At 72.7% G+C, this 55,661-nt stretch carries 55 protein-coding genes and 2 pseudogenes (2 of these 57 cut by a window edge); 25 read left to right on the top strand and 32 right to left on the bottom strand.

The genetic code is table 11. The annotated features are described in order from the left end of the window. The 3 genes from FXF50_RS01035 to abc-f all read right to left on the bottom strand — a co-directional run. On the bottom strand, positions 1 to 486 hold the beginning of the coding sequence (locus FXF50_RS01035) for a long-chain fatty acid--CoA ligase (protein ID WP_148425294.1). It extends 1,056 nt beyond the left edge of the window; only the first 486 of its 1,542 coding nucleotides appear in the window; the start codon lies at positions 484 to 486; its stop codon lies beyond the left edge, outside the window. Between the two features lie 102 nt (positions 487 to 588). Further along, positions 589 to 1,737, bottom strand: coding sequence for an acyl-CoA dehydrogenase family protein (locus FXF50_RS01030; protein WP_148425293.1), 1,149 nt, complete (start codon positions 1,735 to 1,737; stop codon positions 589 to 591). A 67-nt stretch (positions 1,738 to 1,804) separates the two neighbouring features. Next, the gene (gene abc-f / locus FXF50_RS01025; protein WP_148425292.1) at positions 1,805 to 3,442 is read right to left on the bottom strand and encodes a ribosomal protection-like ABC-F family protein; all 1,638 of its coding nucleotides are present in this window, start codon (positions 3,440 to 3,442) and stop codon (positions 1,805 to 1,807) included. A 260-nt stretch (positions 3,443 to 3,702) separates the two neighbouring features. On the opposite strand from abc-f, the gene FXF50_RS01020 reads away from it, so the two are divergent. Beyond that, complete coding sequence (locus FXF50_RS01020; protein ID WP_148425291.1) at positions 3,703 to 5,046, top strand: glycoside hydrolase family 18 protein; 1,344 nt, start codon at positions 3,703 to 3,705, stop codon at positions 5,044 to 5,046. A gap of 64 nt (positions 5,047 to 5,110) precedes the next feature. Here FXF50_RS01020 and FXF50_RS01015 read toward each other — a convergent pair whose 3' ends face one another. Beyond that, positions 5,111 to 5,662: a DUF5872 domain-containing protein gene (locus FXF50_RS01015; protein ID WP_148425290.1), complete on the bottom strand. Its 552-nt coding sequence runs from the start codon at positions 5,660 to 5,662 to the stop codon at positions 5,111 to 5,113. Positions 5,663 to 5,745: 83 nt separating this feature from the next. Between FXF50_RS01015 and FXF50_RS01010 the strand changes: the two genes are divergently transcribed. The 6 genes from FXF50_RS01010 (at position 5,746) to FXF50_RS00985 (ending at position 9,730) form a co-directional block, all read left to right on the top strand. Continuing rightward, positions 5,746 to 6,540 carry a class I SAM-dependent methyltransferase gene (locus FXF50_RS01010; RefSeq protein ID WP_222865960.1) on the top strand — a complete coding sequence of 265 codons (795 nt, stop codon included), beginning with the start codon at positions 5,746 to 5,748 and terminating at the stop codon, positions 6,538 to 6,540. Positions 6,541 to 6,694: 154 nt separating this feature from the next. Then, a complete protein-coding gene (locus FXF50_RS01005) occupies positions 6,695 to 7,138 on the top strand; it encodes a YbaB/EbfC family nucleoid-associated protein (protein WP_255509819.1) in 444 nt (147 codons plus the stop codon). Continuing rightward, on the top strand, positions 7,135 to 7,461 hold the full coding sequence (locus FXF50_RS01000) for a hypothetical protein (protein WP_148425289.1): 327 nt from the start codon (positions 7,135 to 7,137) through the stop codon (positions 7,459 to 7,461). Before FXF50_RS01005 ends, FXF50_RS01000 begins: the two co-directional genes overlap by 4 nt. Next, on the top strand, positions 7,458 to 8,159 hold the full coding sequence (locus tag FXF50_RS00995) for a WXG100 family type VII secretion target (protein ID WP_148425288.1): 702 nt from the start codon (positions 7,458 to 7,460) through the stop codon (positions 8,157 to 8,159). Before FXF50_RS01000 ends, FXF50_RS00995 begins: the two co-directional genes overlap by 4 nt. A gap of 11 nt (positions 8,160 to 8,170) precedes the next feature. After that, positions 8,171 to 9,007 carry a hypothetical protein gene (locus FXF50_RS00990; RefSeq protein ID WP_148425287.1) on the top strand — a complete coding sequence of 279 codons (837 nt, stop codon included), beginning with the start codon at positions 8,171 to 8,173 and terminating at the stop codon, positions 9,005 to 9,007. Positions 9,008 to 9,040: 33 nt separating this feature from the next. Next, positions 9,041 to 9,730: a hypothetical protein gene (locus FXF50_RS00985; protein WP_148425286.1), complete on the top strand. Its 690-nt coding sequence runs from the start codon at positions 9,041 to 9,043 to the stop codon at positions 9,728 to 9,730. Here the strand turns inward: FXF50_RS00985 and FXF50_RS00980 are convergent. Next, complete coding sequence (locus tag FXF50_RS00980) at positions 9,720 to 10,610, bottom strand: hypothetical protein (protein ID WP_148425285.1); 891 nt, start codon at positions 10,608 to 10,610, stop codon at positions 9,720 to 9,722. The genes FXF50_RS00985 and FXF50_RS00980 overlap by 11 nt on opposite strands. Before the next feature lie 288 nt (positions 10,611 to 10,898). Between FXF50_RS00980 and FXF50_RS00975 the strand changes: the two genes are divergently transcribed. From FXF50_RS00975 to FXF50_RS00965, 3 genes are all read left to right on the top strand, one after another. After that, positions 10,899 to 12,662, top strand: coding sequence for a discoidin domain-containing protein (locus FXF50_RS00975; RefSeq protein ID WP_148425284.1), 1,764 nt, complete (start codon positions 10,899 to 10,901; stop codon positions 12,660 to 12,662). Between the two features lie 118 nt (positions 12,663 to 12,780). Next, complete coding sequence (locus tag FXF50_RS00970) at positions 12,781 to 13,230, top strand: VOC family protein (protein WP_148425283.1); 450 nt, start codon at positions 12,781 to 12,783, stop codon at positions 13,228 to 13,230. 207 nt (positions 13,231 to 13,437) lie between these two features. Further along, positions 13,438 to 15,012, top strand: coding sequence for an FMN-binding glutamate synthase family protein (locus FXF50_RS00965; protein ID WP_148425282.1), 1,575 nt, complete (start codon positions 13,438 to 13,440; stop codon positions 15,010 to 15,012). An 18-nt stretch (positions 15,013 to 15,030) separates the two neighbouring features. Here the strand turns inward: FXF50_RS00965 and FXF50_RS00960 are convergent, their stop codons facing one another. Further along, positions 15,031 to 15,660 carry a VOC family protein gene (locus FXF50_RS00960; RefSeq protein WP_148425281.1) on the bottom strand — a complete coding sequence of 210 codons (630 nt, stop codon included), beginning with the start codon at positions 15,658 to 15,660 and terminating at the stop codon, positions 15,031 to 15,033. 191 nt (positions 15,661 to 15,851) lie between these two features. Between FXF50_RS00960 and FXF50_RS00955 the strand changes: the two genes are divergently transcribed. After that, positions 15,852 to 16,085, top strand: coding sequence for a hypothetical protein (locus FXF50_RS00955; RefSeq protein ID WP_148425280.1), 234 nt, complete (start codon positions 15,852 to 15,854; stop codon positions 16,083 to 16,085). Between the two features lie 4 nt (positions 16,086 to 16,089). Here the strand turns inward: FXF50_RS00955 and FXF50_RS00950 are convergent, their stop codons facing one another. From FXF50_RS00950 to FXF50_RS00935, 4 genes are all read right to left on the bottom strand, one after another. Continuing rightward, positions 16,090 to 16,680, bottom strand: a complete 591-nt coding sequence (locus FXF50_RS00950; RefSeq protein ID WP_148425279.1) for an NADPH-dependent FMN reductase — start codon at positions 16,678 to 16,680, stop codon at positions 16,090 to 16,092. A 92-nt stretch (positions 16,681 to 16,772) separates the two neighbouring features. Next, entirely contained in the window at positions 16,773 to 17,216 is a 444-nt protein-coding gene (locus FXF50_RS00945) for an SRPBCC domain-containing protein (RefSeq protein WP_148425278.1), read from the bottom strand. Positions 17,217 to 17,240: 24 nt separating this feature from the next. Continuing rightward, entirely contained in the window at positions 17,241 to 17,591 is a 351-nt protein-coding gene (locus FXF50_RS00940; protein ID WP_148425277.1) for a metalloregulator ArsR/SmtB family transcription factor, read from the bottom strand. Further along, positions 17,588 to 18,049 (bottom strand): SRPBCC family protein, encoded by a 462-nt coding sequence (locus tag FXF50_RS00935; RefSeq protein ID WP_148425276.1) that lies wholly within the window; start codon positions 18,047 to 18,049, stop codon positions 17,588 to 17,590. The genes FXF50_RS00940 and FXF50_RS00935 overlap by 4 nt, the downstream gene beginning before the upstream one ends. An 81-nt stretch (positions 18,050 to 18,130) precedes the next feature. On the opposite strand from FXF50_RS00935, the gene FXF50_RS29120 reads away from it, so the two are divergent. After that, positions 18,131 to 18,289 carry a hypothetical protein gene (locus tag FXF50_RS29120; protein ID WP_187399456.1) on the top strand — a complete coding sequence of 53 codons (159 nt, stop codon included), beginning with the start codon at positions 18,131 to 18,133 and terminating at the stop codon, positions 18,287 to 18,289. 32 nt (positions 18,290 to 18,321) lie between these two features. Beyond that, positions 18,322 to 19,092 carry a dimethylargininase gene (ddaH, locus tag FXF50_RS00930; RefSeq protein ID WP_148425275.1) on the top strand — a complete coding sequence of 257 codons (771 nt, stop codon included), beginning with the start codon at positions 18,322 to 18,324 and terminating at the stop codon, positions 19,090 to 19,092. 30 nt (positions 19,093 to 19,122) lie between these two features. Here ddaH and FXF50_RS00925 read toward each other — a convergent pair whose 3' ends face one another. From FXF50_RS00925 to FXF50_RS00915, 3 genes are all read right to left on the bottom strand, one after another. Continuing rightward, positions 19,123 to 20,490: a pyridoxal-dependent decarboxylase gene (locus tag FXF50_RS00925; protein ID WP_148425274.1), complete on the bottom strand. Its 1,368-nt coding sequence runs from the start codon at positions 20,488 to 20,490 to the stop codon at positions 19,123 to 19,125. Positions 20,491 to 21,020: 530 nt separating this feature from the next. After that, entirely contained in the window at positions 21,021 to 21,509 is a 489-nt protein-coding gene (locus FXF50_RS00920) for an SRPBCC family protein (protein WP_148425273.1), read from the bottom strand. After that, on the bottom strand, positions 21,506 to 21,829 hold the full coding sequence (locus FXF50_RS00915) for a helix-turn-helix transcriptional regulator (RefSeq protein WP_187399455.1): 324 nt from the start codon (positions 21,827 to 21,829) through the stop codon (positions 21,506 to 21,508). Before FXF50_RS00915 ends, FXF50_RS00920 begins: the two co-directional genes overlap by 4 nt. Before the next feature lie 75 nt (positions 21,830 to 21,904). On the opposite strand from FXF50_RS00915, the gene FXF50_RS00910 reads away from it, so the two are divergent. Together FXF50_RS00910 and FXF50_RS00905 are read left to right on the top strand one after the other, a co-directional pair. Further along, positions 21,905 to 23,050 (top strand): sensor histidine kinase, encoded by a 1,146-nt coding sequence (locus FXF50_RS00910; protein ID WP_148425272.1) that lies wholly within the window; start codon positions 21,905 to 21,907, stop codon positions 23,048 to 23,050. Continuing rightward, positions 23,047 to 23,709 (top strand): response regulator transcription factor, encoded by a 663-nt coding sequence (locus tag FXF50_RS00905; protein ID WP_148425271.1) that lies wholly within the window; start codon positions 23,047 to 23,049, stop codon positions 23,707 to 23,709. The genes FXF50_RS00910 and FXF50_RS00905 overlap by 4 nt, the downstream gene beginning before the upstream one ends. 30 nt (positions 23,710 to 23,739) lie before the next feature. On the opposite strand, the gene FXF50_RS00900 is transcribed toward FXF50_RS00905, so the two are convergent. From FXF50_RS00900 to FXF50_RS00885, 3 genes are all read right to left on the bottom strand, one after another. After that, entirely contained in the window at positions 23,740 to 24,162 is a 423-nt protein-coding gene (locus tag FXF50_RS00900; protein WP_148425270.1) for a DUF6223 family protein, read from the bottom strand. 417 nt (positions 24,163 to 24,579) lie between these two features. Next, entirely contained in the window at positions 24,580 to 26,226 is a 1,647-nt protein-coding gene (locus FXF50_RS00890) for a ricin-type beta-trefoil lectin domain protein (protein WP_148425269.1), read from the bottom strand. A gap of 156 nt (positions 26,227 to 26,382) precedes the next feature. Then, positions 26,383 to 27,711 (bottom strand): cellulose binding domain-containing protein, encoded by a 1,329-nt coding sequence (locus FXF50_RS00885; protein WP_148425268.1) that lies wholly within the window; start codon positions 27,709 to 27,711, stop codon positions 26,383 to 26,385. A gap of 402 nt (positions 27,712 to 28,113) precedes the next feature. Here FXF50_RS00885 and FXF50_RS00880 point away from each other — a divergent pair, with 402 nt between their 5' ends. Beyond that, positions 28,114 to 29,559 carry a non-reducing end alpha-L-arabinofuranosidase family hydrolase gene (locus FXF50_RS00880; RefSeq protein WP_148425267.1) on the top strand — a complete coding sequence of 482 codons (1,446 nt, stop codon included), beginning with the start codon at positions 28,114 to 28,116 and terminating at the stop codon, positions 29,557 to 29,559. Between the two features lie 56 nt (positions 29,560 to 29,615). Here the strand turns inward: FXF50_RS00880 and araA are convergent, their stop codons facing one another. The 12 genes from araA to FXF50_RS00825 all read right to left on the bottom strand — a co-directional run bounded on the left by araA (position 29,616) and on the right by FXF50_RS00825 (position 45,352). Next, on the bottom strand, positions 29,616 to 31,118 hold the full coding sequence (araA, locus tag FXF50_RS00875) for an L-arabinose isomerase (protein ID WP_148425266.1): 1,503 nt from the start codon (positions 31,116 to 31,118) through the stop codon (positions 29,616 to 29,618). 26 nt (positions 31,119 to 31,144) lie between these two features. After that, positions 31,145 to 32,134, bottom strand: a complete 990-nt coding sequence (yjfF, locus tag FXF50_RS00870; RefSeq protein ID WP_148425265.1) for a galactofuranose ABC transporter, permease protein YjfF — start codon at positions 32,132 to 32,134, stop codon at positions 31,145 to 31,147. Beyond that, positions 32,131 to 33,201: an ABC transporter permease gene (locus FXF50_RS00865; protein WP_148425264.1), complete on the bottom strand. Its 1,071-nt coding sequence runs from the start codon at positions 33,199 to 33,201 to the stop codon at positions 32,131 to 32,133. The genes yjfF and FXF50_RS00865 overlap by 4 nt, the downstream gene beginning before the upstream one ends. Next, a complete protein-coding gene (locus tag FXF50_RS00860; protein WP_148425263.1) occupies positions 33,198 to 34,739 on the bottom strand; it encodes a sugar ABC transporter ATP-binding protein in 1,542 nt (513 codons plus the stop codon). Before FXF50_RS00860 ends, FXF50_RS00865 begins: the two co-directional genes overlap by 4 nt. A 116-nt stretch (positions 34,740 to 34,855) precedes the next feature. Then, positions 34,856 to 35,845, bottom strand: coding sequence for an ABC transporter substrate-binding protein (locus FXF50_RS00855; protein ID WP_148425676.1), 990 nt, complete (start codon positions 35,843 to 35,845; stop codon positions 34,856 to 34,858). A 141-nt stretch (positions 35,846 to 35,986) separates the two neighbouring features. After that, complete coding sequence (locus FXF50_RS00850; RefSeq protein WP_148425262.1) at positions 35,987 to 36,679, bottom strand: L-ribulose-5-phosphate 4-epimerase; 693 nt, start codon at positions 36,677 to 36,679, stop codon at positions 35,987 to 35,989. After that, the gene (gene araB / locus FXF50_RS00845) at positions 36,676 to 38,361 is read right to left on the bottom strand and encodes a ribulokinase (RefSeq protein ID WP_148425261.1); all 1,686 of its coding nucleotides are present in this window, start codon (positions 38,359 to 38,361) and stop codon (positions 36,676 to 36,678) included. The genes FXF50_RS00850 and araB overlap by 4 nt, the downstream gene beginning before the upstream one ends. Before the next feature lie 325 nt (positions 38,362 to 38,686). Beyond that, positions 38,687 to 39,673 carry a LacI family DNA-binding transcriptional regulator gene (locus tag FXF50_RS00840; protein WP_187399454.1) on the bottom strand — a complete coding sequence of 329 codons (987 nt, stop codon included), beginning with the start codon at positions 39,671 to 39,673 and terminating at the stop codon, positions 38,687 to 38,689. 308 nt (positions 39,674 to 39,981) lie between these two features. Next, positions 39,982 to 41,505 (bottom strand): non-reducing end alpha-L-arabinofuranosidase family hydrolase, encoded by a 1,524-nt coding sequence (locus FXF50_RS00835; RefSeq protein WP_148425259.1) that lies wholly within the window; start codon positions 41,503 to 41,505, stop codon positions 39,982 to 39,984. A 328-nt stretch (positions 41,506 to 41,833) separates the two neighbouring features. Next, on the bottom strand, positions 41,834 to 41,971 hold the full coding sequence (locus FXF50_RS29115; protein ID WP_187399453.1) for a hypothetical protein: 138 nt from the start codon (positions 41,969 to 41,971) through the stop codon (positions 41,834 to 41,836). Between the two features lie 14 nt (positions 41,972 to 41,985). Continuing rightward, positions 41,986 to 43,455, bottom strand: coding sequence for a glycoside hydrolase family 43 protein (locus FXF50_RS00830; RefSeq protein ID WP_148425258.1), 1,470 nt, complete (start codon positions 43,453 to 43,455; stop codon positions 41,986 to 41,988). 310 nt (positions 43,456 to 43,765) lie between these two features. Next, positions 43,766 to 45,352 carry a sigma-70 family RNA polymerase sigma factor gene (locus tag FXF50_RS00825; protein ID WP_148425675.1) on the bottom strand — a complete coding sequence of 529 codons (1,587 nt, stop codon included), beginning with the start codon at positions 45,350 to 45,352 and terminating at the stop codon, positions 43,766 to 43,768. A 378-nt stretch (positions 45,353 to 45,730) separates the two neighbouring features. On the opposite strand from FXF50_RS00825, the pseudogene FXF50_RS00820 reads away from it, so the two are divergent. Continuing rightward, a pseudogene (locus FXF50_RS00820) lies at positions 45,731 to 46,297 on the top strand (RICIN domain-containing protein); the annotation flags it as partial. A 212-nt stretch (positions 46,298 to 46,509) separates the two neighbouring features. Here FXF50_RS00820 and FXF50_RS00815 read toward each other — a convergent pair. After that, on the bottom strand, positions 46,510 to 46,911 hold the full coding sequence (locus FXF50_RS00815) for a hypothetical protein (protein WP_148425256.1): 402 nt from the start codon (positions 46,909 to 46,911) through the stop codon (positions 46,510 to 46,512). Positions 46,912 to 47,015: 104 nt separating this feature from the next. On the opposite strand from FXF50_RS00815, the gene FXF50_RS00810 reads away from it, so the two are divergent. From FXF50_RS00810 to FXF50_RS00785, 6 genes and pseudogenes are all read left to right on the top strand, one after another. Continuing rightward, on the top strand, positions 47,016 to 47,303 hold the full coding sequence (locus tag FXF50_RS00810; RefSeq protein WP_148425255.1) for a hypothetical protein: 288 nt from the start codon (positions 47,016 to 47,018) through the stop codon (positions 47,301 to 47,303). Between the two features lie 272 nt (positions 47,304 to 47,575). After that, positions 47,576 to 48,775, top strand: coding sequence for a D-alanyl-D-alanine carboxypeptidase family protein (locus tag FXF50_RS00805; protein ID WP_187399452.1), 1,200 nt, complete (start codon positions 47,576 to 47,578; stop codon positions 48,773 to 48,775). A gap of 97 nt (positions 48,776 to 48,872) precedes the next feature. Continuing rightward, on the top strand, positions 48,873 to 49,490 hold the full coding sequence (locus FXF50_RS00800; protein WP_148425254.1) for an IS607 family transposase: 618 nt from the start codon (positions 48,873 to 48,875) through the stop codon (positions 49,488 to 49,490). Between the two features lie 236 nt (positions 49,491 to 49,726). Next, positions 49,727 to 50,725, top strand: a pseudogene (locus tag FXF50_RS29620) (RNA-guided endonuclease TnpB family protein); the annotation flags it as partial. A 190-nt stretch (positions 50,726 to 50,915) separates the two neighbouring features. After that, positions 50,916 to 51,335, top strand: a complete 420-nt coding sequence (locus FXF50_RS00790; RefSeq protein ID WP_148425673.1) for a PPOX class F420-dependent oxidoreductase — start codon at positions 50,916 to 50,918, stop codon at positions 51,333 to 51,335. Positions 51,336 to 51,589: 254 nt separating this feature from the next. Further along, a complete protein-coding gene (locus tag FXF50_RS00785) occupies positions 51,590 to 52,819 on the top strand; it encodes a CdaR family transcriptional regulator (protein WP_148425253.1) in 1,230 nt (409 codons plus the stop codon). 4 nt (positions 52,820 to 52,823) lie between these two features. Here the strand turns inward: FXF50_RS00785 and FXF50_RS00780 are convergent, their stop codons facing one another. Both FXF50_RS00780 and FXF50_RS00775 read right to left on the bottom strand, forming a co-directional pair. Then, positions 52,824 to 53,063 carry a potassium transporter TrkA gene (locus tag FXF50_RS00780; RefSeq protein WP_148425252.1) on the bottom strand — a complete coding sequence of 80 codons (240 nt, stop codon included), beginning with the start codon at positions 53,061 to 53,063 and terminating at the stop codon, positions 52,824 to 52,826. 53 nt (positions 53,064 to 53,116) lie between these two features. Further along, positions 53,117 to 53,341: a hypothetical protein gene (locus FXF50_RS00775; RefSeq protein ID WP_148425251.1), complete on the bottom strand. Its 225-nt coding sequence runs from the start codon at positions 53,339 to 53,341 to the stop codon at positions 53,117 to 53,119. Positions 53,342 to 53,873: 532 nt separating this feature from the next. Here FXF50_RS00775 and FXF50_RS00770 point away from each other — a divergent pair. Further along, the gene (locus tag FXF50_RS00770) at positions 53,874 to 54,689 is read left to right on the top strand and encodes a rod shape-determining protein (protein ID WP_148425250.1); all 816 of its coding nucleotides are present in this window, start codon (positions 53,874 to 53,876) and stop codon (positions 54,687 to 54,689) included. A gap of 30 nt (positions 54,690 to 54,719) precedes the next feature. Continuing rightward, entirely contained in the window at positions 54,720 to 55,034 is a 315-nt protein-coding gene (locus tag FXF50_RS00765; protein ID WP_148425249.1) for a TraR/DksA C4-type zinc finger protein, read from the top strand. A 33-nt stretch (positions 55,035 to 55,067) separates the two neighbouring features. On the opposite strand, the gene FXF50_RS29110 is transcribed toward FXF50_RS00765, so the two are convergent. Next, positions 55,068 to 55,661: the 3' portion of a hypothetical protein gene (locus FXF50_RS29110; RefSeq protein ID WP_187399451.1), read on the bottom strand. 576 nt of this gene lie beyond the right edge of the window; the window shows 594 of its 1,170 coding nt (coding positions 577-1,170); the start codon falls outside the window, past its right edge; the stop codon is at positions 55,068 to 55,070.

Here is a 55,661-nt window from a genome sequence, read left to right as displayed (position 1 = left end):
GACAGCGGTGTCCTCCGCCTGCCGCGTGACGTACGACGGCAGCGCCGGCAGCGGCCCGCTCACCTCCTCCAGCCGGGACACACCCGCGCCGGCCGGCCCGACGGTGACCAGCGGGACGCCCGCCGCCTCGGCGGCGGCGGCGCCCAGGGCGAGCTGCGACCCGTGGCAGACCAGCAGCTTCGCGCCGCTGTCGCGGAGCACGTGCACCGCCTCGTCGACGGTCAGCAGCAGGTGCACGGGCACCAGCACCGCGCCGGCGGCGAGGGCGGCGTAGTAGACCCGGGGGAAGTCGACCACGTTGGGGGCCAGCAGGGCCACCGGGTCGCCGGGGGCGACACCCAGCTCCCGCAGCCCGGCGGCGTAGCCGCGGGCCTGCCGCCACAGCTGCGCGTACGTGACCCGGGTGTCGCCGTCGACCACGGCCACCGTGTCGGGGTGCCGCCGGGCGGCCTCGGCCAGCACCATGGCCAGTGACAGCGCGGTCATCGGGCCGCGCTCCGGAAGGGACGGCGGCCCGTCGGGGTCGACTCCTCGATGCAGGCGTAGCTCCTCATGCCGGATGCCCTCCCGGGTCGGTGTGGTGGCGGATCAGAAGGCGTTGACGCCGGTGAGCGCGCGTCCGATGAGCAGTTGCTGGATCTGGCTGGTGCCCTCGTAGAGGGTCGCGACGCGGGCGTCGCGCAGGTACTTGCCGACCGGGAACTCGTCGATGTAGCCGTACCCGCCGAAGACCTGAACGGCGTTGTCGGCCGCGCGGACGGCGGCCTCGCTGGCGAAGAGCTTGGCCATCGACGCCTCGGTGGCGAACGGCTCGCCGCGGTCGACGAGGTCGGCCACCCGCCACACCAGCAGCCGGGCGGCGGCGGTGTCGACGGCGATGCCGGCGATCAGCTGCTGCACGAGCTGGTGCCCCGCGATGGGCTTGCCGAACTGGACGCGCTGCCCGGCGTAGCCGACCGCGGCGTCCAGGCAGCCCTGCGCGATGCCGACGCAGCCGGCGGCCACCGACATGCGGCCCTTGGCCAGGGTGGCCAGGGCCAGCCGGAAGCCGCCGCCCTCCGGGCCGAGGCGCGCCGAGTCCGGCACGCGGACGGTGTCGAACCGCAGTTCCCCGGTGGCCTGCCCGCGCAGGCCGAGCTTGCCGTGGATCTCCCGGCGGGTGAGCCCGGCGGCCCCGGTGGGCACCAGGAACGCCGTGACGCCCCGGTGCCCCGGACCGCCGGTGCGGGCGAACACCAGGGCCACGTCGGCGGTGGTGCCGTTGGTGATGAACGTCTTCGTGCCGGTGATCAGCCAGTCGCCGCCGTCGCGGACCGCCCGGGTGCGCAGCGCGGCCGCGTCCGAGCCGCTGTCCGGTTCGGTGAGCGCGAAGCAGCCCAGCGCGGCGCCGGAGCAGAGCCGGGGCAGCCACTCTGCCTTCTGCGCGGCCGTGCCGTGCGCGGCGACGGACTTGGCCACCAGCCCGAGCGACACCGAGACGATGCCCCGGACGGCGGAGTCGCCCCGGCCCAGCTCCTCCAGGACCAGGCAGTAGGTGAGGTGGTCGCCGCCGGACCCGCCGTCCTCTTCGGGGACGGTGAGCCCGAGGAACCCGAGCCGCCCGAGCTTCCCGACGATGTCCGGGTCGACCGCCTCCCGCCGGTCCCAGGCCGTCGCGTGCGGCGCCACCTCCCGGTCGACGAACTCGGCGGCGAGCCGCCGGGCCGCCACCTGCTCGGCGGAGAGCTGAAGGTCCATGCGGCATAAACTAGCGGTGCAAGTTTATGTCCGTCCAGACCCCGCTTCCGCCGAGCCGCGACGAGGTTCAGGCCGGGTCGGGCGCGGGAACCTCGCGGAGGCGGCCGCCGTCGAGGCGGAGCCACCGCCGCACGCCGATCTCGGCGAGGAACCGCTCGTCGTGGCTCACCACCACGAACGCTCCCCGGTACGCGCCCAGGGCGTTCTCCAGTTGGCCCGCGCTGACCAGGTCGAGGTTGTTCGTCGGCTCGTCCAGCAGCAGCAGGTGGGGAGCCGGCTGCGCGTACAGGACGCAGGCGAGGGTGGCCCGCAGCCGTTCCCCGCCGGACAGCACGCCGACCGGCAGGTGGGCCCGCGCGCCGCGGAAGAGGAACCGCGCGAGGAGGTTCATCCGCTCGGCCGGCGGCCGGTCCGGGGCGTACGCGGCGAAGTTCTCCGCCACCGTCCGGTCCGGATCGAGCAGGTCCAGCCGCTGCGACAGGTACGCGACCCGGCCGTCGCCCCGGCGAACCTCCCCGCCCTCCGGGTCGAGGTCGCCGCGCAGCAGCCGGAGCAGGGTGGACTTGCCGGCGCCGTTGGGGCCGGTGAGGGCGATCCGCTCCGGTCCCCGGATGCGGAGGTCCACCCCCGCCCCGGCGAAGACGGCCCGGCCGTCGTGGTGGACCTGCATCCGCTCCCCCGCCACGACCGTCCGTCCGGCGGGGACGGTGGTCTCCGGCAGGTCCAGGGTCAGCGTCTGGTCCTCGCGCAGCGCCCTGCTGGCCTCGTCGAGCCGGGACTGGGCCTCACTCACCCGGTTGGCGTGCAACTGCCGGGACCGACCGGCCGACTCCTGGGCGCTGCGCTTGAGCCCTCCGGCGACGATCCGGGCCAGGCCGGCGCTGTCGAGGTTGCGGGCGGCGTTGCCGGCCCGCCGTTCGGCCCGCTCCCGGGCCTGCTGCATCTCGCGCTTCTCCCGCTTCACCTCCTGCTCGGCGCCGCGCACGGTGCGCTCGGCCGCCTCCCGGGCCGCCCGGGCGGCCTCCTCGTACGCGGTGAAGTTGCCGCCGAACAGTCGCACCTCCCCACGGTCGAGTTCGGCGATGCGGTCCATCCGGTCCAGCAGGGCCCGGTCGTGGCTGACCAGCAGCAGGCAGCCGGACCACTCCTGGAGCACCCCGTACAGGCGGTGCCGCGCGTCGAGGTCCAGGTTGTTCGTCGGCTCGTCGAGCAGCAGCACGTCGGGACGGCGGAGCAGTTGCGCGGCGAGGCCGAGGGAGACCACCTGCCCGCCGCTGAGCGTGGCCAACCGCCGGTCGAGCGGGACGTCCCCCAGGCCCAGCCGGTCGAGTTCGGCGCGGCTGCGCTCCTCCACGTCCCAGTCGTCGCCGACGGTGGTGAAGTGCTCCTCGCGGGCGTCACCGGCCTCGATGGCGTGCAGCGCCCGGAGCACCGCGTCGACACCCAGCACCTGCGCCACGGTCAGGTCACCCGCGAGGGGCAGGTTCTGCGGCAGGTAGCCGAGCACGCCGTCCACCGTCACGGCGCCGCCGGTGGGGGTGAGGTCGCCGGCGATCAGCCGCAGCAGGGTGGTCTTGCCGGCGCCGTTGGGTGCGACCAGGCCGGTGCGGCCGGGCGGCACGGTGAAGGACAGGTCCGGGAAGACCGGGGTGTCGTCGGGCCAGGAGAAGGAGAGGTTGGTGCAGACGACGCAAGCGTCGGACATCGGAGAGACCTCACGGTGGAGCCGGGCAGGGCACGGCCGCCCGGATGACGGGACAGGGATGCGGCGAGGGGCCGGGAATCACCCGGAGATGTCGTCGTCGCCCGTCATGTCGGTCTCCTTCGAGTCGGCGCACCGTCTCCCGACGCGCGCACCTTGTCAGCCTAGCAACTCCGCACGGCACTCTTGACCGCGAATCATGACCGGCTTAGCTTCATCGATCAGAAAGGTCTCTTTACTAATCCGGCCCCTGGGGAGTGCCGATGCGACCGTTCCGCCACCGCCGCCTCACCGCCCTCGCCGCCCTGTCGACCGTGCTGGTCGCGGCCGCCCCACCGACCGCCGCGGGCGCCGCGGACGACTCGCCCCGCCGGGCCGGGTACCACCGCGTCGGCTACTTCACCCAGTGGGGCATCTACGGCCGGGCCTTCCCGGTGAAGAAGCTCGACACCTCCGGGGCGGCGAGCCGCCTCACCCACGTCAACTACGCCTTCGGCAACGTCAGCGAGGACGGACGGTGCTACGTGGACGGCGGGCCCGGCGAGGGGGACGCCTGGGCCGACTACCAGCGCCCCGTCCCGGCGGAGGAGAGCGTCGACGGCGTGGCCGACGCCTGGGGCGAGCCGCTCAACGGCAACTTCGGCCAGCTGGCCAAGCTCAAGGAGCGGCACCCCGACCTGAAGGTGATGATCTCGCTGGGCGGCTGGAGCTGGTCGACGTACTTCTCCAACGCCGCGCGCACCGACGCGTCCCGCCGGGCGTTCGTCGCCTCCTGCATCGACCTCTACCTGAAGGGAAACCTCCCGGTCCTCGATGGCGGCAGCGGCGGCCCGGGCGCCGCCGCGGGCGTCTTCGACGGCGTCGACCTGGACTGGGAATGGCCGAACTGGCCGGGCGAGCCGGGCAACGTGGTCCGCGCCGAGGACCGGGAGAACTTCACCAAGCTGCTCGCCGAGTTCCGCCGGCAGCTCGACGCGTACGGTCGGCAGACCCGGAAGCACTACGCGCTGACCGCGTTCCTGCCGGCCAACCCGGCGGCCATGGACGCCGGGTACGAGGGCCGGAAGATCTTCCGCTACCTCGACTTCGCCACGGTGCAGGGGTACGACTTCCACGGCTCCTGGGATCAGGTGACCAACCAGCAGTCCGCACTGCGCGTGCCGACGGGCGCGCCGGACAGCCCGGACTTCTCCGCGCAGGTGGCGATCGACGGCTGGCTCGCCCGGGGCGCGCCGCGCGGGAAGCTGGTGCTGGGCATCCCGTACTACGGGCGCGGCTGGACCGGCGTCACCGGGGGCGGGGACGGGCTGTTCCAGCCCGCGGCCGGGCCCGCGCCGGCCACCTTCGAGGCCGGCTCGGAGGACTACAAGCAGCTCAAGACCCTGCCCGGCAAGGGCTTCACCGTCCACCGCGACCTGCGCGCCGGGCACGCCTGGCTGTTCGACGGCACGACCTTCTGGACGTACGACGACCCGGCGGTCGTGTTCCAGAAGACGCTGTACATCCGGCGGGCCGGCCTGGCCGGGGCGATGGTCTGGTCGTTGGACGGCGACGACGACAACGCCACGCTGACCCGGACGATCAGCGTGGGGCTCGCGACGCCGTAGCGCGACTCGCCGCCTCCGCCGCCAGGTCGCCCTCCCGGACCGGCGGCGGAGGCGCGGCCCGCCGTCAGCGCCGGGCCAGCTCCGCCTCCATCCGCTGGAGGAGCGTCTTGCGGGCCTTGCCGTCGCGCTCGCGCCGCAACGCCGAGCGGAGCTGGCGGGTGTCCAGGCCGCGGACCAGCTTGACCGCCTCCGTGACCGGCAGGTCCGACAACGGCCCGGCGGCGGAGGCCTCGCGGCGGGCACGCTTCGCCGGCCCCGTGTTGGACACGAACTGCCGCCCGGACCGGGACGCCTGCCGCTTCTTCGTGTCGGTGTCCCGGCGCTGCTCCTCCGACAGCTGCTGCCACGCCCGTTTCGGCAGGTAACGGGCGGTCTCGCCGTCGCGGCGCGCCCCCGTGGAGCCGGACCGGGTCTGCCAGTCCTCGGCGCCCCACCGCTGCAGCGACCGCTGCCGCTGGTCCCTGGGTCCCTCGAAGCCCCCGCCGCGCTTCTTGTACTCGTTCGTGAGCAGCTGGGACTTCCGCGCCGACCACTGCCCCGGCCGGCCGCCCTTGTCCGACGCCTGGATCTCGGCCTTGAGCTGCTCCCGGAGCTCCGGCTTCGTGTACCTGGCCATGCGGGAGGCGTTCCCGCAACGGCGGGCCACATGCGTCCGGCCGGCCGACCGGGCGCGAGCTCCGGCGGCCGTATCCTGCCGGAGTGGCGAAGCCGGTCTGGGCGGATGGTGCGGCCTACGAGGCGTACGTGGGCCGGTGGAGCCGGCTGGTCGCGCGTGAGTTCCTGCGCCGGCTGGCGCTTCCGCCCGGCCTGCGCTGGCTCGACGTGGGCTGCGGCACCGGCGCGCTGACCGCGGCCGTGCTGGCCGAGGCGGATCCCGCGCGGGTCACCGGCGTCGACCCCGCCGCGGGCTTCCTGGCCCACGCCCGCGACCGGGTCGACGACCCGCGGGCCGCCTTCGGGATCGGTGACGCCCGCGCGCTGCCGGTGGGCGACGCCCGGGTGGACGTCGTGGTGAGCGGGCTGGCGCTCAACTTCGTGCCCGGCCCGGCTCGTGCGGTGGCCGAGTTCGCCCGGGTCCTGCGGCCCGGTGGCGTGGCGGCCGCGTACGTCTGGGACTACGCCGAGGGCATGGCCATGATGCGCCACTTCTGGGCGGCGGCCGAGGCGCTCGACCCGGCGGTGGCGGAGCTGGCGGAGGGGCGCCGGTTCCCGCTGTGCCGCCCCGACGCACTGCGTGCCCTGTGGACGGACGCCGGATTCGCCATGGTGGCCGTCGAGCCCGTGGTGGTGCCCACGGTGTTCGCCGACGTCGACGCCTACTGGGCGCCGTTCCTCGGTGGCCAGGGCGCGGCGCCGGCGTACGTGGCGTCCCTGGCCGAGCCGGACCGGGCGGCGCTGCGCGACCTGCTCGTCACCCGCCTGCCGGTCGAGGCGGACGGGTCCGTCCGGCTCACCGCCCGGGCCTGGGCGGTGCGGGGCATCGCCCCGGCGTGATCGCATCCCGCCCCTCGGATTGACGGTCGACCGTCCAGATCGGCGTAACGGCGCCTACCGGACGTGAAGCGGTGTTCTACAATCGACGCCGCCCTGCGAGGGCTGCCCGTCGGCAGCCCTCACGGGATCCGGGCCTACTCGGGGGAGGCGCATGGTGAGCGGGGCTCTGGGCGGCGGTGTGCTGGATCCGGACGGCGCCATGGACCAGATGCGGGCCTGGAAGGGCCGCATCGACAAGCTCGCCGCCGACACGAAGGTGATGAGCGACCGCCTGCAGGAGCTGCGGGTCACGGCCGAGGACGACAACGGTTTGGCCGAGGTCACCGTCGACTCGGCCGGCGCGCTGCTGGACCTGCGCCTGGGCCGCCAGATCCAGCGGGTCTCCCCCGAGGTGGTGGCCGAGGCGGTCATGGCGGCCATCCGGCGGGCCAAAGGGCAGCTCGCCGAGCGGTCGCAGGAGATCATCGCGGAGACCGTCGGCACCGACTCGGCCGCCGCGCGGGCGATCGCCGAGCGGGTGAGCCGGCAGTTGCGCCCCGAGCCGGAAGCCGGCTGGGGCGAGCCCGGCCCGTACGACGGCCACGGCTGGCGGCGATGAGCGGCCCGGCCGGCTGGGTGGCCGACACCGAGCAGATCCGGGCCCACGCCGCGTACATCGAGGCACTGCGCGCCCGGTTCGAGGCGGTCCGCGGCGCGAGCGCGCACATCGCCCGCGACGATCAGGCGTACGGGCTGTTGTGCGGGTGGATCTCGGGGGTCCTGGAGGACCGGCACACCCGCCAGGACGAACTGGTCGCCTACGTCGACGAGAACCTCCGGCTGGTGGCCGACGGGCTGCGCCGCACCGCCGACAACTACGACGGCGTGGACGGTGACGCGGCGAGCTCGATGAGCGCGATCAGCCGGCGGTTGCGGGCATGACCGACGAGTCGCTGGTCGCGGACGTCCGGTCCACCCGGGAGGTGTGGACGGGGTCGTCGCTGGCCGACGGCGTCGAGGGCCTGGTGGACGCCATCCGCAGCGAGGGCTGGGTCGACGACCTGCTCGCCGGGGCGGCCTTCGGGCTCGACGTCGCCGCCACGGTGCTGGACCCGTTCAGCGCGTTGCTGGCCAACGGCCTCGGCTGGGCGATGGAATACTTCGAGCCGCTGCGGGAGATGCTCGACTGGCTCACCGGCATGCCCGACGTGGTCGCCTCGCACGCGGCGACCTGGGACAACATGGCCGGGCACCTCCAGCGGATGGCGGCCGACCTCCAGGCGCACCTGGCCGGCGACCTGCCGGACTGGCGGGGGCACGCCGCCGAGGCGTACCAGTCGCTGATGAAGAACAACGTGGACGCGATCGCCGGCCTGGGCGGCGCGTCCGCGGCCATGGCTGCCGCCACGCAGGCCGCGGGGAACCTCGTCTCGTTCACCCGCGACATCGTCCGTGACCTCATCGCGGACCTCGTCGCGCGCGTCATCGTGTGGGCGGTCGAGGCGATCTTCGTGGTCACCATCCCGGTGGTCGCCGCGCAGATCGCCGCCGCCGTGCTCAAGTGGGCGGGCCGGATCCTGAGCTACACCACGGCGCTCGTCACCAGCCTCACCAACCTGTCCAAGCTCGTCAACGGCTGACCGGGGGGATCGTGGCGAAGCCCAGGGGACCGCACGGCGGCACCGGTGACGGCGGCGACGGCGGGCATGTCGGCGACGGCGGGGAGGTCGGCGACGGCGGTGTGCCCCGGCAGCGGGGCGGCGGACAACACGGCAGGCCCACCACGGTCGCCGAGACCCACCGGGCCGTCACGGAGGCGGCGGAGAGCGGCCGGCCCGGCGGCCCGAGGTCGACCGACGGTAGGCCCGGCGGGTCGGAGGGGGACGCCGACGCGCAGCGCCCGCAGAACGACCCGGAGCTGGACAAGCACGACCCGAAGAGCCTGGAGGAGATCGCCAAGGCCCGCAAGCAGATCGCCGGCCAGCTCCAGGAGATGGTCGACGACGCGTGGGACCACGTCGACCAGAACCGGGACTCGATCCTCCAGCGGGAGGGCTACCAGCGGCAGCGGGAGAAGCTCATCGAGAAGGGCTACCCCGAGGACGTGGCGGACCTGGTCGTGGAGCGCACGGCGATGGGCACCGAGGCCCACCGTGGGCTGGCCAACGCGATCGACAGCGAGGCCACCATCATGCTGGCCCCGGAGACGGGATTCCGGCTGCGCACCGAGGTCGGCTACGACGCCCAGGGCGTCGAGACGCCGAAGGTGCAGGACCAGGACTTCCGGCCGGACGTCATCCTCGAGCGGCAGCACAAGGACCCGGTGACCGAGGAGACCGACTGGGAGGTCGCGCACGCCTACGACCTCAAGACCGGCCTGAAGACCGGCATCGAGTCGAGCTGGGCCAACAAGGTGCAGCGGGTGCTGGGCCTGCCCGAGCCGCCGGAGGAGCTACGGCCGACGCAGCGACCGCTGAGCGTAGACTGACCGGGCCCGGCCACCGACCCGCGAAAGGTGCGTATGTCCTCTGCTGACAGGGCGCGGCGGTGGCGGCACGTCCTCACCGAGCTGCGGCCCGAGCTGCCGGGAGAGTGGTCCGTGCGGGGCGCCGGCCTCGGCATGGTGCTGGCACGCGAGCCGCTGGACTGGGCACTGGCCTGGATCGGCTACTCGGGCTCGCCCACCCGGCCCGTGGGCTGGGTCGCCGCCGGGGTGCAGCCGCTCGTGTCGCCCTTCACCAGCTGGATCATGACGTACGGCGTCCGGATGGACGAGGTCCGGTCGGGGCCGCCGACGGTGGACCTGTCCGCCGACGAGGCGGTGGAGCAGGCGCGGCGGTTCGTGCTGAAGGCCGGCCTGGCGAAGATCGACGGCTGGCCCGCCGAACGCCTCGCCGACGTGGCCGAGCGCGACTTCGCCCAGGACCCGCGCCGGCGCCGCACACACTGGCACCAGTTGCCCGGATGGCGGGTGGTCAACGGCACGGGCTCCCCCGTCGAGCCGGCGACCCAGCTCGTCGAGCTGTGCCGCGAACGGGCCGCCGGAACCTCCGGCACGGGCGCCCGGCAGCTGGCGGAGCAGGCCGCGTTCCACGAAGGGCTCGTGCGGGCCTGGCAGGACGGGGAACGGGAGGCGGCGCTGGAGTTCCTGACCGCGCAGCGGGATCAGGCGCTGGCCGCCCGGAAGCTCGACCGGTCGCTCACCGCGTAGGAGAGTCCAGTCGCGCCACGACCGGAGCCAGCGCCTCGGGCAACCGCACCTGCACGGTCCCGGACTCTCCCCGCACGACGCGCACCGGGTGGAACTCGCCGTCGCGCCACCAGAAGACCTGCTCGGAGCAGGGGTCGGCGGCAGCCTCGAACATGGACCCGGCCAGGCGGTGCAGCGCCACGGCGGCCTCCCGCAGGCCCTGGTCCACCGGGTGCAGCAGCACCGCGCTGTACTGCGGCGCCGCGACCAGCGCGCCGTGCTCGGCGGCCTCGGGCAGGAACCGCCTGACCGACATGAGGGCGGTCGTCACGAACGGGTTGCCGTCGGCGGCGAGCAGGCGCACCGACCCGCCGGTGGGCAGGTCGTGGTCCCGCACGTCGAGGGTGGTCAGTTCCCGCTCCACGGTCTGCCGCACGGCGATGCGCACCAGCTCGGCGGGCTCGCGGTCCAGTCGCGCGGCCTGGGCGAGGGTCAGCAGGTCCAGCCGCCCGGGCCGGTCCACCACCACCACCGCGGTGAAGTGCGCACCGAACGGCACGGCCAGGTAGTCGTCGGTCTCGCTGCTCGGGGCCGCCGGGGTGAGGCGGAGGCGGAGCTGCGCGAGGTCGACCGGCCCGAGGTCGGCGGAGACACTGTCCGGCAGTTCCCGGCGGACCGTCGCGATCCAGTCGGCCACCAGCTCGGGCCACGCCTGCCGGGGCTGGTCCTCGCAGCTGCGCAGCAGCGGGATCAGGGACACCCGGGCGCGGCCGCCGGGCACGGCGACGACGATCTCGTCGCTGTCCGCGGCGACGCGCGCTCCGGGCAGGCGGGCCGGCAGCGCGTCCTCGACCAGAGCGCGGACGTTGCCCATCAGGTCTGCGTTCTGCGACGACGCCACGCTGCATTCATACCATCGGCCCGCGAACGGCGGCGAATCCCGGAAGCCGGACGGGCGGGGTCGCCGGCGCGTGAGGCACCGGCGGCCCCGACACCGCCCGCGGCGGTCCGAGAGGGTGAGAGCGCTCGCGAACAGATTCCATCGAGTCCCTTCAATCAGTCAATGAAATGGGGAAAGTCCGGAACCGATCTTTCCCGGCCTCGGACCGGTCTCTTGACAGAAGCGCGGACGGGGCCGACCCTCGGGTCCGAGAGCGCTCTCCGCCGGATCACACCCGTAGGAGATGCCATGCACGCCGCCCCACACCACCACCACCGCCGCCTCCTCACCGCCCTGGCCACCGTCCTGGCGCTGCTCGCCGGCGGCACCGTCGCCGCCGCAACGTTCGCCGCGAGCGCCGCGTCCGCCCTCATCTCCCAGGGGCGGCCCACGACCGCGTCGTCGAGCGAGAACGCCGGCACGCCCGCCTCCGCCGCCACCGACGGCGACCCGAACACCCGCTGGTCGAGCCAGTTCGGCGACCCGCAGTGGCTCCAGGTCGACCTCGGCGCCACCGCGACGATCGACCAGGTGCGGCTGGTCTGGGAGGCCGCCTACGCCCGGGCCTTCCAGATCCAGGTCGCCGCGAACCCGGCCGGCCCATGGACCACCGTGTACAGCACCACCACCGGGACCGGCGGCACGCAGACCCTCGCCGTCTCCGGCACCGGGCGCTACGTGCGGGTGTACGGCACGGCGCGGGCCACCGCCTACGGCTACTCCCTCTGGGAGTTCCAGGTCTACGGCGCCATCGGGTCCGCCGGCTGCGCCGGCAACGCCGCGCTCAACCGCCCGGCGGTCGCCTCGTCGACCGAGAGCGCCACCACCCCGGCCTCCGCCGCGGTCGACGGCAACGCCGGCACCCGCTGGTCCAGTGGCTTCGCCGACCCGCAGTGGCTCCGCGTGGACCTCGGCGCGACGCAGACCCTCTGCCAGGTCACGCTCCAGTGGGAGGCGGCGTACCCCCGGGCCTTCCAGGTCCAGGTCTCCGCCAACCCGGACGGTCCGTGGACCACCGTCTACGCCACGACCACCGGGGGCGGCGGCACCCAGACGCTCGACGTGACCGGCTCCGGGCGCTACGTGCGGGTGTACGGCACGGCCCGGGCCACCGCCTACGGCTACTCGCTCTGGGAGTTCGCGGTGCGCACCACGTCCGGCTCCACCCCGCCCCCGACGACCCCGCCGCCCTCGGGCGGGTTCTGGGGCGACACCGGCTCGATCCCCCCGGCCGCGAACGTGCTCATGGTGAAGGTGCTCAATCGGACCAACGGCCGCTATCCCGACAGCCAGGTGTACTGGAGCTACAACGGGCAGACCCACTCGATCGCGGAGCAGCCCTACTTCGACATGCCGGTCAACACCGCCGGCCGGATGTACTTCCACCTCGGGTCGCCCACCAGCCAGTACAGCGACTTCATCGAGTTCACCGTCGGGCCGGACCAGTTCAACGGCAACACCACCCGGGTCGACGCGTTCGGCCTGAAGCTGGCCATGCGGTTGCGCGCCCACGACGGGCGGGACGTGGCCGTCGGCGAGACCGAGGCGACCTTCTCCGAGGACCGGGCGGTGACGTTCCAGCGGTTCGCGGACGCCATGCCCGCCGAGTTCAAGCACCTGGCCACCATCGAGGCGCCGTACCGCATCCCGTCGCCGGGCAACACGCCGCAGTTCCGCCCCGGCCGGCAGTACGCCAACTACCTCAGCGGCTACGCGTCGTCGGTGGGGCTGCCGGCCACCACCTCGGACATCTTCGGGTGCGCCGGGCCGCTCGCCGGCAACCCGACCGGCTGCGCCGCGCTCAACCGCCACGTCGCGCACCTGCCGCCGGCGCAGTGGTCGGACCCGAGCCTGTTCTACCAGCAGGCGCCGGCCAACTACTACGCGAAGTTCTGGCACGACCGCGCCATCGGCGGCCGGTCGTACGGATTCCCGTACGACGACGTCGCCGACCAGTCCTCGTTCGTGTCGGCGGCGGACCCGGAGTGGCTGCTGGTCGCCGTGGGCTGGTGACACGGGACCGTCCCGCGCGGTCCCGGGGCCCGGCCGGTCACCGGCCGGTCGGGCCCCGCGCGACCGGGTGTGGTCCGCGCGTGCCCGGGTAACCGGCGGGCCCGAGGAAGGGGGCGTCGTGACGGATGAGGCACCGGACTACTTCCAGCCCGAGCACGGCCTGGTCGTCACCCACCTGCTGATCGTGCGGGACGTGGACCGCTCGCGGGAGTTCTACCGCGACGTGCTCGGCGCCACGGTGGTGCGGGACCGGCGGCCGGCCGTGCTGCGCCTGCACAACAGCTACCTCGTGCTCAACGACGAGGGCGGCCCGACCGACGACAAGCCGACCGTGACGGCGCGGGCGCCGGCGGACCGGGACACCCTGAGCGGGGCGCTCAACATCCGGGTCACCGACGTACGAGCGGTCTACGAGCTGTGGCGGTCCCGGGGCGGCCAGTTCCTGACGGAGCCGAAGGACCACGGGATGGAGATCCGGTGCTACCTGCGCGACCCCGACGGGTACCTGATCGAGCTGGGCCAGGGCACCGGCATCCTGGCGGAGATGGGCCGGCCCGTGTCGGGCTGAGCCCCGGGGTGCGCCACTGGCCGCCGGTCGCCCGCTGGTCCACGTGGACGGTCCGGTTGCCGGTACGTGGCGGCGACGATGTACGGCGTCGCGCTGTTGTAGCCGGCGTTGGCCGGCCACATCGTTCGCCTGAAGAAAATTGGCGGCGCGGGACGGCGCTCCCCGCCGGGCCGTTTGGCCGGCCGCGATCCCGGAAAGAGTGGCGGCATGAGCTGGGCCCGAAGAGCCGTACCCGCCGCCGTCGCCGCCGTGGCGGCCCTCGCCGCACGTGACCTGCTCCAGCGCGACCACGCGCTGCTGCGTACCTTCCCCGTCCTCGGCCGCGCCCGCTACCTCCTGGAGTCGATCGGGCCGGAGCTGCGCCAGTACATCGTGGCCGGCAACAACGAGGAGCGGCCGTTCACCCGCGACCAGCGGCGCTGGGTGTACGCGTCGGCGAAGCAGGAGAACAACTACTTCGGGTTCGGCACCGACAACGACATCGAGTACACCCCCGGATACCCGATCATCAAGCACCGCACCTTCGGCCGGGCGGTGCCGCCGTCCTCCCCCGCCGCCGGGCACGACGTCACGCTCCCCTGCGCGAAGGTGCTCGGCGCCGCCCGGGGCCGGGCCCGCGCGTTCCGCCCGGAATCGGTGGTCAACATCTCCGGGATGAGCTTCGGCTCGCTCTCCGGCAACGCCGTCGAGGCGCTCAACCGGGGCGCCGCCCTGGCCGGCTGCCTGCAGAACACCGGCGAGGGCGGGCTGTCGCCGTACCACCGCAACGGCGGTGACCTGGTCTTCCAGATCGGCACCGCGTACTTCGGGTGCCGGGACGAGCGCGGCCGGTTCAGTCTCGACCGGCTCAAGGACCTCGTGGCGGGAGCGCCGGTCCGGGCGCTGGAGATCAAGCTCAGCCAGGGCGCGAAGCCCAGCCTCGGCGGTCTGCTGCCGGCCGCCAAGGTCTCCGCCGAGATCGCCGCCACCCGGGGCATCCCCCAGGGACGGGACTGCGTGAGCCCGTCGCGGCACGCCGAGTTCTCCGACTGCGACAGCCTGCTCGACTGGGTGGAACTGCTCGCCGCCGAGACCGGCCTGCCGGTCGGCATCAAGTCCGCCGTCGGCGACCTGGGCTTCTGGGCGGAACTGGCCACGCTCATGCGCGACACCGGCCGGGGCGTGGACTTCGTGACCGTCGACGGCGGCGAGGGCGGCACGGGGGCCGCGCCGCTGATCTTCACCGACTCGGTGTCGCTGCCGTTCCAGCAGGGCTTCTCGCGGGTCTACCGGGTCTTCGCCGAACGGAACCTGCACGAGCAGGTGGTCTTCGTCGGCGCCGGCAAGCTCGGGCTGCCGGACAACGCCGTGGTGGCGTTCGCGCTCGGCGCCGACATGGTGAACGTCGGCCGGGAGGCGATGCTGGCGATCGGCTGCATCCAGGCGCAGAAGTGCCACACCGACACCTGCCCCACCGGCGTGGCGACCCAGAACCCGTGGCTGGCCCGGGGTGTCGACCCGGCCCGCAAGTCGGTGCGGGCCGCCAACTACGTCCGGACGCTGCGGCGCGACCTCGTCAAGGTCGCCGAGGCGTGCGGTGTCGAGCACCCCGGGCTCATCGACACCGGCGCGGTCGAGGTGCTCGACGGCCGCACCGCCTCCACCCCGCTGGACCGGGTGTACGGGTACCGCCCCGGGTGGGGACTGCCCTCCGCGGCCGACCGCGCCGAGATCATCCGGCTGATGACCGCCGAGGTGCCGCAGGGCGGCAGCGCGCCGCCCTCACCGACCGCCGTGGGCTGAGCCGCGCCCGCGGCCCGCTCACCTCGGCGGTTCCGCGCCCGTCTGCTCACTGACCAGGTACGCCGCGTACCAGTCGGGCCAGTTCGGGTCGGTCGCGCCGGTGCGCTTCTCGTGCTCGCCGTGGGCGGCGGCGGCCCGGCGGAGCGCGGCGGCCAGGTCGTTGCCGGAGGCGAACGACGGCGCGTCGGACTCGACGCGCCCCGGCAGCCGCGTGGTGATCTCCTGGAGCAGCCAGGTGTTGCCGTCCGGGTCGCTGAACTCGGCGCGCGAGAGGTAGCTGCGGCGCTCCGGGTCCGGACCGCTGGCCGGGCCGCCCGGGCCGGGGTGGAAGATCTGGCTCACCTCGACACCGGCGGCGAGCAGCGCGCTCCGGGCCGCCTCGATGTCCGCGACGATCAGGTACGCCTTGCCCGACCCGGGCGCGGCGGCGGTGAGGGTGGGGCCGAACTGGACCGAGCATCCGGAGCCCGGCGGCGTGAACTGGACGATCCCGGGCGGCGTGCGGTCGAGCCGCCACCCGAGGCGCCCGTAGAACTCCTTGGCGCGGTCGACATCCGCCACCGGGATGACGACCACCTCGAGCTTCAGGTCGATGTTCCGGCTCGGCGTCCCGCTCGCGTCGTTGCGGCGGACATCCGTCGCGCTCATCACGACCTCCCTGGTGGCCCTCTCGCCCGCCACGTTACTGCTCCCCCACCCCGAGCTGCCCCGTTTCCGCATCGCCGGGGCAGGCCCGTCCGGGACAGCCCGAACGGGTCAACCGCGACGAACGTGCCGCGCCGCCGCTCTACCGCCTTCACGATGGGACCGGAGACACCGGTGGTGAAGGGAGAGATCAGGTGAAGCGTGGACGTGCCAGGAGAAGCCGGCTGCTGCAGGCGGCGGTGTTGTCCCTGTCCGCGGTGACGGTGGGGTTGGCGGTCCTGCGGGCGGCGCGGCGCACCGCGGGAGCGGCGCCCGCCGCCGATTCGTGGGCGCGCGGGGATGGCGCCGTCGCCCTCGACCGCATGGACGCGTCGGCCCTCGGCGGCGCCGCGACGGGTCGCGGCCGGGAAACGGCGACGAGCCGCTGACCGGCTAGGCGCCGGACTGTGGTGTGGCCATCGTGGTGCCGGCCCGCAGGTGCGCCAGGGCGCCGCTCCAGGCGGCCAACTGGTCGAGCATCGTGTTCACCGCGCCGACCTGGTGGTCACCGGGCTTGAACACGCTGAAGTTCTCGAAGTCGGTGAAGAGGGAGAGGGCGACCTGGGCCCGTACGTCCGCCATCTGCAGTTCGGCGACAACCAGGCGGAGGTGTTCCACCGCCCGGGTGCCGCCGACGCTGCCGTAGCTGACGAACCCGGCCGCCTTGTTGTTCCACTCGGCGTAGAGGAAGTCGATCGCGTTCTTCAGCGCGCCGGAGGTGGAGTGGTTGTACTCCGGGGTGACGAAGACGTAGCCGTCGTAGGAGGCGATCTTCTCGGCCCACCGCAGGGTGTGCGGCTGGGTGTACTGGCCGAGTGACGGCGGCGCCATCTCGTCGAGGTGGGGCAGGTTGAAGTCCTTGATGTCGACCAGTTCGTACTGGGCGTCGTCGCGCTGGGAGGCGATCTCGTGCACCCAGCGGGCCACCGTCTCCCCGTTACGTCCGGGACGCGTGCTCCCGATGATGATGCCGATCCTGGTCATTGCCGTCCCTCCTTCCGTCCGTGGCCCGGCGAGCACGGGCACCGGCGGCGTCTACCCGGTCGGCATGGTTTCGAACGGCATCAGCACCGGGCTCAGTGCCAGTCGCTGATCTGCACGTCCCGCGGCGCCGGCGCCCCCTCGCCGGTCTCGACCAGCGACTTCAGGCTCATCAGGTAGGAGCCCCACTTGGTGCTGCAGTGGTGCATGAACTCCACCGGCTCCCGCCAGCCCCGGTGCGAGAACAGCACGATCGTGTAGTCGCCGTCCTGGCGCAGGTGCCAGTCGACCGTGGTCCCGACCCACTCCTCGGGGCCGTCGACCACCCGCCACGACACCCGCTCGGACGGCCGCAGCTCGACGACCTCCATGTCGAAGCCGCCGGGGAGGAAGCGGAACTCCAGGACGCCACCGACATCGGCACTGCCCTTCGTGTCGTCGGTCCACCAGCCGGCCAGGCCCTCGACGGTCGTCAGCGCCTCGTACACCTTCTCCGGCGTCGGGGTCTTGACCCCGACCCGGTGCAGGATGTCCACCATCTCGTCTCTCCCTGATCTCGTTGGTCAGTCCTGTCGGGTGCGCTGGATCGCCTCGGCGATCCGCTTGATCCGCCGCAGTCGGGCGTCCCACGCCGCTCCGACCGACGACAGCTGGGCCACCGCGCGGGCGAGCTGCGCGTCGTCCACCCGGTACCGCTTCTCGCGGCCCGCCGGCGTCGCCCGGACCAGGCCGACCCGGTCGAGCACGCCGAGGTGCTTGGCGACCGCCTGGCGGGTGACCGGCATCTGCTGGCTCAGCGTGGTCGCGGTGCCGTGGCCGTCGACGAGCAGCAGGTCGAGCATCCGTCGCCGGGTCGGGTCCCCGATCGCGGACCAGAGGTCGTCGTCGACCTGCTCGGCCACAACGGTGCTCACGCCGACACCTCCACCGTCGCCGCGTACGACACCAGCCGCGGCAGGTAGAAGTCCCAGCCGGTGACGTGCTCCCGGTACTGCTGCTCCAGGACGGCGACCTCCCAGCCCATCTCGCGGAAGCCGGTCTCGGTCATCCTGAGCAGCGTTCCGCCGCCGGACGGGGTCAGGTCGAAGGTGACCAGCAGCGAGTTGCCCTCCGCCGCGACCTCGCCGGCCGGCTGCGTCCAGCGGAACGAGAACCGCCGCGGCGGCCGCGCGTCGACCACGGTGAACGGCACCACCGCCCCGCCCGCGTCGGGGTCGCCGAAGACGATCTCCCCCGTCGACCCCGGTGTCGGGTCGTACCGGGCGTCGTCCGGCCACCACTGCTTGAGGTGGTCGGGGCTGCTCACCACCTCGAAGACGATCTCGGGCGACGCCTCGACGTAGATCTCGCGCTCGATGGTTCCGAACTCCACGACATCCTCCTGCAACGTTTGGTTGCGCATGACGCTACCCCGGTACTGAGCCTCGCGCAACCACTAGTTGCGTTTCGGGGCGTGATTCGCGTTGCTCCGGTCCGGCGGCCGTACCCGCTGCTCGCCGCCGCCCTCGTCGTGTTGCTGCTCGGCGCGGGCGTGGCCCGGGGCGTCGACGACGCGCTCGGGCTGAGCCACCGCCCCGCCGCCCGAGGTAGCCGGCCGGCCGCCCGCCCTTGAGCCCGGTGGCCCGGCGCGGGCAGACTGGCGGCATGACGCGAGGCACCGTCCTGGTCCGACGACCCAGCGACCGGCTGGCCGAGGGGTTGGTCACCCACATCGAGCGCAGCGACGTTGACGTCGCGCGCGCCCGGCGCCAGCACGAGGCGTACCGGGCGGCGCTCGCCGAGGCCGGCTGGCAGGTGCGCGAGGTCGCTCCCGCCGAGCAGTGCCCCGACTCGGTGTTCGTCGAGGACACCGTCGTGGTCTGCGACGACCTGGCCGTGCTCACCCGGCCGGGCGCGCCGGAGCGCCGCCCGGAGGTCGCCGGCACCGAGAAGGCGGTCCGCGAGGCCGGGCTGGAGGTCGTGCGCATCGAGGCGCCCGGCACGCTGGACGGCGGCGACGTGCTGCAGATCGGCGACACGGTGTACGTGGGCCGGGGCGGCCGCACCGACGAGGCGGGCGCCGCCCAGCTCGGCGCCCACCTGGCGACCCGCGGGCGCACGGTGGTCCCGGTCCCGCTGCGCGACGTGCTGCACCTCAAGTCGGCCGTGACCGCGCTGCCCGACGGCACCCTGCTCGCGCTGCCGGAGCTGCTCGACGTGACCGCGCTGGGGCGGCCGGTGCGCGCGGTCGACGAGGAGGCCGGCTGCCACGTCGTGCCCCTCGGCGACGACCTCGTGCTGCTGGCCGCGTCGGCGCCGCGCACCGCGGCGCTCGTCGCGGACCTCGGCTTCACACCGGTCGTGGTCGACATCAGCGAGTACGAGAAGCTCGAGGGCTGCGTCACCTGCCTGAGCGTGCTGATCCCCGGGCGCTGACCCGACCTGGCCGGCGCGCCGCGGTCGACGTCAGCGGGCGAGGCGGATGATCGCGGCGACCGACCGGTCCACGTCCGCCTCGGTCGTGGTCGCGTTCGACACGGAGAGCCGCATGAGGCGCCGGCCCCGCCACGTCGTGCCGCCCGCCCAGCAGGTGCCGTCCGCCTGCACGGCCGCCACCACCCGGTGGGTGCGCGCGTCGTCGCCGAAGCCGACCAGCACCTGGTTGAGGACCACGTCGTTCGCCACCTCGAACCCGGCCGCGGCCAGCCCCTCGGCGAACCGGCGGGCCAGCGCGCAGCAGCGGTCGACCACCGCGGCGACCCCGTCGCGGCCCAGCTCGCGCAGTCCGGCCCAGACGGCGAACCCCCGCGCCCGGCGCGAGGACTCGGCGGTGAGGTCCGCGCCCACCGGCGCGCCGCCGGAGCCGACCAGGTAGGCGGCGGCGTACGACATCGCGGCCGCGTGCACGTCCGGCCGGGCGCAGAACGCGAAGGCCGAGTCGTACGGCAGGTTCAGCCACTTGTGGCCGTCGCAGGCCCACGAGTCCGCCAGCTCCAGCCCGTCCACCAGGTGTCGCCGGGCCGGGCTCGCCGCGGCCCACAGCCCGAACGCCCCGTCCACATGCGCCCAGCCACCGTGCCGGTGGACCAGCTCGCACGCCTCACGCAGCTCGTCGCAGGCCCCGGTGTTCACGTTGCCGGCCTGCAGGCACACGATCGTGGGGCCCAGGGAGCCAGCCCGCAGGAGGGCCCGCAGCGCGCCGACGTCCAGGGCGCCGTTCGGCCCGGCCGGCACCGGCTCCACCACGTCCACCCCGAGGCCCAGCAGGCGCAGCGACCGGTCGACGGTGCCGTGCCGCTCCTCCCCCGCGAGCACCCGGATCGGCGGCGCCCCGATCAGCCCGCGCCGTTCCACGTCCCATCCCGCGTCGGCCAGCACCTGGTGCCGGGCGGCGGCGAGCCCGGCGGTGTTCGCGGCCTGCGCGCCGGTCACGAAACCCACCGACGCGGACGCCGGGATGCCCAGCAGCTCCTTGAGCCAACCGCCGGCGGCCGCCTCGGCCGCGATCGCGGCCGGCGACGTCACGGCGTTGAACGCGAGCTGGTCCCACCCGGCGGCGAGCATGTCGGCCGCGGTCGCCGCCGGCAGCGCGCCGCCGACCACGAACCCGAAGTACCGCGGGCCGGCGCTGGCGACCAGGCCCGGCTCGGCCGCGGCCAGCAGGTCCGCCATCACCTGTTCCGGTGGGCAGGGGGCGGTGGGCAGCGGGCCGGAGAAGGCGTCGGTCACCGCGGCCTGGTCGAGCGGCACGCCGACCGGCCGATCCGGCAACGACCGCCGGTACGCCGCCGCGTGGTCGGCGGCCAGACGGAACAGGTGCCTCAGATTTTCCACCGCCGCACAATATCCCCGTGCCTCCCCCGTCTCCCGGGCCCGCCCGGCCGGGTCAGGGTGCGACCTCGGTCGGGTCTCCGGCGCCCGCCCTGCCGATCGGAGGAGTCAGACGGGGGTGGCGGGCTGGCACAGCCGCTCGCCGGTGGCGGGATCCTGGCACAGGTATCCGCTCGTCGTGTGCATCCAGCCCCACAGCCAGTCCTTGAACACGGGTTGCCGGCAGTGCTGGCAGGTCGACCTCTGCCGTTCCTCGGGTTTGGGCTCACGGACCGGAGGCCCGGTCTCCGACTCGGTTGGCTCCGCCGCTGTGGCCTCGGGCCGTCGCTGCGGGCGTGGAATGGACGGTGCGGGCTCGGCCATGAGTGCTTCCTGTGCTGGTCGAGTGGACCGGGCGGCGCCTCGGGGCCCTGAACCTCGATCGTCCGCCCGCCCCACGGAGGGTGCTGGCAAGCGTTCTCTGCACAGGAAGAGCGCTGTGGGTGGCGGTGCCGTTACGCGATCCGTCGGCCCGGTCCACCCCGTGTGGACGCCTAACCCTCGGACGCTCCGGTGAACAGCGCCGCGTACCGCGTGAGGTAGAGCGGCCATCCCTCGTCGTGACCGACGCCGTCGCTGACGGCCTGCCAGCCCGGGCCGTGCCGGTCGAGGTGCCGGTGTTCCAGCTCCACGCGGGTGCGCTGCGGAGTCTCGGCCACGAAGCGGACCTCGACCTCGCTGGTGTTGTCCGGGTCGGCCTCGACCTGCCACCGGGGACTGATGTCCCAGCTGAACACGACCCGGTTCGGCGGGTCGAAGACGAGCACCCGCGCCCAGCGGCATTCGCTGCCGTCGACGCCCCGGTCGTAGATGTGGCCGCCCACCTTGGGCTCGAACACCGTCTCCGCGATCGCCGCGCCGAGCAGGTTGTGCTCCGGCGGCTTGAAGTCACCGAACCGCTCGGTGAACACGGTGAACGCCCGTTCGAGCGGCGCCTCGACGACGATCTGCCGGCGGACGACCGCGGCTGCTGTTCCGGTCATGGGGTCTCCTCGGTCGATTCTTCGACGACGTCCTGATAGCTGTCCAGCGCGCGGTGCCAGAACGTCTCCAACTGGTCGCGCAGCGCGGCCACCCCCGCCGGGTTGAGCCGGTAGACCCGGCGGGTGCCGGCCGCCTGGTCGGTGACCAGCCCGGCCTCCTTGAGGACCTTGAGGTGCTGGGACACCGCGGGCCGGCTGACCGGCAGTTCGTCGGCGAGCTCACCGACGGCGCGGGGTCGCTCGGCCAGGCAGGCGACGATGGCGCGCCGGGTCGGGTCACCCAACGCGTCCCATCCGTCGGCCGTTCGGTAAGTAGCCACGAACGGTACGTTACGACTTACCGATGCGCCACGTCAAGGGCCGCGCGCCGACCGGGGAGCGTTAGGCTTCGACCCATGTGGACGGGGCGTCGGCACGGCCGGGCGACGAACGTGGCCCTGGTGCTCGTGGTCGGCCTGGTCGCCCTGGGCGGCCTCGTGGCGCAGTCGCGTGGCCTCGACACCGCCGCAGAATGGGCGGCGCTGGCAGCCGTGCTGGCCTCCTCCGGCGCGCTGTACCTCCGTCGCCGCCATCCGGTCACGGTGGGCGTGGTGGCGCTGGCCGCCGTCGCCGCGTACGGGGCGTTGCTGCACCGCCCCGGGCCGATCATGCTGGTGTTCGTCGTGGCGCTCTACACCGTGGTCGACGAGGGACACCTGGCCGTCGCCATCGGGCTCGGTGTCGCCTCGGTGGCCGCCTTCGCCGTCGCGGACAGCGCCGGCAGAACCGGCACCACCGGGAACGGGGCGACACTGCTGCACGCCGGCTGGCTCACCGCCGTCATCGTCGGCGTGACCCGCAACCGACGGGCCTACCTGGCCGAGGCACGGGCCCGGACACTCGCCGCGGAGCGGCGGCTGGAGGAGGAGGCCCGGCGCCGGGCCACCGAGGAGCGGCTGCGGATCGCCCGCGACCTGCACGACGCGCTCGGCCACCACCTCTCGCTGATCAACGTGCAGGCCAGCGCCGCGCTGCACCGCCCGGACCCCACCCGGTCCGAGCAGGCGCTCACCGCGATCAAGCAGACCAGCAAGGAGATGTTGCGGGAGCTGCGCGGCACGCTGGACGCGCTCCGCCAGGAGGACGCCGCGCCGACCGCGCCCGCGCTGGGCCTGAGCCGCCTCGGCGAGCTGGTCACCACGGCCGGGCGGACCGGGCTGACGATCCGCACCGAGGTCGCCGAGATCCGGCCCCTGGCGCCGGAGGTCGACCTCGCGGCGTACCGGATCGTCCAGGAGGCGCTCACCAACGTGACCCGGCACGCCACGGCGACCGCCGCGGTGGTCCGGGTCCGACCCGACCACGACGATGTGCTCGTGGAGGTCGAGGACGACGGCACCACCGCGCCGGGCGCGCCCGGCAACGGGATCCTCGGCATGGGCGAGCGGGCGCGGGCGCTGGGCGGTTCGCTGACCACGGGCTCCGGGCCGGACGGCGGCTTCCGGGTCCGCGCCCGGCTGCCGCTGCGGCCCGGCCCGGTGCCGGCGGGAGACCCGGCGTGATCCGGGTGCTGCTCGCCGACGACCAGACCCTGGTACGCGCCGGGTTCCGGTCCATCCTCGACGGCGAGCCCGGCATCGAGGTCGTCGGCGAGGCCGCCGACGGCGCCGAGGCGGTACGGCTCGCCCGGCAGCTGCGCCCGGACGTCGTCCTCATGGACATCCGCATGCCCGGGCTGGACGGCCTGGCCGCCACCCGGCAGATCGCCCCGCACTCCGACGTCCGCGTGATCATCCTGACCACGTTCGACCTGGACGACTACGTCTACGACGCCCTGCGGGCCGGCGCGAGCGGCTTCCTGGTCAAGGACACCGAGCCGGCCGAGCTGATCCACGGCGTGCGGGTGGTGGCCCGCGGCGACGCGCTGATCGCGCCGGCGATCACCCGCCGGCTGATCACCGAGTTCACCGCCCGGGCCACCCACCCGGACCCGGGGCCGCGGCTGGCCGCGCTCACCGAACGGGAGCGGGAGGTGATGGCGTTCGTCGCCGCCGGCCTGTCCAACGACGAGATCGCGGCACGCCTGGTGCTGAGCCCGGCCACGGCGAAGACGCACGTCAGCAGGATCATGACCAAGACCGGGGTCCGGGACCGCGCCCAGTTGGTGATCCTCGCCTACGAGTCCGGCCTGACCGTGCCCCGCTGGCTCACCCCCTCCTGACCACGGCGTCCCGGCGCCGCGGCCGGCCGGTCAGGCGGTGCGGCGGGAGCGGGCCAGGGCCAGCCCACCGAGGACCACGGCGATCAACCCCACCACCAGGGCCACGTACGCGCCGCCCAGCCCGTTGCCGGTGCCGACACCACCGTCGGCGGTGGCCGCGACCAGCCCGCCGAGCGCCATGCCGACGAGCCCCGCCGCCAGGGCCACCGCGGCGCCGAGCCGCCCGGACGCGGTGCCGAAACGACCGGCGGGGCGGGCCAGCGCCAGCCCTCCGATGATCACGCCGGCCAGGCCCAGCAGGGCGGCGGCGCTGGCGCCGAGCCGCCCGGCGCTCATCGTGTAGGCACTGGCGGCGATCGGCTGGGCCGAGACGTGCGCGGCCGCGGGAGCGGCGAGCCCGAACGCACCGAGCGGGACGGCGGTGGCGACGGTGAGCAGGTGACGGACGTTCATCGGGGATCCCCTTCGCTGGCCTGACGACTACCTGCGGCAGCGTATGTACCGGGGTGGTCACCGGTCGTCATGCCGGAGTTGCCTCTGGCCCTACCACCCCGGTTGCGCGCGCCCGTGGCGTCGTACCACCGGGGTTGTCCCGCCGTCGCCGGGGCGGTCAGGCGAACTGCGGCGCGTGCGACTCCTCGCAGGGTTCGACCGAGAGGTACGCCGACAGCGCGCGGAGGAAGTCGGGCGCGTCGAAGGTCCGACCGGCGGAGGCGACGCCGCTCGTCCTGATCCGACCGCCGAGGATGCGCGCACCGCCTCGACCGCCAGCGGCGCGCTGATGGCGTACATGTCCCGGCCGTGGGCGACGGGAACGGTTGGCGGACACCGGCCCGGCCCGGCCGCACCGCACCGGGCCGGGGAAGGTCCCTACCCGATGGTCCACCGCTGGTTCGCCGCGGCGGTGCAGGTCCAGAGGATGACGGTGGTGCCGTTGCCGCTGGCCGCGCCGTTGACGTCGAGGCAGAGGCCGGACTGCTGGGCCCGGATCGTGCCGTCGGCGTTCCGGCTCCAGCGTTGGTTGGCGCCGCCGTTGCAGTCCCAGACCTGCGCCTTGGCGCCGGGGCTGGCGTTCAGCGGGGCGTCCAGGCACTTGCCGAGGGCCTGGAGGGTGTCACCGCTGATGTTCCAGCGCTGGTTGGCCCCGCCGTTGCAGTCCCAGATCACCGGCTGGGTGCCGTTGGCGGTGTTGCTCTGCGGAACGTCCAGGCAGCGACCGGAGGCGGCGCTGACGAGTGCGCCGCTGGTGGCTGGTGGCGGGGTGGTGGTGCCCCCGCCGCTGACCCGGTAGACCACCGTGCCGTGCGCGGGGACACTGGCGGAGATGGCGCCACCGGTGGTGCTGGTGGCGTCGGTCCCGGCGTCGAGCAGGGTGAAGCTCGTGCCGGTCTTGCCGACGGCGGCGGCGGTGGTCGAGATCGTCGTGGTGGCGCTGCCCTGGTTGAAGAGCGCGACCGCCACGTCGCCGTTGGCCAGCGGCTTGGCGAGCACGCGTCGAGTGCCGTCGAAGGAGACCTGGGTCGCCTGGAGGCCGAGGCCGTCCTGGTTGATCGCGATCAGGTTCCGGTTGGTCAGGATGCTCCGGGTGGCCGCCGACTGGGAACGGACGTCGTTACCGGCGATCAGCGGCGCCGCGAGCACGGCCCACATGGCGAAGTGGCTGCGCATCTCGGTGTCGGTCATGCCGCCCCGGCCGACCTCCATCATGTCCGGGTCGTTGAAGGCGCCGGGGCGCGCGTGGCCGGCCAGGGGCACGGTGACGTTGATGATGTTCTGGATGCCCATCGGGTAGCCGTTGGTCTGGCCGGTGTCCCAGGCGTTGGTGATGTCCTCGGTGGTCCGCCACATGTTCGCCACGTCGCCCCAGTTGCGCAGCGGGCCGGTCTTGGCGTGGATGCTGTTCGGGTTGATGCTGTAGACGACGGGCCGGCCCGTCGCCGCGAGGGCGTCCCGCATCCTGGCGAAGGTGGCCACCTGCTGGTCGATCGTGCCGTTCGGCGAGCACCAGTCGTACTTGAGGAAGTCCACGCCCCACGCGGCGAACTGCCGGGCGTCCTGCGCCTCGTGCCCCTGGCTGCCGGTGGCGCCCGGATACGAGCCGAAGTACTGCGCGCAGGTCCGGTCCACCGGCACCTGGTAGAGGCCGAACTTCAGCCCCTTGCCGTGCAGGTAGTCGCCGAGCGCCTTCATGCCGCTGGGGAACCGGCCGGGGTCACCCTGCAGGTTGCCGGCCGCGTCGCGGTTCGGGTTGAACCAGCAGTCGTCGACCACGACGTACTGGTAGCCGGCATCGCGCATCCCGCTGGCGACGATGGCGTCGGCGGACTGGCGGATCAGGGTCTCGTTGATGTTGCAGCCGAACGAGTTCCAGCTGTTCCAGCCCATCGGCGGGGTGCGCGCCACCCCGTTGTCCAGCGCCAGCGCGGCAGGTGGGCGCAGCCCGGTCAGGGTGCCGGCCAGCAGCAGCGCGGCCGCTGCGCCGGCGGCCCAGCGCCGGGCCGAGGCGAGATGTCTCATCGGTTCTCCTTCCCGCGGCGGCGTACCCCGTCGCAGGTCGTGGTCCGGCCGGTGGGCGGGACCGGCGGTGGATGGTCGGCCGAGCGGCTCGTCGGCGCGGGCGGCCCGTCGCGACCCGGCGGGGAGCGCCGGGTCGCGCGGGTCGGGTCCTGGCGGTCAGGCCACGGCGCAGGCCGCGCCGTTGAGGGTGAACCCGCTCGGCCGGGCCGTGTTGCCGGTGTGTGTGGCCTGGAAGCCGATGCTCAGCGAGGCGTTCGGCGCCAGGGTGGCGTTGTAGTCGACGTTGCGGGCCGTCACCTGGCCGGAGGTGGGCGCGTAGGTGGCGTTCCAACCGCCGACGATGCTCTGGCCGCCGGGCAGGGTGAAGACCAGGGACCACCCGTTGATCGTGCTGGTGCCGGTGTTGGTGACGGTGATGTCCTCGGTCAGGCCGTTGTTCCACGCGTTGACCGTGGCGGTCACCCGGCATGACCCGCTCCCCGGCGTCGGGGTGGTCGGGCCGGGCGTCGGGGTGGTCGGGCCGGGCGTCGGGGTGGTCGGGTCCGGCGTGGGCGTGCTGCCCTGGAACTGCGTGAAGAAGGACCAGACCACGCCGGGCACCCAGGTCCGGTAGCCGCTGTCCCCGGTGGCGCCGTCCTGCGGGGCGGCGATGTGCCCCTCGTCGAACGCGGCCCACACCACCGGGTGCCCGGCTGAGCAGCCCGAGTAGGTCGTCACCCGATGGGTGAGGCTTCCCTGCGCCGGTTCGGCGGGGTTCTGCGCGGCGCAGCCGTTGTTCCGGACGAACCGGTCCCGCAGCGTGCGCCCGCCGACGATGTTCAACACGCTGTCTCGGATGCCGTGCACCCCGAGGTACGCGACCGGCTGGCTGCCGCCGCTGCAGCCGCTGAGCTGCCCGCCGGACTGGACCGCGACCGCCCGGAAGACGGTGGGCCGGGCGCAGGCGATCGCGTAACTCATGGCTCCGCCGTAGCTGAAGCCGACCGCGAAACGCTGGGTCGTGTCGACGCACAGGCCGGCGTCGAGTTGGCGGATCATGTCGTCGACGAAGGTGAGGTCCTCACCGTTGGTGTTGGCCCAGCCGTTGTTGAGGCCCTGGGGCGCCACGAAGATCGTGCTCTCGTTCGCCAGCCGCTGGAGGCCGTAGTAGGACCAGACGTCCCGCTGCACGGTCTGTCCGGTGGCCACGTCGGTGGCGGTGCCGTTCAGCCAGTGGAACCCGAAGACCACCCGGTAGGGGCGGTTGCTGTCGTAGTTGTCGGGGACCCGGAGGATGTACGTGCGGGTCCGGCCGCTGCTCTGGATCGAGTGCGTGCCGCTCGACAGGGTGGGTGCCCTGCCGCACCCGGCGGTCGTCGCGGCGGCGCCGACGTCCGCGGCCGCCGTGGTCGCGCCGAGACCACCGCTCCATGCGGTGGAGGAGGCCGTGGCGACGGCGAGCGCCGCGACGGCGAATGCGCCGAGGAACGATCTGGGTCGGGCCATGGGGTGACTCCCTTCGCCGCGCCGGGCGGCGTAGCTGGGTGATGAGCGTCCGGACAGGACGCTCGCCGCTCCTCGCCGTGGCGCCGACCGGGCGACGCGGGGCGTGGCGAGGCTGCGGGTGCGGGACGTACGGCATCGGTGGCCCGCGCTGCCGGCCCTGGCCTGGTGGCGCTCGACGCCCCGTCAGGGGTGCGCCTGCCCTGAGCCCCGTCCACAACCTACGCTGTGAGCGCTAACATCGCAATCCTTGGATGGATATGACGTTGAGCCTGTTATCGATAACATGCTATGTTCGCCGCTCAGGAGCCGAGGGCACCGGCAACCAGCGTGAACCGCGCCTGTCGAGCGGCGCGCTGCGTCCCTCACCGTCCGGGCGGACATCCACCACCGGAAGGATCCTTGATGCGTACCACGTGGAAGGTCCGGGCGGCGACGCTCGCCGCCACCGCGGGTCTGGCCGCCGCCGCGGCCGTGACCCTGCCCGCCGAGGCGGCCGCCGCCGGCTGCGCGGTCGCCTACCAGGTGTCCTCGCAGTGGCAGGGCGGCTTCGGCGCCAACGTCACCGTCACCAACCTGGGCGATCCGGTCAACGGCTGGACGCTCACCTGGACCTACGCCGCCGGCCAGCAGGTCACCCAGTACTGGAACGCCACCGTCACCCAGAGCGGCGGGCAGGTGCGGGCGTCGAACGTCAGCTACAACGCGAGCATCGGGAGCAACGCCACCGTGTCATTCGGATTCAACGGCTCGTGGACCGGCAGCAACCCCGCGCCGGCCAGCTTCGCCCTCAACGGGACCACCTGCACCGGCGGCACGAGCACGCCGCCGCCCAGCACCACCCCGCCGCCCAGCTCTCCCCCGCCGAGCTCGCCGCCGCCGAGTTCTCCCCCGCCGACCGGCAGCCTGCCGAGCAGTTTCCGGTGGAGTTCCAGCGGCGCGCTGATCGGCCCGAGGAACGACGGCCGCGGCATCGCCGGCATCAAGGACCCCTCCGTCGTGTTCTACAACGGCCGGTACCACGTCTTCGCCAGCACGGCGAAGTCCTCCGGCTACAACCTGGTCTACACGAGCTTCGCCGACTGGTCGCAGGCCGGCTCGGCGCCCTTCACCTACCTGGACCAGACCCCGATCGGCGCCGGGTACCGCGCCGCGCCGCAGGTTTTCTACTTCGCCCCGCAGCGGCTGTGGTACCTCGTCTACCAGACCGGCAACGCGTCGTACTCCACCAACCCGGACATCAGCAACCCGGCCGGGTGGAGCGCGCCGAAGAACTTCTACAGCGGCATGCCCCAGATCATCAGCGACAACATCGGCAACGGCTACTGGGTCGACATGTGGGTCATCTGCGACTCGGCGAACTGCTACCTGTTCTCCTCCGACGACAACGGACACCTCTACCGGTCCCAGACCACGCTGGCGAACTTCCCGAACGGCATGACCAACACGGTCATCGCCATGCAGGACAGCGACCGTAACCGGCTGTTCGAGGCGTCCAACGTCTACCGGGTCGGCAACCAGTACCTGCTGCTGGTCGAGGCCATCGGCAGCGACGGCCGCCGCTGGTTCCGCTCCTGGACCGCACCGGCCGTCACCGGACCGTGGACCGCCCTGGCCGACACCGAGAGCAACCCGTTCGCCCGCGCCAACACCGTCACCTTCCCGGGCGGCGCCTGGACCCGCGACATCAGCCACGGCGAGCTGATCCGCAGCGGCTACGACCAGACCCTCACCGTCAGTCCCTGCAACCTGCGCTACCTCTACCAGGGCCTGGACCCCAACGCCGGCGGCGACTACAACGGCCTGCCCTGGCGCCTCGGCCTGCTCACGCAGACCAACTCCACCTGCTGAACCCGCTCCCCGGCAGGCGGGTCACCGCCTGCCGGGGACGACGGCCGCCCGCTGCCTCAGAACCCGCGGGCGAGCCGGTAGTAGGCCTGGTTCCAGCGGATCTCCTCGGCGAAGCGGCGCGGGTCCGTGTCGGCGTCGATGACGACCAGCTCCGTCCGGCTCATCTCGGCCAGGTCGTGCAACTCCTCCACCCCCACGGCCCGCGACAGCACGGTGTGGTGCGGGGCGCCCGCGGTGATCCACGCCTCGGCGGAGCCGGCGAGGTGCGGGCGGGGGCGCCAGACGGCCCGGGCCACCGGCAGCCGGCGCAGCGGGTGCGGCGGCGACACCACGTCGACCTCGTTGGCGACGAGCCGGAAGCGCTCCCCCATGTCGGCCAGGCCGAGCACCACCGCGGGACCGGGCTCGGCGTCGAAGACCAGCCGGACCGGGTCCTCCCGCCCGCCGATGCTCAGCGGGTGGATCTCCACGGAGGGCACGTCGGCGGCGATGCTCGGGCACACCTCGAGCATGTGCGCGCCGAGGACCAGTTCCCGGCCCGGCGTGAGGTCGTAGGTGTAGTCCTCCATGAAGGACGTGCCGCCGTCGACACCGACGGCCATCGCCTTGAGGGCGTGGACCAGGACCGACGTCTTCCAGTCGCCCTCGCCGCCGAAGCCGTAGCCGTCGGCCATGAGCCGCTGCACGGCGATGCCCGGCAGTTGGCGCAGCCCGCCCAGGTCCTCGAAGTTGGTGGTGAAGGCGCGGAAACCACCGGCTTCCAGGAACGTACGCAGGCCCAGCTCCAGCCGGGCGGCGTAGCGCAGCGACTCGTGCCGGTCGCCGCCGGGGCGCAGCTCGGGCACCATCCGGTAGCTGTCGTCGTACTCCTTGACCAGGTCGTCCACCTGCGCGTCGGTGACCTCGCCGACCACCCGGACGAGGTCGTTGACCCCGTAGGTGTTCACCGAGACACCGAAGCGCAGCTCCGCCTCCACCTTGTCGCCCTCGGTCACCGCGACGTCGCGCATGTTGTCGCCGAAGCGGGCCAGCCGCAGGGACCGCATCGCCGACCAGCCGATGGCCGCCCGCGCCCAGGCGCCCACGCGGGACACCACGCGCGGGTCGCTGACGTGCCCGGCGACGGTCTTGCGGGCCACCCCGAGCCGGGTCTGGACGAACCCGAACTCCCGGTCGCCGTGCGCCGCCTGGTTGAGGTTCATGAAGTCCATGTCGATCTCGTCCCACGGCAGCAGGACGTTGGCCTGGGTGTGCAGGTGCAGCAGCGGCGTCCGCAGCGCGTCCAGGCCGGCGATCCACATCTTCGCCGGCGAGAAGGTGTGCATCCAGGCGATGACCCCGATGGCCCCCTGCGCCGCGGCGTCGCGGCAGACCCGCAGGATGTCGCCGCTGGTGGTGAGCACCGGTTTCCAGACGACCCGGGCGGGGATCTGCGGCGAGTCGTGGAGCGCCGCCGCGATCTGCCGGGACTGCTCGGCCACCTGGCGAAGGGTGTCCTCGCCGTACATGGCCTGACTGCCGGTGAGGAACCAGATCTCAGGCGCAGCGTGCGTTGCCATGGGATTGCCTTCCGCGAGGTGGTCGGTCACTTGTAGCGGATTCCGATCAGACGTTGGAGCAGGATGAACGCGAAGAGCAGGCCACCGATCACGATCTTGGTCCACCAGGAGTTGAGGCTGCCGTCGAAGGTGATCAGCGTCTGGATGACCCCGAGGACCAGCACCCCGAGCACGGTGCCGAAGACGTAGCCGGAGCCGCCGGTGAGCACGGTCCCGCCGATGACCACGGCGGCGATGACGTCGAGTTCCATGCCCACGGCGATCAGCGGGGCGCCGGAGAGCGTGTAGAACGACAGCAGGATGCCGCCGATCGCCGCGCAGAGGCCGCTGATGGTGTAGACGGCGATCCGGGTCCGTCCCACCGGGAGCCCCATGAGCAGCGCGGACTGCGGGTTGCCGCCGATGGCGTACACGTTGCGGCCCAGCCGGGTGTACGCCAGCGTGTACGCGGCGACGGCGACCACCACGAAGGCGATGAGCACGCTGACCGACACGAAGTTGCCGCTCGGGTTGCCGATCCGTTCCTGCGACATGCGCGTCCAGAACCCGTCGGTGATCGGGATGGACGAGCCGCTGATGAAGGTGCACATGCCGCGGGCCAGGAACATGCCGGCGAGGGTGACGATGAACGGCTGGATGTCGAAGAAGTGGATCACACAGCCCATGAGGAAGCCGAGTGTCGGCCCGATGAGCAGCGCGATGAGCAGCACCAGCGCCGCCGGCAGGCCCTCCCTCAGCAGGAACGCCGACACCATCGCGGTCATGGCGACGACGGAGCCGACGGAGAGGTCGATCCCGCCGGTGAGGATCACGAAGGTCATGCCGACCGCGACGACGAGCAGGAACCCGTTGTCGATGAAGACGTTGAAGACGACCTGGATGTTGGAGAACGCGCGGTACTGGGAGACCCCGACGCCGTAGAGGACGAGCAGCAGGGCGAGCGTGGCCAGGACCGGGACGTGCCGCCGGGGCAGCCGCGACCAGGTGCGGGTGGCCATCAGGGACAGGGTTGTCATGCCGGCACCTGCTCCTTCGGCTGTTCGGTCACGGGGGCGGGGGCGGCCGCCGGGGCGCGGCGTCGGGTGAACCGGGCCCGGAAGCCGGGCGCCTGGATGAGGCAGACCGCGATGACCACGACCGCCTTGAACAGCAGCGAGGTCTGCGGCGAGATGTTCATGGCGTACACCGTGGTGGTGAGGGTCTGGATGAGCAGCGCGCCGAGGATGGTGCCGCCGAGCGAGAACCGGCCACCGGCGAGCGACGTGCCGCCGATGACGACGGCGAGGATGGCGTCGAGTTCGACCCAGAGGCCGGCGGCGTTGCCGTCGGCGCTGGACACGTTGGCCGTCATCATGAACCCGGCGATCGCGGCGCAGGCCGCGCTGATCACGTAGACGAGGAAGGTGATCCGCCCGGACCGGATGCCGGCCAGGCGGCTGGCCCTCGCGTTGCCGCCGACGGACTCGATCATCAGGCCGAGGGCGGTCCGCCGGGTCACCGCGGCGACGACCGTCGCGGCGGCGAGGGCGAGGAAGATGGCCAGCGGCAGGGTCAGCAGGTGGCCGACGCCGATGGCCTTGTACGGGCCGGAGTTGATGGTGAGGATCTGCCCCTCGGTGATCAGCTGGGCGAGGCCCCGGCCGGCGACCATGAGGATCAGCGTGGCGATGATCGGCTGGATGCCGATGACGGCGACCAGCACGCCGTTCCAGGCGCCGAGCACCAGCGCCGCCCCGAGGCCCAGGGCCAGCGCCGTCAACACGCCGCCGAGGTCGTTCTGGTCGGGCTGTCGGCTGATGTGCAGGCAGGCGATGGCGCCGCTGATCGCGCAGAGCGAGCCGACCGACAGGTCGATGCCGCCGGTGGCGATCACCAGTGTCATGCCGAGCGCGACCAGGATCAGCGGCGCGCTCAGCCGCAGGATGTCGATCAGGCTCCCGTACAGGTGGCCGTCGCGCATCTGCACCGAGAGGAAGCCGGGTCGGTAGACGGTGTTGGCGGCCAGCATGACGACGAGGACGGCGACCGGCCAGAAGAGCCGGTGTGTCGTCAGCGCCCGGTAGCCGGCCTTTCGGCTGCTCATGACGGCATCCCCTCGTGCCCCGCGCCGGCCGCGATGCTCTGCATGATCCGGTCGGCGTCGACGCTCTGGTCGTTGCCGAGTTGCGCGACCATCTCGCGGTCGCGCATCACGGCGATCCGGTGGCTGAGGCGCAGCACCTCCTCCAGTTCGGCGGAGACGAACAGCACCGCCATGCCGCCGTCGGAGAGCTGGGCGACCAGCCGCTGGATCTCGGTCTTCGCGCCGATGTCGATGCCCCGGGTCGGCTCGTCGAGGATCAGCAGGCGAGGCTCCGTGATGAGCCAGCGCGCGAGCAGGACCTTCTGCTGGTTGCCGCCGGAGAGGTTGCCCACCGGGATGTCGGGGTCCGCCGGGCGGATGCTCAGGGCCCGCACGTACCGGTCGACCAGTTCGTCCTGGCGGCGGCGGGGAACGGGGCGGAGCCAGCCGCGGGCGGCCTGGAGGGCGAGGATGATGTTCTCCCGCACGGACAGCTCGGCGATGACGCCCTCGGCCCGCCGGTTCTCCGAGCAGAAGCCGATGCCGTGGGCGATGGCCGCCACCGGCGTACGCAGCGACGTGGGTGAGCCCTGCACCCGGACGCTGCCGTGGTCGGCGCGGTCGGCGCCGAACAGCAGCCGCGCCACCTCGGTACGGCCCGAGCCGAGCAGCCCGGCGAGGCCGACGACCTCTCCCTCGTGGATGGTGAGGCTGAACGGCGCCACGGCGGAGCGGCGTCCCAGCTCGCGGACGTCCAGCAGCGGCGGGCCCTCCGCCCGGTCGGCGGGGTCGTGCCGGGGCTGCTCGTCGAGTCGCTCCAGCACGCGCAACTCCTTGCCGATCATCTTCTCCACCAGGCCGAGCTGGGGAAGCTCGCTCGTCGCGTACTCGCCGACGAGCTGGCCGTTGCGGAGGACGGTGATGCGGTCGGCGATCTCGTAGACCTGGTCGAGGAAGTGGGTGACGAACAGGATCGCGATGCCGTCGTCGCGCAGTTGCCGCATGACCCGGAACAGCTGCGCGACCTCACCGGCGTCGAGGCTGGAGGTCGGCTCGTCCAGGACCAGGACCCGGGCCTCGATGTCGATGGCGCGGGCGATCGCCACCATCTGCTGGACGGCCAGCGAGTAGCTGCCAAGCTGGGCGTTGACGTCGATGTCCAGGTCGAGCCGGGCCAGGAGGCTCCGGGCCCGGCGACGCATCTCGCCCCACCGGACCGCGCCGAGCCGGCGGGGTTCCCGGCCGATGAAGATGTTCTCCGCCACGGAGAGGTTGGTGCAGAGGTTGACCTCCTGGTAGACGGTGCTCACCCCGGCGGCGGTGGCCTGCATCGGGCCGGTGAAGGACACCTGCTCGCCACCGAGCGTGACGGTGCCCTGGTCGGTGCCGTAGACACCGGTGAGCACCTTGATGAGGGTCGACTTGCCGGCGCCGTTCTCGCCCATGAGGGCGTGCACCTCTCCGGGGAAGAGGCGGAAGGCCACGTTGTCGAGCGCGCGTACGCCGGGGAAGGACTTGCTGATCCCCGTCATTGTCAGGACGGGATGGCTGCCTGTCATGCCACCGGGCCTTTCCTGAGATGGGTGAGAGGGCGGTCGGTGGGGCCGCGCGGCGGCCGGGCCCGAGGCCTGGCCGCCGCGTCGGATGCCGGGGGCGTCGGCCCCCGCGGTCGGTGTCAGTACTTGCGGTTGGGCAGCGCCTCCTTGGCCTGCTCCTGCGTGAAGGTGGTCTCCTGGGTCTCGATCCGGGCCGGGACCGCCTCGCCGTTGTGCACCTTCTTCACGAGGTCCATGAGCTGGGGACCGAGCAGGGGGCTGCACTCGGCGATGAAGTTGAACTTGCCGTCGGCGAGGGCCTGCATGCCGTCCTTGACGGCGTCGACGGTGATGATGGTGATGTCCTTGCCGGGCACCTTCCCGGCCGCGGTGATCGCCTCCAGCGCGCCGAGGCCCATGTCGTCGTTGTGCGCGAACAGCACGTCGATCTTCGGGTTGGCCTTGAGGAACTGCTCCATCACCTGCTTGCCGCCCGCCCGCGTGAAGTCACCGGACTGGGAGGCGATGATCTTCAGGTTCGGGTTGGCGGCGATCGCCTCGGCGAAGCCCTTCTTCCGGTCGTTCGCCGGCGCCGAACCGGTCGTGCCCTGGAGTTCGACGATGTTGACCGGGCCGGCGGCGGCCTTCTTCTGCTCCACCAGCCACTCCCCCGCGAGCCGGCCCTCCTTCACGAAGTCCGAGCCGAGGAAGGTCTTGTAGAGGGACTTGTCGGCCGAGTCGACGGACCGGTCGGTGAGGATCACCGGGATCTTCGCGTCCTTGGCCTCCTTCAGCACGGTGTCCCAGCCGGACTCCACCACCGGCGAGAAGGCGATCACGTCGACCTTCTGCTGGATGAAGTTCCGGATGGCCTTGATCTGGTTCTCCTGCTTCTGCTGCGCGTCGTCGAACTTCAGGTCGATCCCGGCCCCCGTCGCGGCCTCCTTGATCGAGGTGGTGTTCGCCGTACGCCAGCCGCTCTCCGCGCCCACCTGGGAGAAGCCCAGGGTGATCGTGCCGTCGTCGCCCTTGTCACCCGTGTCGCTGTTGCCGCAGGCCGCCATGCCGGTGGCGAGCAGCGCGGCGGTGAGCACCGCGATGACCTTCCGGGACGGCAGGTGGGTCCTCATTCTCTTCACCGCAATCTCCTCGGGGTAAGCGTTCCGCGAGCCGCACGCCGGGAAGGCGTACGCCCTGCGTCGGTGGTGGTGTCCGGGGGTGGTGCGACGCGGACGGCCCGGGTGGGCGCCGCCGCGCGATCGGGGCGGCCGTCAGGGGCTCGCGGGTGAGGGGGGTCGCTGTCCGTAGACGTTCTGGTAGCGGTGGTGCAGGGCGTCGACGTCGACCGCCGCCATCGGCAGCGGTTGGCCGAGCGCGCGGGCCAGGTGGGCGGTGCGGGCGATGTCCTCGCACATCACGGCGGCCTTCACCGCGGCGCGGGCGTCCCGGCCGATGGTGAACACGCCGTGGTTGCGCATGAGCACGGCCGGCGAGCGGTGCCCGGCGAGGGTCTCCACGATCCCCTTGCCGATGTCGTCGCCGCCGATGAGGGCGAACGGGCCGACCGGGATCTCGCCGCCGAACTCGTCGGCCTGCGCCGTGAGGTGGCAGGGGATCGGCTCCCCACGGGCCGCCCAGGCGGTCGCGTACGCGCTGTGGGTGTGCACCACCCCGCCCACCTCGGGCAGCGCCCGGTAGACGTAGGCGTGGGCGGCGGTGTCGCTGGACGGCGAGAGGTCACCCTCGACCACGACCCCGTCGAGGTCGCACACGACCATGTTCTCCGGCGCGAGGTCGTCGTAGTCCACGCCGCTCGGCTTGATCACCATCAGGTCCCGGCCGGGCACCCGGGCGGAGACGTTCCCCGCCGTCCAGGCGACCAGGCGGTAGCGGGTCAGTTCGGCGTGCAACCGGGCGACGCTCTCCCGGAGCCGCCGGATCTGCTGACCGGTCTCGGCACTCATGCGACCACCTCCAGCGGCGTCGTGGCCGGTGCCGCCGATCGGTCGACGGCGGCGTTGCGGATCGCGCGCAGGCGCGACATGACGTCGTTGCCGCCGCGACCGAAGTGGTCGTGCAGGCTCCGGTACTCGGCGTAGAGCGCCTCGTAGGCCCGTGCCCGCTCGGGGTCCGGCCGGTAGACGTCGCGGTCCACCCGGCCCATCGCCGCGGAGGCCGCGTAGACGTCCGGGTACGCGCCGGCGGCGACCGCGGCGTGGATGGCCGAGCCCAGAGCGGGTCCCTGGGCCGACCCGATGAGGCTCAACGGCCGGTTGGTGACGTCGCTGTAGATCTGCATGAGCAGGCGGTTGCCGGCCAGGCCGCCGGCCACCACCAGCTCGCGGATCGGCACCCCCGCCTCGACGAACGCCTCGATGATCATGCGGGTGCCGTACGCCGTCGCCTCCAGCAGCGCGCGGTAGACGTCCGCCGGCCGGGTGGCCAGCGTCAGCCCCACGACGAGACCGCTCAGGTCGTGGTTGACCAACAGGGAGCGGTTGCCGTTCCACCAGTCCAGCGCGATCAGCCCGTGGCCGCCGACCGGCTGCGCCGCGGCCAGCGCGGAGAGCCGCTCGTGGGAATCCACGCCCGCCGGGGCGGCGTGCTCGACGAACCAGCCGAAGATGTCGCCGACGCCGCTCTGGCCGGCCTCGTATCCCCAGGCGCCGGGGCTGAGCCCGCCCTCGACGACGCCGCACATGCCGGGCACCTCGGCCAGCTCGGCGCCGTTGACCACGTGACAGGTCGAGGTGCCCATGATGGCGACCAGGTGCCCGGGCGCCAGGGCCTGGGCCGAGGCGGCGGTGACGTGGGCGTCGACGTTGCCGGCCGCGACCGCGATGCCCTCGGGCAGGCCGGTCCAGGCCGCGGCCTGGGCGGTCAGGGCGCCGGCTCGGGCACCCATCGGCAGCAGCGGACCGTCCAGCTTGGCGACGAAGTCGGCGAACCCCGGGTCCAGCGCGGCCAGGAACTCCCGGGACGGGTAGCGGCCGTCCTGCCGGATCCCCTTGTAGCCGGCCGTGCAGATGTTGCGGGTCTCCACGCCACACAGCTGCCAGACGATCCAGTCGGCCGCCTCGACGAACCGCTCGGCGCGCCGGTAGGTCTCCGGGTCCTCGTCGAGGAGCTGCAGGCCCTTCGCGAACTGCCACTCGGCGGAGATCTTCCCGCCGTACCGGCCGAGCCAGGGCTCGCCGCGTTCCCGCGCGAGGGCGTTGATCCGGTCCGCGTGCGGCTGCCCGGCGTGGTGCTTCCACAGCTTCACCCAGGCGTGCGGCCGGTTGCGCAGCTCCGGCACCTCGCAGAGCGGCGTGCCGTCGGCCAGGGTGGGCAGCACGGTGCAGGCCGTGAAGTCGGTGGCGATGCCGATCACCCGCGTCGGGTCGATGCCCGCGGCGGCCACGGCGGCGGGCACGGCCTGGCGCAGCACGTCCCGGTAGTCCTCGGGGTCCTGGAGCGCCCAGTCGGGTGGGAGCGGCACCGACGTGCCGGGGAGCGAAGACTCGATCACCCCGTGCCGGTACTCGTGGACCGCGGTGCCCAGCTCGGCGCCGTCACCCACCCGGACCACCAGCGCCCGGCCCGACATCGTCCCGTAGTCGACCCCGACGACGTACCGGTCCCCCGGTCCGTCCACACCCGTCATCTCCACCTCCGCGTGCCGTGGCTCACATTGTTAGCGCTCACATCGGCGTCGGTCAAGATGCGATCGCAACAGTGCCGTAACGGCGCGGCCATCGACACCGGCGGGCGGCGCCAAGTGGATCGACCAAGCACGGAGTGCCAGTGTTAACGTTCACAGGCGTCGATGTATTGCGCCTGATCCTCATTCGGCCTGTGAACGGTCACAATCGGGTGCGGCTCGACTCAGGCGTCGGTTGACTCCCGATGGGTGGCGCCGGGCGGGCGGCGTCAAGGGCCGTACCGGTGCCCCGGTCGACGATCGGACAGCGACCGTCGCCCCACGGCGGTCACCGAGGCGGGGCGGCGACGCTCTGCCGGGTGATCAGGGTCGGTGCGATGGTCTGCCGCAGCTCGCCGACCGCATCGGATTCGAACTGCGCGAGCAGCAGGTCCAGGCTGGCCCGGGCCACCGCGGCGAAGTCCGGCCGGACGGTGGTCAGCGGTGGGATGAAGTACGCCGCCTCGGGCACGTCGTCGAAGCCCACCACACTGATCTCGTCCGGCACCTTGCGGCCGTACTCGTGCAGGGCCCGCAGCACGCCCAGCGCCAGGTGGTCGTTGGCCGTGAAGACCGCCGTCACCTCGGGCATCCGCGCCAGCATCTGCCCGCACCGGTAGCCCGACGCCGCCGACCAGTCCGCCGGCACCAGCGGCGGGACCTCGGCGCCCGCCGCCTGCAACGCCTCCCGCCAGCCCTCGATCCGGCCCGCGCTGTCGAACCAGTCCGCGGGCCCCGACACGTGCCACACCGTGCGGTGACCGGCCTCCAACAGGTGCCGCGTGGCCTCCCGCGCACCCGCCACCTGGTCCACCGTCACCAGCGGCACCCGGCGACGGGGGTCGCCGTCGACGGTCACCAGGGGGACGTCCTTCGGCAGGTGCTCCAGCGCCTCGCCGGCCGACTCGACGGGGGCGATGACGACGATGCCCGCGACCCGGTGCGCCAGGTGCCGCTCCACCGCCTCGGAGATGGAGACCTGGTCCAGGTCGCGGACACTGCCCACGCTGACCGCGAAGCCCTCCTCGGCGGCGGTCTGCTCCAGCGCCGCCAGCAGCGAGGCCGGGCCGTACAGGGTGGTGTTCTGCGCAACCACGCCGATGACCTGCGACCGGCCGGTCACCAGCGCGCGAGCGGCGCGGTTGGGCCGGTAGCCCAGCTCGGCGATCGCCGCCTGCACCCGCAGCCGGGTCTGCTCGCGGACGTTGGGGTGCCCGTTGAGCACCCGCGACACGGTCTGATGGGAGACCCCGGCGAGGCGCGCCACATCCGTCATCGCGGGACCCCGCACGGCACCCACCCTCCCCGCCAAGCCCTCGACCACGCCCGGCGGTCGACGCCGGAGCCGCGGGACGCGCCATCCGCAGCCCTGCACCCACCCCGGCTGAGCGTCCGGGGCAGCCCGGCACAAGACCAGCGCCAGTGTACGCCGAGACCGCGTCCCCGCCCGCCGAGACACGGCCCGCCCGGGTGGTCGACGCGCTGCAGGCGTGGCGAAGCGGGCCCGGCCTTGCGCCGAGCCCGCCCGCTGAAGTTCCGCCCGATCCGCCCGGGAGAACGGCCGACCCGGGCTGCGTCACGCCACTAGCGCTGCAACGTCAGCACACCCGGCCGGTACGGCAGGAGGCCGTAGTCCCCGCCGGAGTTGGTGGCCCGACCCTGGTAGAGCAGCTGGAGGTTGCAGGGGTCGACGGTCATGGTCTGGTCGGGGTTGCTGCGCACCAGGTCGCCGTGGCTGATGTCGTTGGTCCAGGTGGCGCCGCTGTTGGCCTTGCCGGCGAAGGGATTGCCCTCGGTGGCGGCCTGCGGCGTCCACGACCCGCCCAGGCTGGTGGCCGTGAACGAGCGGAAGTAGCGCCCCTGCGAGCCGATGGCCTCGACCAGCATGAGGTACTGGTTCTGGCCCTGGACCTTGTAGACCTGGACCCCTTCGAAGAGGTTGTTGGTCGAGTCGCTCATGATCGTGGTGTAGTTCGAGCCGAAGTTGCCCGGGAAGTTCCCGATCGGCATGCTGGCCCGGTAGATCTTGCCGTTGTCCCCGGCGAAGAACAGGTACATGTTCTGGCTGTCACCGATGAGCGTCTGGTCGATCGGTCCCGTGCCGGAGCCGGAGATGCTTCCGGTGAACAGCGTCTGCTGCGACGACCACCCGTTCACGTTGGTGGGGTCGCTCGACGTCCGGTAGGAGAACGCGGTCCCGCCCCACTGGTAGGCGAGCACCCAGATGTTCTTCGGGGCGAAGTAGAACAGTGTCGGCGCGACAGCGGAGAAGGGCATCGCGTTCTGGCTGGCCGAGGCCATGTCGGACCAGTTCGTGAACGGGCTGAAGTTCATCGAGCCCCACGACGTGCCCGTGTCGTGCGTCGTGGCGTAGACGAGGTGCCGGCCGTTGTGCACGACGTTGGTGAAGTCCTTGAGCGAGACCCACCCCGACCTCGGGTTCGCCAGCGAGCCCGTCGACGACCAGCGGTACGTCGACGGAAGGGTGCACGAGCCGCCCGGCGGTGGCGTGGTGGGGTTGCCCCCGCCGTCGACCCGGACGAGCTGCCACTGCTGGTTGCCGCCGTTCCAGTCGTCGTACTGCACGATGCTGCCGCCGTCGGCGGTCGAGGCGCCCTGCACCTCCACCACCTTGTTGCTGTTCCGGTTGATCAACCGGACGTAGCCGCTGTCGGAGTCGGCCAGCCGGAACTGCTGGTTGGCCTGGTTGCCGTCGGTCCACTGCACGATGTTGGCGCCGTTGGCGGTCGACCAGTTGTAGACGTCGAGCACCTTGCCGGACAGCCGCGACCGCAGCCGGTAGTAGCCGCCGCCCGAATCGACGAACTGCCACTGCTGCTGGTTGCCGTTGTTCCGCGTCCACTGCACGATCCGTGCGCCGTCATTCGTGGCCAGGTTGTAGACGTCCAGGGCCTTGCCGCTGTTGCGGTTGACCAGCACGTACCACGCGCTCGTGTCGACCGTCGCCGCGGCGGCGGGCGTCGAGAGTGCCACCGCGGCGGCGCCGCCGACCACCACCGCCGCCACGCCGGCGGCGACCAGCCGCGGCAACCACCCACGCCGCCGTGACGGCGGCACGACCGAGGGAGCCGTACCAAAGGCAGACATGATCCTCCTTCTGTGACCAAGAGCCGAACCGGTCCGCCGACGATGGGCGCACCGCGACGTAGGGCCGGACGCACACGTCGGGTTGTCAGCGCTGACACCTCGGCTGCGTGTGCTGGCCCGCGCCTGAACCAAGGTCGGACGAAGCGGGCCCGCCCGGTGAGCCACTGGCGTCGCCGTCCCTGTCCATCGACTGTGAGCGATAACATTGTGTTCGTCAAGCCGCAATGTCCCGGGAACAATGCGTCCTTACCAGCAGGCGAAAGAGAGCCCGCAGCACGGTGATGTTGTCGCTAACATCGGCGCTCTCCGCGCGACTTGGCGGACCGCGCTACCGCAGTGAGACGTCGTCGACGGAGAAGGCGTCGGTTCCCGACGCCGTCTCCACGTAGAAGGTGGCGCCGGACAGATTTCCGCTCCAGGACACCGTCGCCGTGCCGGTGAGCTTCGTCCAGCCGTCGGGGTTCACCGCGGTCCCCGGCGTCAGGGAGACGTAGCTCCCATGACCCCCCAGCCCGACGTGCCGCTCTCCCCGTCACCGTTGGCGATGAGGGTTCCCCCGCCGGCCCCGCCGAACTGCCACCAGTTGACGTTGAACAGGTTGCCGCTGCCGCCGGTGAACCGGAGGTACAGGTCGTGGGTGCCGGCGGCGCCGGTGACGGCGCAGGAGGCGTTCGTCCACGTCTGCCAGCCGCCCGTGCCGGGGACGGCGCACCGTCCCACCACCGGCCCGGCGGTGCCGTCGAGGCGGAGCTCGATGGTGCCGCCGCTGGTCGCCGAGGCCACCCGTGCGGTGAACGAACTCGCCCCCGCGCCGAAGTCGACCCCCTTGACCTTGACGTAGTCGCCGTTCTCGATCCAGCCGACGTCCATCCCGCCCTCGCTGGCGGCCTCGGTCTCGATGCCTGACTCCCAGGCGATCGTCTCGGCCTCCTGGCGGGTGTAGGGGTTGACCGTGCCGATCTGGGGCGCCCCGGCGCTGGTCATCGTGATGGTCGGGATCGAGCCGTCGGCGTGGTAGGAGAACTTCTCGACGGCGACCGACCGGGTGAAGCCGCCGCCGCCCGGCAGCGCGCCGTTGTGGTAGAAGAAGTACGACCCGCCGTTGAAGTCGACGACGCCGGGGTGGTTGGTGAAGCTGCTGCCCTGGGTCGGCATGACCGTCCCGCGGTAGGTCCACGGCCCGGTGGGGCCGGGGGCCGTCGAGTAGGCGATGAACTCCGAGCAGCACTTCGCCGCGAAGACGTTGTAGTACAGGCCGTTCCGCTTGTAGACCCAGGGGCCTTCCTCGAACAGGGTCGGTCGGTTCGCGTCGCCGGTGCGGGTGCCGAATCCGGCGGTGGTCAGCGGGATCTTCGTCGGAGTTCCCGAGTAGGAGATCATGTCGGGGTTCAGCTTCACGTACCAGAGGTTGGGGTTGCCCCAGTACAGGTAGGCCTGCCCGTCGCTGTCGACGAAGACGGTCGGGTCGATCTCGCCGTTGGAGACCAGCGGCCGGCCGATGGCGTCCCGGAAGGGACCGGTCGGGCTGTCGGCCACCGCCACCCCGATGCCCTTCGCTCCGGTCGCCCGGACGGTCATGGGTACGTACCAGTAGAACTTGCCGTTGCGGCCGATGACCTGGCCGGCCCACGCGTCAGCGCTGGCCCAGCTGAAGCTGGCGATGTTGAGCGGGGAACCGTGGTCGGTCCAGTTCACCATGTCGGCCGACGACCAGACCCGCCACTCCTTCATGGTGAACCAGGTCGAGCCGTCCTCGTCGTGACCCGTGTAGAGGTAGACCCGGCCGTTGTGCACGAGCGGGGCCGGGTCGGCGGTGTAGATGTGCTGGACGATCGGGTTGTCCGCCCGAGCCACGGCGGGAACGAGAACGGCGGCGCAGAGCACCGCCGTGACCCAGGCGAGGAACCGCCGGATGCGGAACTTGCCGGGGAGCGGAGGGGGCACCCTCATGTCTGCCTCCAAGGGAAGAACTGCCACTGCTGGTCGGCGCCGTTGTTCCGGGCTGCCCGGGGCTGAGCGGGCGCCGCTCGCCCGGCTCCCAGCGTCCCGCTCAGTCCCGCAGCACGCATGTTAGCGATAACAGGCGTATCTATCAATGAAGCGCGTCTATGAGGAATCGTTCGAGCCGGTCCCGCCTCAGGTGGAAAACGCGATGCCGAAAACTGTTGTCGCCGAAGGCTGGGCGTGGTCATCGGAAAGTGCGTGCGACGCCGCGGCAATCAGCGTGGCGTCACGAGTGGAGTGGGCCGACATGCACAGGTCAGCCCGCCAGGGCGGGCCGGATTCGGAATGAGCTGTCGGCGCGGAAGGTGGCGGTGCCGTCCGCCTGGTCGACCCACAGCTGGCCGTCGCGATGCCGGAGGAACCAGCCGGGATAGTTCGACGCCTCCAGCGCCGTGGAGGAGGCGGTCGCCCCGTCGCGCGCGCAGAAGGTCGCGTCACCACGGAACAGCCCGGTCCCGTCGACGGGGCTGAGCCGCAGCCGCCAGGACGAGTGCCGCAGGTACCGGCCGTCCCGGGCACGGAAGGAGAAGCAGCGGGCGTCGGCCAGGCCCGCGAGCACCGTGAAGGTCGCCTGGCGACGCGCGGTGTCGGTGCTGTCCGGCCCGACCGGCATCAGGACGCCGAGACCGTCGACCGTGCTGACGTACCGCCCGGCCCCGTTGGCCGACTCCAGCGACACGGGCCGTCCCGCAGTCAGGGACGCGGTGCGCCCGGCCGAGGGCTTGGCGGCCGCGGTCGTCCGCGGTTTCGGCTCGGGCACGGCGACCGCCGAGGACGGGACGGCGCGTGGCCGGGACGGCGAGGCCGGCGCCGCAGCCGGCGCGGACGCCGGGGGCGGCGGGCGGGTGGGCAGGACCGTCACGGTGACCGCGGCGCCGGTGGCGACGGCACCGGCCACCACGGTCGCGGTGACGGGGTGTGCCACCACCGCCTGGAGCAGCTGGGCGAGCAGTCCGACCTTGGCGCCCGCGCCCACACCACCACCGAATCCGCCGCCGATCGCGCCGGACAGCGTGGCCGTCGACGTGCCGGCCGCGCCGAGCGCGCCACTGCCGAGCAGCACGGCGACGAGCCCGACCGGAACAGGGAGCAGGGCAGCCCCGAGCAGGAGCCGTTCCGGGGCGATCATGCCGGTGCCGGCGCGTGCGCAGCGGTCGCAGGACCGGGTGTGCCGGGTGAGGCGCTTGCGCCACAACGGACGCGGGACGCCGTCCCATCCGGCCGCCGCGGCGTCCAGCGCGGCGCATCCCGGCCTGGCCTCCAGCGCGGCGACCAGCTCGCGGCTCACGTCGAGGTGATGCCGCATGCGCTGCACCCGCACCGCCGCGTGCGCGACGCTGACGGCCAGGGCCGCCGCCAGGTCGGTCCGGGTCAGCTCTCCCGCCGTCTCCAGCCACCACAGCGACAGCAACGCCCGATCGTCCGGGTCGAGCCAGCGGCTCGCCCGGACGAGCTGCCGGCGTTGCCCGGACAGCTCCAGGCGCAGCGTCGTCAGGTCCACGAAGGCGGCCTCGACGTCCGGCATCTCCGCTGCCTCGTCCAGGGGGGCGGCCCGCCGGGCGGCGACCTGCCGGCGGCGCAGCTGAGTGCTGAGCTGGCGCAGGGCGATAGCGGTCAGCCACGGCCGGAAGCTCTCCGGCGTGCGCAGCTCCGCAAGCCGGCGGACGGCACGCAGCATGGTGTCCTGGACGACGTCGTCGGTGTCCGGGTGCCCGCTGAGCGCGCGGTGCACGAGGGCGTAGACCAGCGGCAGGCCGGCCGCGACCAACTCGTCCATGGCCCGCCGGTCACCCGCCTGCGCCGCGACCACGAGGTCCGCCTCGTTGGCGCCGGTAGCTCGCATCTTCACGTCGCAGTCACACAACTCGATTCCGGTGGCCGCGTCAAGAAGGGGCGGCCGGGGTGCGAACCCCGTTGTTCCGCGTCCTCGTGCGCGGCGGAAATTGGCGACCGAAAAATGTTATGCGGCATGACGACGACAAGTCGGCCTGCCGAAACAGCGTGGTGGTGGACCCCGCACGGGACGTGACGCATCGACCGACGCCTTAGCTCTTGAATGCGGAGAAACATTCTGGCAACGTTGACGGCCCCGTTGTCCGTGCATTCGGCGCCCGCCGGCACACCTCGGGATCCCCGGACCACCGCCACCCACACCGCACGTCGACGACCTGTTGTTGGCGCTAACAGCGGGTAGCGACTCCCGATCGGAGGGAAGACACCCATGACCATCAACGGCGCGGCCCCACCGCCCGCAGGACATCGACGAGGCCGATGTCCGGGGTTGGCCGTCGCCGCCGCGGTGACGCTGCTGGCGAGCGTCGCCGCCGCCGCGGTGACCGCCACGGAGGCGGCCGCGGCGACGGTCGACACGAACGCCTGGTACGTGCTGCTCAACCGCAACAGCGGCAAGGCCCTCGACGTCTACGGCGCCGCCACCACCGACGGCGCCCGCATCACCCAGTGGACCCGCAACAACGGCACAAACCAGCAATGGCAGTTCATCGACTCCGGCGGCGGCTACTACCGCCTCAAGTCCCGCAACTCCGGCAAGGTCCTCGACGTCTCCAACCGCGCCACCACCGACGGCGCACCCCTCATCCAATGGACCGACACCAACGCCACCAACCAACAATTCCAACTCGCCGACTCCGGCGGCTACCTCCGACTCCTCAACCGCAACAGCGGCAAAGCCGTCGAAGTACAGGGAGCCGCCACCACCGACAACGCCAACATCGTCCAGTACACCGACTGGAACGGCGCCAACCAGCAATGGCAACTCGTGCGGGTCGGGTGAGGGGCGCGCGCCACGTAGCTGATGCTGCCTACCCGAGCGCGAGCGCATCGGCCTGCTGACCGGGTGTCCCGGTGCTCCCGCCCAGGGAGCACCGGGACATCCGCCAGCCCACCGGCCCAGGACCGGTTGAACGGCGGAAGCTGCGGAAGTCGTCAGCGGCACGGGCGTGCCATCCGCACCCCACGACGAGCGGCGGTGGCGGATGCTCAGCCGCAGTTGCCCCAGCTGGACCGGCCGGCGCCCTGCCAGCTCGTGCCGTACAGGACCTCACCGCGGTACATCACACACTTGTCGACGGCGGAGCGCTGAATCGCGGCGTAGTACTTGTAGCTCCCGGAGTCGTCGACCCAGGAGCCGCCCTCCACCCGGATCCCCGCGGAGACGCCGGTCGTCGAGCCGACGGCGACCCGCTTGAGGGTGGCGACGCAGTTGTAGCCGCTCGCGCCGTTGTACATCAGGTAGACGTCGCCCACCTTGGTGCCGTCCGAGGCGTAGATCGACCGGTGGCCGTCACTGGCGTAGGCCCACGAGCCACCGAAGTCGTTGTTGCAGGCCTGGGCCGCCGTGAACGGATTCGTCGCCGCCTGGGCGGGCGAGGCGAGTGTCACCGCGGCAACGGTCGCGGCGAGAATCGCAATGGCCAGTCGTCGCGCTGATCCGCGCACACATTCCTCCCGATGCTCCGGCGCGGAGACCGCGCACACGTGTCCTCATGATCCCACAATGGACGGCCGACAAGATCACCGGCTGGCCCGAGCGCGACGGGCGGCCCGGCGCCACCTGCCGCTGTTCCGGCCGGGTGGCCGCGCCGCTGGGCCGGCACCACGTGTGGCGCAACGCGTTCCTCGTCGGCTGCGCCATCGCCGGCGCGCTCGCACCGGCCGGGCCCGTACGCCCCGGAGAAGCCGTCCTGGCCGTTGCGGGCGGTCTGCTCACCGCTGTGCTCGTCGTGATGATGGACGACCTGCGGTTCCTGTTCGGCACGTCCCGCCGAACCTGACCTCGTCTGTCGTCCCGCGCCACGGAATGAGCGCCGGACCGCCCGCCCATCCCCTCCTGGCCTCGCCGCGTAGTTCCGGCGGGCCGGAGAATGTCCCGCCCGTGCCTGTTCACCGTCGGGAGCGCCGATCGTCACGCGGGCGGAGCCTTGCGGACGGGCACAAGGCGACCGAAGGGGTGCCGGCCGGGCCGAGGCCGGAATTCTCGCCCCTCCCCGGACCACTTTCGGCAACCGGGCCTGGGCCGCATGCACGGCGATTACGGTGCATTGACGTGACCATCATGAGGATCGTCGCGGTGACGCTCAGCGCCCTGGTGACCACACCCGTCGCGCCCGCCGCACCGGCGCGGGCGGCCGCGCCGTACGTGCCCTGCCCGGCCGTGAAGCCGCCGGCGCCCCCGCCCGCCGCACCGTCGCCGCCGCCGGTCGGACCCGCGGACCTGGCCGTCGGCGGCCAGTCGCTGGCGACGGCCGGACTGTCCATCCCGGCCGGTGCGCCGGCGGCCCCGGCGGTGACCGCCACCTCGTGGGTCGTGGCCGACCTCGACAGCGGCACAGTGCTGGGCGGATGCGGCCCGCACGAGCACCGGACGCCGGCCAGCGTGCAGAAGATGCTCCTCGCCGCGGCGCTGATGCCCCATCTCGACCCGAAACAGGTGGTCGAGGTGACGCGGGCGGACCTCCAGGACCTCGATCCGGCCAGCTCGGTGATGGGGCTGGTGCCGGGCGGCCGCTACTCGATCGAGAGCCTGTGGTTGGGGCTCCTCCTCAGGTCGGGAAACGACGCCGCCAACGTGCTGGCCCGTGTCGGAGGCGGGGCCGCCGGCCGGCAGGGCGGTGTGCAGGCGATGAACGAGGAGGCGCACCGCCTGGGCGCCAACCAGACCCACGCGGCGACACCCTCCGGCCTGGACGGTCCCGGTCAGTACACCAGCGCGTACGACCTGGCGCTGATCGCGCGCGCCACCTACGCCCGCGCGGACTTCCGGCGGTACATCGCCACGCGGGTGGCGGAGATACCGGCCGAGCCGGGTCGGCCCGGCTTCGCCATCACCCACGACAACACGCTGCTGGACCACTACCCGGGGACGCTCGGCGGGAAGACGGGCTTCACCGACCTGGCACGGCAGACGTACGTGGGGGTGGCCGAACGCGACGGCCGGCGGCTCGCCGTCACCCTGCTCGGCGCGGAGACCGCGCCGCTGGGCAGCCTGGGCGAGGCGGCGGCGCTGCTGAACTGGGGTTTCGCGCTCTCACCCGGCGCGTCGGTGGGTCGCCTCGTGACTCCGGACGAGAAGAAGCGCGACCGTCCCGTCGCCCAGGTCAGAGCCGAGCAGCACGGGCACGCCCGGACCGGGCGGTCGATGCCGTGGCTGATCATCCTCGGCCCGGGCGCCGCCGGCGCCCTGGCCGTCCTGCTCCTGGCGGTCCCCTGGCGACGGAGGGCGGCGCGCGCGGCGGCCAGACCGTAGCCCGGTGGTTGCGTACATTGCAGAGGTCACGCTGCCGCGAAGAGGAGCAGCTATTAGTGGTTGCTTTCCTTTCTAGAGCTGTCCATGATCGACTGTTGTGGGCAATGTCTGTCGGATCGGCGAGTTCGCCAAGCGGGTGGGCCGTTCGGTGAGCACGGTGCGCCGGTGGGAGGCGGAGGGCCGGATCACGGCCCGTCGTCTGCCGTCCGGGCAGCGGTACTTCGACGATTCGGATGTGCGCCGGGTGCTGCAGCCGGGCTTCGACGCCGACCGGCGGAAGGTTGTGGTGTACTGCCGGGTGTCGTCGCCGGGTCAGAAGGTCGATTTGGCCTCGCAGGTGGCGGCGATGCAGCAGTTCTGCCTCGCTCGTGGTTTGGCGGTGGACGAGTGGGTCAGCGAGGTCGGCGGCGGGATGGACCTTCGCCGCGAAAGGTTCCTGGCGTTGATGGACGCGGTCGACCGGGGTGAGGTTGGCACGCTGGTGGTGGCGCACCAGGACCGGTTGGCCCGGTTCGGCTTCGACTTGGTGGAGCATCTGGCGGCGCGCGGCGGCTGCGAGATCGTCGTCGCCAACCAGGAGTCCCTGTCCCCGCAGCGGGAGTTGGTCGAGGACTTCTTGGCCGTCGTGGACGCCTTCTCGTGCCGGCTGGACGGTTCGCGTCGCTACGAGAAGGAGTTGAAGAGGGCGGCATTGGCCATGGAGGGTGACCGGTGAAGGTCACCCGGATCGCCTACTCGGTCCGACTGAATCCGGGCAAGTACGCTGCCCTGGCGGAGCAGGCCCGCCGGTTGGGCCGGGTGCGCAGCGAGGTGTGGCAGCGCTACGGGTCGATCAACGGTGTCGGGGCCGGACTGCGGGACCGGCAGGTGCGGGACCGGTGGCTGGCCGACGGCACGCATGTGCAGTTCGCCGTGTTGGCGAATGCGTGGAAGGAAACCGTCCGCGACGCCATGGCCGACATCGCCGCGAACCTCGCGGCGGCCAAGGTCGACATCCGGCGGGCGATCAACCGACGCACCAACGATCCGGCCGAGCGCAGGCGAATGTTCACCGCGCTGAAGGCCGACCAATGGGTCGACGATCCGTTCCTGGCCCGGCAGATGCGCAAGCACTGGAGGCGGGGCCACAACCGCACGCACGATCAGATCGTGGTGCGCGCCGACAGATACAACACCGCCGTCGATGGGCGGGGACGGTTATGGCTGGCGATCCCCGGTCTCGAGCCCCGCAAGATGGTCAGGATCCCGCTGTCCACGACCATCGCCCCGACCGGGACGCTTCGACTGATCCTGCGCGGCGGCCGGGTCGAGGTCCACTACCAGATCGACGCGGCGCAGATGCGCTCATCACAGCGCCCATGCGGCGAGGCGACGATCGGCGTGGACAAGGGCTACACCGAAGCCCTGACCGACTCGGACGGCCAGCCCCACGGTGAACAGCTCGGCGACCTGCTCACCCGCGAGTCGGACCGGTTGAAGGAACGAAACCGCCGTCGGGCGAAACTACGCTCAATCGCGAACAGCGCCGCCCTGCGTGGCGACCACGCGAAAGCGCACCGGATCAAGGCCAACAACCTCGGCACCATCAAGCGGGAACGGCAGGCCGCCCGGCACCGAGCACAGGTGCGCACGGAAATCTTCACCGCCGTGCACGAGGTCGTGGACAAGGCCACCACCGTGATCGCCGAAGACCTCACCAAACACTTCACCGGCCGCAAACAGCTTCCTAAGAACATCAACCGGCGTCTCGCCGCGTGGACCAAAGGAGTCACCGCCGAGGCCCTCAAAAACGTGTCGGAGCGCAGAGGTTCTGCGCTCGTTCCCGTCAACGCCGCCTACACCTCACAAACCTGTCACCGCTGCGGACGGTTCGGCCGCCGCGGCGGGGACCGGTTTCACTGCACCTCGTGCGGGGTGGTGTGGCAGGCTGACGTGAACGCCGCGATCAACATCCTGCACCGAGCCGGCGACCCCGACATCGCCCTGGACACCCCGTACCAGAAGGTGAAGCAGATCCTGCAGGACAGGACCGATCGCCACCGGACCAGACTGCCGGTCCAGGACTCCAGCCCAGCCACCACCGGGCGGAGAGCGAATTATCCGAACCGCTCAACTAGAGCAACAAGTAGGAAGCAGAGCCATGTCGAAGCCGCCGCTGCCCGAATCCGCGATCACCATGCTCCGGAAGGCGAACCCCGCCGTCATCGCCACGGTCCGACGCGACGGCCAGCCGGTCTCCGCGGCCACCTGGTACCTGTGGGAGGACGGCCGGATCCTGGTGAACATGGACGAGGGCCGCCGCCGGCTGGACCACATCCGCAACGATCCCCGGGTCACCCTGACGGTGCTGGACGAGCAGGCATGGTACACCCACGTCACGATCGTCGGGCGCGTCGTCGAACTCCGCGACGACGAGGACCTGGCCGACATCGACCGGCTCGCCGAGCACTACACGGGGAGGGCGTATCCGCGGCGGGACCGCCGTCGGGTCAGTGCGCTGATCGAGATCGACCGCTGGCACGGGTGGGGTGCGCTGAAGGACAACAACCAGATCGGCTGACCCGGCGGCACCGCCCGCCGGCATGATCGAGCCGCTGCCGGTCAGCCGACGAACCGTCGACCCGCTGCCGGACCCCGGCGCGGCCGGATGACCGGGACGGGAGGAAACGGGCGCCGAGGCACGGCACCCGGTCACCGGGGGCCGCACAAGCTGACCGCTTCGCCGGCTCCGGAGCCCGCCAGCGTCCTGCCCGCGCCCATAGGCTGGACGGATCGGGTCGGTGTCGGGTGCCGGCCCCGCCCCGGGAGACCGCGATGACCGAGAGCGCCCGCCGACCGGCTCGGGCCGGGGCCCACGGCGACGACGGGTGGCTGACCGAGGTGGCCCGCGGGGCCAGCGCCGACGCCGGCGGCGTGCCGGTGGAGCTTCTCGGCGACTACCTGCGGCTGTTGACGGACGCGGCGGTGACCGGCCGCCGGCCGCGCCGCGGCGAACTCGACGCGGTGGGCGCGCTCGGCCGGCGCGCCGCCCAGCAGGGCGTGTCGGCGGGCCGAGCGGTCCGTCTCTACCTGTCCGCGGCACGGCGGCTGTGGCGGCACCTGCCGCACCTGGCCCGGTCCACCGACAGCGAGACGGTACGCGCGGCGGCGGACGCCGTGCTCCACGTGGTCGACACCGCGGTGGCCACTCTCGCCGAGGGCTATGCGGCGGCCCGACGGGAACTGGTCCGCCGGGAGGAGGCGCTGCGCCGGGAACTCGTCGACGACCTGCTGCGTGGGGACTCCGACCTCGGTGGGCTGGTGGAGCGGGCCGAGCCGTTCGGGCTGGATCTGGCCCGGGTGCACCAGGTCGCGCTCGCCTCACCGGATCATCGGCTGCCGGACACGGAGGCGGCGATCAGCGCGCTGGAGCGGGTCATCTTCGACCGGCTGGGTGACCGGGACGTGCTGGTGGCCACGAAGGAGGGGCTGCTCGTGGTGATCGCCCCGGCGGACACGGTGGTGCCCGGCCGGGGCGGGGGCGACGGCGGGTCGGTGGCGGATCTGGGCCGGCTGATGCACGGCGAGTTGGACCGCCTGGTGCGGGGCCGGCCGTGGCAGGTGGCGGTGGGCCGCCCGCACCCGGGTGTCTACGGCATCGCCCGCTCCTACGAGGAGGCCCGCGAGGCGCTCACCACGGCGCGCCGACTGCACGCCGACACACCGGTGATCGACGCCCACGACCTGCTGATCTACCGCGTCCTGCTGCGGGACCAGGCGGCCATGGTGGACCTCGTGCAGGCGGTGCTGGCACCGCTGGGCCAGGCCCGGGGTGGTGTCGAGCCGCTGCTGGACACCCTGAACGAGTACTTCGCCTGCGGCGAGGTCGCCACCGAGGCGGCCCGCCGCCTGCACGTGTCCGTGCGCACCGTCACCTATCGGCTGGACCGGATCCGCGCGCTGAGCGGCTACGACCCGGCCGATCCCCGGGACCGGTTCACCCTGCACGCCGCCGTGCTCGGCGCGCGGGCCCTGGACTGGCCGCGTCGGCCGCTGCCGACCTAGCGGCTCAGGCCGCGACGGCGACCAGTTCCGGGAAGCCGAGCAGGGCGGCCAGCGCGCTGGCCTCGCTCCGGGTGAGGGTGAGGCTGACCATGCGGTCGGGATCGTCGGGATCGTCGGGGTCGTCGTGGACGACGTCCCGGCGGTCGCCCACCTGGTACTCCACGATGCCGATCCGGCGGCCCTGTCCGGTGGTGAAGGTGTGTCGTACCCCGATGCCGGGCAGCGTCGTGCGTTCGATGTTCACAGGGAGAGCTCCTTGCGGGACGGCTGCCAGGGCCGGCCGGGAGCGGGTCGGCGCTACGGCAACGCGGTGGACGGTCGAGCGGCTGTCCCGACCCGCGGCGGGGCCCGATCGGCCGACCAGGCGGGAACGCAGCCCGCGACGGCGCGGCTCAGCCGGACCACGATGCACACGCCGAGCGCGCCGCCGGCACGAACCGCCGCGACGACGACCGCCAGCACGGCCAGCATCGACAGCGCGAGAGGCCGCTCGACGCCGACGGGGTGCTGCCGGTTACGCATGGGGCCCACCATAGCCGCGCGGGACATCGCGCCGGGGCCCCGAGACAGGGACTTCGCCAGGAGGCCGGCCCCGGATCGCGGAACGACCACGAGCGGTGACGGCGGCCGGACGGCAAGCGATGACGTTCGCCGCCGGTCGGCAATCAGGCGCGCTGTTGTTTGCCGGCCACGCGCAATGCCAACCCTCTGCTTGCGAGCGACGCTGGAGGTCCGACGCGGTACCCGAACCAACAGCGAGGAGGCGGTGATGACGACCCGCACGCCGGTGGCCACGCCGCCCGTGTCCGCCGGTCGTCCGCCGCTGTCCCGGCTCGGACCGGCCCGGATTCCCGGTCCGGCCGGCGGCGGCCCCGTCCGGGACCGCCACGTCCCCCCGCCGCCGGCGGACCGCCTACGCCCGTGACCCCGGCAGGCTGACGCCGCCCGAGAGCGCCGGCCTGACGGTCGCTCGCTCACGGGCCCGGCCACCCCGTTCCCCGCATCCCGCGCCGTCCACCGGACGGCTGTGCACCGCTACGCAAATGAGGTCGGTATGTCCGGCAACACCACTTCCGTTCACCTTCCCGCGCGCACCGGCATGCTCGTCGGCCGGTCCCACACCACCCGCCCGGTCGTGGCCGACCGCGCCGAGCCGATCGCCGTGGACCTCGGCAGCGCCCAGCTGCGGATCTGGCTGGGACCCGGCGGGGTACTGAGCGTGCCGGTCGGCCAGGGCCTGCGGGCACCGGTCGTGCGGCGTGGCCGCGTCGTCGACGGCCCGGCCTGCGCCACCGAGCTGCGGCGGCTGCTGCGCGACCATCGCACCCCGGTGCCGGTGGGGGCGCTCGTCGTCGCGTGCCGTCCGGTGCTCGCCACCCCGGCCGACCAGGAGGCGACACGCCGCGTGCTCAACGCCGTACTCGCGCCGTCCCGGCTGCTTTTCGTCGACAGCGTGCGCGCGGGCGCCATCGGCGCCGGCGCCGCCGCCGGCACCCTCCTGCTCGCCGACATCGGCGCCCAGCTCACCGAGGTGGCCCTGCTGGAGGACGGACGGGTGGTCGCCGCCCGGCGTGCCGAGGTCGGCACCCGCGACCTGAACCACGCGGTGACCGCCGCCATGCTCGCCGAGACCACCACCCGGCTGATCCGCGAGCTGCGACAGGAGCCCGCGTTGCGGCCGCTGGTCCGCGCTTCCCTGGCCCGGGGCGTGATCGTGGTCGGGGACGGCGCCACCCGACCCGACCTCACGGCCCGGCTGGTCGCCGCGCTGGGCGCGACCGTGCACCGTGCCGCGTCACCGCGCACCGCCGCGCTGACCGGCGCCGGCATGGCCGCCGTGGCGGCGATCCGGCACCCCGCGAGCGACTGAACCCGACCTTCCACAGAGAGGACCACGACCATGACGGACACCCTCGACGACCGCACCGAAACGCTGCGGGACGTGCTGGAACGCCAGTTCGGCGAGCACACCGACCAGCTCACGGAGCTGACACTGCTCTCGCGGCAGCGTGGTCACGGCGGCCACGACCCGGACACCCTGCGCCGGCTCATCGAGGCGGCCCAGCAGGGCATCGCCGACATTGCCCAGGCGCTGAAGCGCATGTCCGAGGGCACCTACGGCGTCTGCGAGGGCTGCGGCCGGGACATCCCGACGGCCCGGCTGGAGATCCGGCCCTCGGCCCGGTTCTGCGTGCCGTGCCAGCAGCGTGGCTGACCGATCGGCCGGCAGTGCCGGCGCCTCAGGGCGTCAGCACCGCCACACGCGCGGGCCGGAGTTCTCCGCGCCGTCACCGCCGGGCCGGGCCAGGCCCACGACCAGCCCGGTGTCGGACACGGCCACGGCCAGGCCGGTCTGCCCACCCGGTATCCGCAGGTCGACCGCCGCCCCGTCGCGCAGGAGGACGCCGGCGGCCACCACCCAGCCGGAGGCGTTGACCGCGTCGCCGGGACCGTCCGTCGTCAGCCGTGTGAGCGCGCCGGTCCGCAGGTTCCACAGGGCGGCGGAGCGGGACGGCCACAGGCCGCCCGTCGCCCACTCGCCCTGTGCCGCGTAGCCGGCGGCGGTCTCGCCGGCCGGCGCCGTCAGCTTCCGGCCCTTGCCCTGCTGGTCCCAGGCGTACGCCGCGCTCGCGATGCCGTCCCGGTACAGCGCGCCGACGACGGTCCCGTCGTCGGTGATGTCGAAGGCGTTGGCCCCGTCGGGAAGCGGCAGCTTCACCGCTTGCGTCGAGCCCGCCCGCCAGAGCAGCACGACGCTGTCCTCGCCGCCGGAGTTGCCGCTCGGCTCCGCGTTGATGACGACGTCACCGGCCGCGTTGATCGCGGGCCTCGGGTACACGTG

The organism is Micromonospora sp. AP08, assembly GCF_008085935.1.
Lineage (GTDB): Bacteria > Actinomycetota > Actinomycetes > Mycobacteriales > Micromonosporaceae > Micromonospora > Micromonospora chersina.
Note: the sequence above shows the minus strand (reverse complement) of the source record. Positions and strands in the feature narration are given on the sequence as shown.

Coding starts and splice junctions, on each gene's coding strand:
- FXF50_RS00790 (WP_148425673.1), top strand. CDS start 50,916: ATGTCGAAGCCGCCGCTGCCCGAATCCGCGATCACCATGCTCCGGAAG.
- FXF50_RS00785 (WP_148425253.1), top strand. CDS start 51,590: ATGACCGAGAGCGCCCGCCGACCGGCTCGGGCCGGGGCCCACGGCGAC.
- FXF50_RS00825 (WP_148425675.1), bottom strand. CDS start 45,352: ATGCGAGCTACCGGCGCCAACGAGGCGGACCTCGTGGTCGCGGCGCAG.
- FXF50_RS00775 (WP_148425251.1), bottom strand. CDS start 53,341: ATGCGTAACCGGCAGCACCCCGTCGGCGTCGAGCGGCCTCTCGCGCTG.
- FXF50_RS00765 (WP_148425249.1), top strand. CDS start 54,720: ATGACGGACACCCTCGACGACCGCACCGAAACGCTGCGGGACGTGCTG.
- FXF50_RS00995 (WP_148425288.1), top strand. CDS start 7,458: ATGACCGACGAGTCGCTGGTCGCGGACGTCCGGTCCACCCGGGAGGTG.
- FXF50_RS00945 (WP_148425278.1), bottom strand. CDS start 17,216: ATGGTGGACATCCTGCACCGGGTCGGGGTCAAGACCCCGACGCCGGAG.
- FXF50_RS00900 (WP_148425270.1), bottom strand. CDS start 24,162: ATGAACGTCCGTCACCTGCTCACCGTCGCCACCGCCGTCCCGCTCGGT.
- FXF50_RS00830 (WP_148425258.1), bottom strand. CDS start 43,455: ATGAGGGTGCCCCCTCCGCTCCCCGGCAAGTTCCGCATCCGGCGGTTC.
- FXF50_RS00920 (WP_148425273.1), bottom strand. CDS start 21,509: ATGACCGGAACAGCAGCCGCGGTCGTCCGCCGGCAGATCGTCGTCGAG.
- FXF50_RS01015 (WP_148425290.1), bottom strand. CDS start 5,662: ATGGCCAGGTACACGAAGCCGGAGCTCCGGGAGCAGCTCAAGGCCGAG.
- FXF50_RS00960 (WP_148425281.1), bottom strand. CDS start 15,660: ATGAGCGCGACGGATGTCCGCCGCAACGACGCGAGCGGGACGCCGAGC.
- FXF50_RS00910 (WP_148425272.1), top strand. CDS start 21,905: ATGTGGACGGGGCGTCGGCACGGCCGGGCGACGAACGTGGCCCTGGTG.
- FXF50_RS00965 (WP_148425282.1), top strand. CDS start 13,438: ATGAGCTGGGCCCGAAGAGCCGTACCCGCCGCCGTCGCCGCCGTGGCG.
- FXF50_RS00890 (WP_148425269.1), bottom strand. CDS start 26,226: ATGAGACATCTCGCCTCGGCCCGGCGCTGGGCCGCCGGCGCAGCGGCC.
- FXF50_RS01000 (WP_148425289.1), top strand. CDS start 7,135: ATGAGCGGCCCGGCCGGCTGGGTGGCCGACACCGAGCAGATCCGGGCC.
- FXF50_RS00835 (WP_148425259.1), bottom strand. CDS start 41,505: ATGTCTGCCTTTGGTACGGCTCCCTCGGTCGTGCCGCCGTCACGGCGG.
- FXF50_RS00975 (WP_148425284.1), top strand. CDS start 10,899: ATGCACGCCGCCCCACACCACCACCACCGCCGCCTCCTCACCGCCCTG.
- FXF50_RS01030 (WP_148425293.1), bottom strand. CDS start 1,737: ATGGACCTTCAGCTCTCCGCCGAGCAGGTGGCGGCCCGGCGGCTCGCC.
- FXF50_RS00850 (WP_148425262.1), bottom strand. CDS start 36,679: ATGAGTGCCGAGACCGGTCAGCAGATCCGGCGGCTCCGGGAGAGCGTC.
- FXF50_RS00860 (WP_148425263.1), bottom strand. CDS start 34,739: ATGACAGGCAGCCATCCCGTCCTGACAATGACGGGGATCAGCAAGTCC.
- araB (WP_148425261.1), bottom strand. CDS start 38,361: ATGACGGGTGTGGACGGACCGGGGGACCGGTACGTCGTCGGGGTCGAC.
- FXF50_RS00885 (WP_148425268.1), bottom strand. CDS start 27,711: ATGGCCCGACCCAGATCGTTCCTCGGCGCATTCGCCGTCGCGGCGCTC.
- FXF50_RS01020 (WP_148425291.1), top strand. CDS start 3,703: ATGCGACCGTTCCGCCACCGCCGCCTCACCGCCCTCGCCGCCCTGTCG.
- FXF50_RS00880 (WP_148425267.1), top strand. CDS start 28,114: ATGCGTACCACGTGGAAGGTCCGGGCGGCGACGCTCGCCGCCACCGCG.
- abc-f (WP_148425292.1), bottom strand. CDS start 3,442: ATGTCCGACGCTTGCGTCGTCTGCACCAACCTCTCCTTCTCCTGGCCC.
- FXF50_RS00985 (WP_148425286.1), top strand. CDS start 9,041: ATGTCCTCTGCTGACAGGGCGCGGCGGTGGCGGCACGTCCTCACCGAG.
- FXF50_RS00770 (WP_148425250.1), top strand. CDS start 53,874: ATGTCCGGCAACACCACTTCCGTTCACCTTCCCGCGCGCACCGGCATG.
- FXF50_RS00840 (WP_187399454.1), bottom strand. CDS start 39,673: ATGACGGATGTGGCGCGCCTCGCCGGGGTCTCCCATCAGACCGTGTCG.
- FXF50_RS00855 (WP_148425676.1), bottom strand. CDS start 35,845: ATGAGGACCCACCTGCCGTCCCGGAAGGTCATCGCGGTGCTCACCGCC.
- ddaH (WP_148425275.1), top strand. CDS start 18,322: ATGACGCGAGGCACCGTCCTGGTCCGACGACCCAGCGACCGGCTGGCC.
- araA (WP_148425266.1), bottom strand. CDS start 31,118: ATGGCAACGCACGCTGCGCCTGAGATCTGGTTCCTCACCGGCAGTCAG.
- FXF50_RS00950 (WP_148425279.1), bottom strand. CDS start 16,680: ATGACCAGGATCGGCATCATCATCGGGAGCACGCGTCCCGGACGTAAC.
- yjfF (WP_148425265.1), bottom strand. CDS start 32,134: ATGACAACCCTGTCCCTGATGGCCACCCGCACCTGGTCGCGGCTGCCC.
- FXF50_RS00865 (WP_148425264.1), bottom strand. CDS start 33,201: ATGAGCAGCCGAAAGGCCGGCTACCGGGCGCTGACGACACACCGGCTC.
- FXF50_RS00810 (WP_148425255.1), top strand. CDS start 47,016: ATGATCCCACAATGGACGGCCGACAAGATCACCGGCTGGCCCGAGCGC.